Annotated in this window: 57 protein-coding genes and 1 tRNA gene (1 of these 58 running past the window's edge); 19 read left to right on the top strand and 39 right to left on the bottom strand. The window is 27.3% G+C overall.

Going from position 1 to position 57,671, the window contains the following annotated elements; translation table 11 throughout:
• The 10 genes from X275_RS01705 to lgt all read right to left on the bottom strand — a co-directional run.
• Window positions 1–123, bottom strand: the start of a protein-coding gene (locus X275_RS01705) for an ABC transporter permease (protein ID WP_047266405.1). It extends 750 nt beyond the left edge of the window; only the first 123 of its 873 coding nucleotides appear in the window; its start codon is at window positions 121–123; the stop codon falls past the left edge of the window.
• Between the two features lie 9 nt (window positions 124–132).
• Entirely contained in the window at window positions 133–1,140 is a 1,008-nt protein-coding gene (locus tag X275_RS01700; RefSeq protein ID WP_047267241.1) for an ABC transporter permease, read from the bottom strand.
• Between the two features lie 45 nt (window positions 1,141–1,185).
• The gene (locus X275_RS01695; protein ID WP_047267240.1) at window positions 1,186–2,685 is read right to left on the bottom strand and encodes an ABC transporter substrate-binding protein; all 1,500 of its coding nucleotides are present in this window, start codon (window positions 2,683–2,685) and stop codon (window positions 1,186–1,188) included.
• Window positions 2,686–2,830: 145 nt separating this feature from the next.
• Window positions 2,831–3,619: an ABC transporter ATP-binding protein gene (locus tag X275_RS01690; RefSeq protein ID WP_052913514.1), complete on the bottom strand. Its 789-nt coding sequence runs from the start codon at window positions 3,617–3,619 to the stop codon at window positions 2,831–2,833.
• A gap of 4 nt (window positions 3,620–3,623) precedes the next feature.
• Window positions 3,624–4,250: a hypothetical protein gene (locus tag X275_RS01685; RefSeq protein WP_047266401.1), complete on the bottom strand. Its 627-nt coding sequence runs from the start codon at window positions 4,248–4,250 to the stop codon at window positions 3,624–3,626.
• Between the two features lie 19 nt (window positions 4,251–4,269).
• Window positions 4,270–4,494, bottom strand: coding sequence for a hypothetical protein (locus X275_RS01680; RefSeq protein WP_047267238.1), 225 nt, complete (start codon window positions 4,492–4,494; stop codon window positions 4,270–4,272).
• Between the two features lie 15 nt (window positions 4,495–4,509).
• A complete protein-coding gene (locus tag X275_RS01675; protein WP_047267237.1) occupies window positions 4,510–4,818 on the bottom strand; it encodes an STAS domain-containing protein in 309 nt (102 codons plus the stop codon).
• Between the two features lie 334 nt (window positions 4,819–5,152).
• Complete coding sequence (locus X275_RS01670) at window positions 5,153–5,920, bottom strand: TatD family hydrolase (protein ID WP_047267236.1); 768 nt, start codon at window positions 5,918–5,920, stop codon at window positions 5,153–5,155.
• A gap of 3 nt (window positions 5,921–5,923) precedes the next feature.
• Window positions 5,924–6,283 (bottom strand): cupin domain-containing protein, encoded by a 360-nt coding sequence (locus X275_RS01665; protein ID WP_047267235.1) that lies wholly within the window; start codon window positions 6,281–6,283, stop codon window positions 5,924–5,926.
• A gap of 39 nt (window positions 6,284–6,322) precedes the next feature.
• Window positions 6,323–7,228: a prolipoprotein diacylglyceryl transferase gene (lgt, locus tag X275_RS01660; RefSeq protein ID WP_047267234.1), complete on the bottom strand. Its 906-nt coding sequence runs from the start codon at window positions 7,226–7,228 to the stop codon at window positions 6,323–6,325.
• A gap of 54 nt (window positions 7,229–7,282) precedes the next feature.
• Here lgt and X275_RS01655 point away from each other — a divergent pair.
• Window positions 7,283–7,358, top strand: a tRNA-Gly gene (locus X275_RS01655).
• Here the strand turns inward: X275_RS01655 and X275_RS01650 are convergent.
• The 7 genes from X275_RS01650 to X275_RS01620 form a co-directional block, all read right to left on the bottom strand.
• Entirely contained in the window at window positions 7,359–8,651 is a 1,293-nt protein-coding gene (locus tag X275_RS01650; RefSeq protein WP_047267233.1) for a tetratricopeptide repeat protein, read from the bottom strand.
• Window positions 8,633–11,170, bottom strand: coding sequence for a hypothetical protein (locus X275_RS01645; protein WP_047267232.1), 2,538 nt, complete (start codon window positions 11,168–11,170; stop codon window positions 8,633–8,635). Before X275_RS01645 ends, X275_RS01650 begins: the two co-directional genes overlap by 19 nt.
• Before the next feature lie 2 nt (window positions 11,171–11,172).
• The gene (locus tag X275_RS01640) at window positions 11,173–12,030 is read right to left on the bottom strand and encodes a polyprenyl synthetase family protein (protein WP_197072573.1); all 858 of its coding nucleotides are present in this window, start codon (window positions 12,028–12,030) and stop codon (window positions 11,173–11,175) included.
• Entirely contained in the window at window positions 12,008–12,550 is a 543-nt protein-coding gene (locus X275_RS01635; RefSeq protein WP_047267231.1) for a bifunctional nuclease family protein, read from the bottom strand. The genes X275_RS01640 and X275_RS01635 overlap by 23 nt, the downstream gene beginning before the upstream one ends.
• Window positions 12,551–12,581: 31 nt before the next feature.
• On the bottom strand, window positions 12,582–13,328 hold the full coding sequence (locus X275_RS01630; protein ID WP_047267230.1) for a lysophospholipid acyltransferase family protein: 747 nt from the start codon (window positions 13,326–13,328) through the stop codon (window positions 12,582–12,584).
• Window positions 13,321–14,547: a tRNA uracil 4-sulfurtransferase ThiI gene (gene thiI / locus X275_RS01625; RefSeq protein ID WP_047267229.1), complete on the bottom strand. Its 1,227-nt coding sequence runs from the start codon at window positions 14,545–14,547 to the stop codon at window positions 13,321–13,323. Before thiI ends, X275_RS01630 begins: the two co-directional genes overlap by 8 nt.
• Before the next feature lie 68 nt (window positions 14,548–14,615).
• Window positions 14,616–15,464, bottom strand: a complete 849-nt coding sequence (locus tag X275_RS01620) for a YitT family protein (RefSeq protein ID WP_084825072.1) — start codon at window positions 15,462–15,464, stop codon at window positions 14,616–14,618.
• Between the two features lie 104 nt (window positions 15,465–15,568).
• Between X275_RS01620 and X275_RS01615 the strand changes: the two genes are divergently transcribed.
• Genes X275_RS01615 through ileS form a run of 4 tightly spaced genes read left to right on the top strand, consistent with a single transcriptional unit; the run spans window position 15,569 to window position 21,952 of the window.
• Window positions 15,569–16,036: a Mut7-C RNAse domain-containing protein gene (locus tag X275_RS01615; protein WP_047267228.1), complete on the top strand. Its 468-nt coding sequence runs from the start codon at window positions 15,569–15,571 to the stop codon at window positions 16,034–16,036.
• Window positions 16,037–16,059: 23 nt separating this feature from the next.
• Window positions 16,060–18,813, top strand: coding sequence for an ATP-binding protein (locus X275_RS01610; protein WP_052913511.1), 2,754 nt, complete (start codon window positions 16,060–16,062; stop codon window positions 18,811–18,813).
• Between the two features lie 19 nt (window positions 18,814–18,832).
• A complete protein-coding gene (locus X275_RS01605; RefSeq protein ID WP_047266390.1) occupies window positions 18,833–19,189 on the top strand; it encodes a response regulator in 357 nt (118 codons plus the stop codon).
• 15 nt (window positions 19,190–19,204) lie between these two features.
• A complete protein-coding gene (gene ileS / locus X275_RS01600) occupies window positions 19,205–21,952 on the top strand; it encodes an isoleucine--tRNA ligase (RefSeq protein ID WP_047267227.1) in 2,748 nt (915 codons plus the stop codon).
• Window positions 21,953–22,048: 96 nt separating this feature from the next.
• Here the strand turns inward: ileS and X275_RS01595 are convergent, their stop codons facing one another.
• Genes X275_RS01595 through X275_RS01575 form a run of 5 tightly spaced genes read right to left on the bottom strand, consistent with a single transcriptional unit; the run spans window position 22,049 to window position 25,547 of the window.
• Entirely contained in the window at window positions 22,049–22,867 is an 819-nt protein-coding gene (locus tag X275_RS01595; protein WP_052913509.1) for a N5-glutamine methyltransferase family protein, read from the bottom strand.
• The gene (locus X275_RS01590; protein WP_047267226.1) at window positions 22,864–23,172 is read right to left on the bottom strand and encodes a metal-sulfur cluster assembly factor; all 309 of its coding nucleotides are present in this window, start codon (window positions 23,170–23,172) and stop codon (window positions 22,864–22,866) included. The genes X275_RS01595 and X275_RS01590 overlap by 4 nt, the downstream gene beginning before the upstream one ends.
• Window positions 23,153–24,184: a peptidylprolyl isomerase gene (locus tag X275_RS01585; RefSeq protein ID WP_047267225.1), complete on the bottom strand. Its 1,032-nt coding sequence runs from the start codon at window positions 24,182–24,184 to the stop codon at window positions 23,153–23,155. Before X275_RS01585 ends, X275_RS01590 begins: the two co-directional genes overlap by 20 nt.
• Window positions 24,181–24,873 (bottom strand): MazG family protein, encoded by a 693-nt coding sequence (locus tag X275_RS01580; RefSeq protein WP_052913507.1) that lies wholly within the window; start codon window positions 24,871–24,873, stop codon window positions 24,181–24,183. Before X275_RS01580 ends, X275_RS01585 begins: the two co-directional genes overlap by 4 nt.
• An 11-nt stretch (window positions 24,874–24,884) precedes the next feature.
• On the bottom strand, window positions 24,885–25,547 hold the full coding sequence (locus X275_RS01575; protein ID WP_047267224.1) for a ribonuclease HII: 663 nt from the start codon (window positions 25,545–25,547) through the stop codon (window positions 24,885–24,887).
• 169 nt (window positions 25,548–25,716) lie between these two features.
• On the opposite strand from X275_RS01575, the gene X275_RS01570 reads away from it, so the two are divergent.
• The 3 genes from X275_RS01570 (at window position 25,717) to X275_RS01560 (ending at window position 29,615) form a co-directional block, all read left to right on the top strand.
• Window positions 25,717–26,907 (top strand): pyridoxal phosphate-dependent aminotransferase, encoded by a 1,191-nt coding sequence (locus X275_RS01570; protein ID WP_047267223.1) that lies wholly within the window; start codon window positions 25,717–25,719, stop codon window positions 26,905–26,907.
• A gap of 8 nt (window positions 26,908–26,915) precedes the next feature.
• Window positions 26,916–27,548 (top strand): class II aldolase/adducin family protein, encoded by a 633-nt coding sequence (locus tag X275_RS01565; RefSeq protein WP_197072572.1) that lies wholly within the window; start codon window positions 26,916–26,918, stop codon window positions 27,546–27,548.
• Between the two features lie 84 nt (window positions 27,549–27,632).
• Window positions 27,633–29,615: a methyl-accepting chemotaxis protein gene (locus X275_RS01560; RefSeq protein ID WP_052913505.1), complete on the top strand. Its 1,983-nt coding sequence runs from the start codon at window positions 27,633–27,635 to the stop codon at window positions 29,613–29,615.
• Between the two features lie 127 nt (window positions 29,616–29,742).
• Here the strand turns inward: X275_RS01560 and X275_RS01555 are convergent, their stop codons facing one another.
• Window positions 29,743–30,423, bottom strand: a complete 681-nt coding sequence (locus X275_RS01555; RefSeq protein ID WP_047267220.1) for a YjjG family noncanonical pyrimidine nucleotidase — start codon at window positions 30,421–30,423, stop codon at window positions 29,743–29,745.
• Between the two features lie 3 nt (window positions 30,424–30,426).
• Window positions 30,427–31,020, bottom strand: a complete 594-nt coding sequence (locus X275_RS01550) for a class I SAM-dependent methyltransferase (RefSeq protein WP_047267219.1) — start codon at window positions 31,018–31,020, stop codon at window positions 30,427–30,429.
• Window positions 31,021–31,073: 53 nt separating this feature from the next.
• Between X275_RS01550 and X275_RS01545 the strand changes: the two genes are divergently transcribed.
• Window positions 31,074–31,820: a hypothetical protein gene (locus tag X275_RS01545; protein WP_047267218.1), complete on the top strand. Its 747-nt coding sequence runs from the start codon at window positions 31,074–31,076 to the stop codon at window positions 31,818–31,820.
• A 254-nt stretch (window positions 31,821–32,074) separates the two neighbouring features.
• On the opposite strand, the gene X275_RS01540 is transcribed toward X275_RS01545, so the two are convergent.
• Complete coding sequence (locus tag X275_RS01540; RefSeq protein WP_047267217.1) at window positions 32,075–32,788, bottom strand: hypothetical protein; 714 nt, start codon at window positions 32,786–32,788, stop codon at window positions 32,075–32,077.
• A gap of 199 nt (window positions 32,789–32,987) precedes the next feature.
• Between X275_RS01540 and X275_RS01535 the strand changes: the two genes are divergently transcribed.
• The 10 genes from X275_RS01535 to groL all read left to right on the top strand — a co-directional run bounded on the left by X275_RS01535 (window position 32,988) and on the right by groL (window position 45,002).
• Window positions 32,988–34,199 (top strand): ABC transporter substrate-binding protein, encoded by a 1,212-nt coding sequence (locus tag X275_RS01535; RefSeq protein ID WP_047266485.1) that lies wholly within the window; start codon window positions 32,988–32,990, stop codon window positions 34,197–34,199.
• A gap of 58 nt (window positions 34,200–34,257) precedes the next feature.
• Complete coding sequence (locus X275_RS01530; protein ID WP_047267216.1) at window positions 34,258–35,127, top strand: carbohydrate ABC transporter permease; 870 nt, start codon at window positions 34,258–34,260, stop codon at window positions 35,125–35,127.
• On the top strand, window positions 35,128–36,441 hold the full coding sequence (locus tag X275_RS01525) for an ABC transporter permease subunit (RefSeq protein ID WP_047267215.1): 1,314 nt from the start codon (window positions 35,128–35,130) through the stop codon (window positions 36,439–36,441).
• Window positions 36,442–36,461: 20 nt separating this feature from the next.
• Window positions 36,462–37,556, top strand: a complete 1,095-nt coding sequence (locus tag X275_RS01520; protein WP_047267214.1) for an ABC transporter ATP-binding protein — start codon at window positions 36,462–36,464, stop codon at window positions 37,554–37,556.
• A 4-nt stretch (window positions 37,557–37,560) separates the two neighbouring features.
• Entirely contained in the window at window positions 37,561–38,865 is a 1,305-nt protein-coding gene (mggS, locus tag X275_RS01515) for a mannosylglucosylglycerate synthase (protein WP_047267213.1), read from the top strand.
• A 10-nt stretch (window positions 38,866–38,875) separates the two neighbouring features.
• A complete protein-coding gene (locus tag X275_RS01510) occupies window positions 38,876–39,850 on the top strand; it encodes a LacI family DNA-binding transcriptional regulator (RefSeq protein WP_047267212.1) in 975 nt (324 codons plus the stop codon).
• Between the two features lie 174 nt (window positions 39,851–40,024).
• A complete protein-coding gene (locus X275_RS01505) occupies window positions 40,025–42,568 on the top strand; it encodes an efflux RND transporter permease subunit (RefSeq protein ID WP_047267211.1) in 2,544 nt (847 codons plus the stop codon).
• Window positions 42,569–42,652: 84 nt separating this feature from the next.
• A complete protein-coding gene (locus tag X275_RS01500) occupies window positions 42,653–42,922 on the top strand; it encodes a hypothetical protein (RefSeq protein ID WP_047267210.1) in 270 nt (89 codons plus the stop codon).
• 176 nt (window positions 42,923–43,098) lie between these two features.
• Window positions 43,099–43,368 carry a co-chaperone GroES gene (groES, locus tag X275_RS01495; RefSeq protein ID WP_047267209.1) on the top strand — a complete coding sequence of 90 codons (270 nt, stop codon included), beginning with the start codon at window positions 43,099–43,101 and terminating at the stop codon, window positions 43,366–43,368.
• A gap of 14 nt (window positions 43,369–43,382) precedes the next feature.
• Entirely contained in the window at window positions 43,383–45,002 is a 1,620-nt protein-coding gene (gene groL / locus X275_RS01490) for a chaperonin GroEL (RefSeq protein WP_047267208.1), read from the top strand.
• 36 nt (window positions 45,003–45,038) lie between these two features.
• Here the strand turns inward: groL and pyrE are convergent, their stop codons facing one another.
• The 14 genes from pyrE to X275_RS01420 all read right to left on the bottom strand — a co-directional run.
• Window positions 45,039–45,599: an orotate phosphoribosyltransferase gene (gene pyrE / locus X275_RS01485; protein ID WP_047267207.1), complete on the bottom strand. Its 561-nt coding sequence runs from the start codon at window positions 45,597–45,599 to the stop codon at window positions 45,039–45,041.
• 4 nt (window positions 45,600–45,603) lie between these two features.
• Window positions 45,604–46,356, bottom strand: a complete 753-nt coding sequence (pyrF, locus tag X275_RS01480) for an orotidine-5'-phosphate decarboxylase (RefSeq protein ID WP_047267206.1) — start codon at window positions 46,354–46,356, stop codon at window positions 45,604–45,606.
• Window positions 46,349–47,248, bottom strand: coding sequence for a dihydroorotate dehydrogenase (locus tag X275_RS01475; protein WP_047267205.1), 900 nt, complete (start codon window positions 47,246–47,248; stop codon window positions 46,349–46,351). The genes pyrF and X275_RS01475 overlap by 8 nt, the downstream gene beginning before the upstream one ends.
• On the bottom strand, window positions 47,242–47,946 hold the full coding sequence (locus tag X275_RS01470) for an iron-sulfur cluster-binding protein (protein ID WP_047267204.1): 705 nt from the start codon (window positions 47,944–47,946) through the stop codon (window positions 47,242–47,244). Before X275_RS01470 ends, X275_RS01475 begins: the two co-directional genes overlap by 7 nt.
• Window positions 47,946–49,142 carry a dihydroorotase gene (locus X275_RS01465; protein WP_047267203.1) on the bottom strand — a complete coding sequence of 399 codons (1,197 nt, stop codon included), beginning with the start codon at window positions 49,140–49,142 and terminating at the stop codon, window positions 47,946–47,948. Before X275_RS01465 ends, X275_RS01470 begins: the two co-directional genes overlap by 1 nt.
• Before the next feature lie 60 nt (window positions 49,143–49,202).
• On the bottom strand, window positions 49,203–50,813 hold the full coding sequence (locus X275_RS01460; RefSeq protein WP_197072571.1) for a bifunctional aspartate carbamoyltransferase catalytic subunit/aspartate carbamoyltransferase regulatory subunit: 1,611 nt from the start codon (window positions 50,811–50,813) through the stop codon (window positions 49,203–49,205).
• Window positions 50,814–51,221: 408 nt separating this feature from the next.
• Complete coding sequence (locus tag X275_RS01455) at window positions 51,222–52,169, bottom strand: sensor histidine kinase (protein ID WP_047267202.1); 948 nt, start codon at window positions 52,167–52,169, stop codon at window positions 51,222–51,224.
• Between the two features lie 10 nt (window positions 52,170–52,179).
• Window positions 52,180–52,848, bottom strand: coding sequence for a response regulator transcription factor (locus tag X275_RS01450; protein WP_047267201.1), 669 nt, complete (start codon window positions 52,846–52,848; stop codon window positions 52,180–52,182).
• 15 nt (window positions 52,849–52,863) lie between these two features.
• Entirely contained in the window at window positions 52,864–53,526 is a 663-nt protein-coding gene (phoU, locus tag X275_RS01445) for a phosphate signaling complex protein PhoU (RefSeq protein WP_047267200.1), read from the bottom strand.
• Between the two features lie 14 nt (window positions 53,527–53,540).
• Window positions 53,541–54,317: a phosphate ABC transporter ATP-binding protein PstB gene (gene pstB, locus X275_RS01440; RefSeq protein ID WP_047266503.1), complete on the bottom strand. Its 777-nt coding sequence runs from the start codon at window positions 54,315–54,317 to the stop codon at window positions 53,541–53,543.
• Window positions 54,310–55,131, bottom strand: a complete 822-nt coding sequence (pstA, locus tag X275_RS01435; RefSeq protein ID WP_047267199.1) for a phosphate ABC transporter permease PstA — start codon at window positions 55,129–55,131, stop codon at window positions 54,310–54,312. The genes pstB and pstA overlap by 8 nt, the downstream gene beginning before the upstream one ends.
• 27 nt (window positions 55,132–55,158) lie before the next feature.
• Window positions 55,159–56,016, bottom strand: a complete 858-nt coding sequence (locus X275_RS01430) for a PstC family ABC transporter permease (RefSeq protein WP_047267198.1) — start codon at window positions 56,014–56,016, stop codon at window positions 55,159–55,161.
• Between the two features lie 39 nt (window positions 56,017–56,055).
• Complete coding sequence (locus X275_RS01425; protein WP_047267197.1) at window positions 56,056–56,880, bottom strand: phosphate ABC transporter substrate-binding protein PstS family protein; 825 nt, start codon at window positions 56,878–56,880, stop codon at window positions 56,056–56,058.
• A 174-nt stretch (window positions 56,881–57,054) separates the two neighbouring features.
• The coding region (locus tag X275_RS01420) for a PD-(D/E)XK nuclease domain-containing protein (protein ID WP_047267196.1) at window positions 57,055–57,671 on the bottom strand (617 nt) is incomplete at its 5' end.

Raw genomic sequence — 57,671 nt, 5'->3', positions numbered from 1 at the left:
AATAGCCATTAAAATATAGAATATTAAAATCATAGCGCCAGCAAACGTTATCCATCCAGTCCCCGTTTTAAATAACTCCTTAAAAAAAGAAGATATTTTATGAGAATAAAATTTTTCTTCCATAATATCACCTCAATATCTGACTCTTGGATCAATTAATGCATTTATTATATCAACAACAATACTTATAATAATGACGAAAAACGCAAAAAACACTATAGTTCCCTGAATAGCCGGAAAATCTCTATATCTTATTTTCATAACAAGATAACTTCCAAGCCCAGGCCACGAAAACGTTGTTTCAGTTAAAACAGCACCAGCTAATAAAATAGCCAATTGAAGTCCCATAACAGTTAATATAGGAACCATAGCATTTTTTAATGCATGTTTATATAATATTCTCCTTTGGCTGATTCCTCGTGCCCTTGCGGCCGTAGAAAAATCCTGAGATAACATTAATATTGTATTATTTCGAACCATTCTCAAAAATATACTCGAAATAACTAATCCCAATGTTATGCCAGGCATTAATAAATGCTTTAATACATCAATAAAAGCTTCCCAATTCCCAGTTATCAAAGAATCTAATAGGAAAAATCCTGTTTTAGTATTTAAAGATACTATAGGAGATAATCTTCCAGCAACTGGAAGCCATCTTAAAACCATACCAAAATAATATTGCATCATCAATCCAAACCAGAAAACAGGTATAGCATAAATAAAAACTGCATATACTCTTGCAGTGACATCAATAATTCCATCGCGATGTGCCGCTGCAGTACTTCCCCAAAAAACACCTATTAAGACTGCAATAATGAAAGCAAATAAGGTTAATTCAACAGTTGCAGGAAATCTATCCTTTATTTCACTCCATACCGGTCTTGATGTAAGTGTAGATTTTCCAAGATCTCCTTTTAATAAATTTCCAACATAATCAAAAAATTGAATTATTATAGGTTTATCAAGACCCAATTCATGGCGTTTTTGCTCTATAACTTCCTGTGGAGCTTTACCTCCTAAAATAGCTAATACTGGGTCGCCAGGAATAATTCTTAAAACAAAAAATATTACTATTAACAATATGAACATCATAGGAATAGCCAATAAAATACGTGTAAATATATAATCTTTTAAGGACAAAATTATCACCTCTTTTAAAAACCCCGCCATTTGGCGGGGAATTTTTTATTTCTTTTCGATTAGATAATACCTGAATATTTGTGTTGGTTCTAACAATACACCCTTTATATTCTTTTGTGAAGCAACAACAGCAACTCCCTGCCATAAAGGAATATTCGGAACGTCAACAACTAAATGATTTTGAGTTTGAGCATAAAGTTCTGATCTTGCTTCTTGATCAACACATATTCTTGCAGCTTTCATAATTGATTCTGTAACAGGATTTTCATAAAAACTTCCCATGGATTTTGCACCATTTATACTCAAAAATGGCCACAAGTAATCATCAGGATCTATATAATCTGGATACCAACCTAATAAAAATAATCCCATTGTTCCATTCAAGAAATAATCCACATATGTAGACCATTCTGCATATTTAATGTTTACTTTAATAATACCTGTTTCTTCCAATGATTCTTTCAATACCTGAGCGACATCTGCTTCTGTTGTTCCATAATGAGTAGGAGAATACCATAAATCTATGGTTAAAGGTTTATCTGTCCAATAGCCAGCCTGCTGTAATAATCTTTTAGCAGTTCTTAAATTCCTTTCTGGAAATACATCCTTATGACTCCACATCCCCATTGGAACCATTGAATACAAAGGTTGAGCAAGACCAACAAAAACATCATCCACAATTCTCTGTCTATCAACTGCATACATTATGGCTTTTCTGACTAAAGGATTTGAAAAAGGTGCTTGTTTTGTATTTAACACTAAATATCTTATTTGAGGACTACTACCTTTTAAAACATTTATATTAGGATTGTTTTCTAAATCATTAATATCCCTTGGATCAAGATGTCTAAATGCTATATCAATCTGTCCTGTTTCGAGAGCTAATCTAAGTGTTGCAGCACTTTCATAAAAAGTAATAACTACTTTATCTGTTTTTGGTGCTGGACCAAAATATTTATCATTCTTTTCCAATACAATTCTTACATCTCTAATCCATTCTGTAATTTTATATGGACCAGATGATGAAGGTGCTCCTTCATAAAAAGCATTTTCCGGATATAATTTTGGATTTACAGGCCATGCAACAGTATATCCCAATACAGATACAAAAGCAGAAAATGGATATTTTAATTTTATTTGGAATGTGTAATTATCCACCACTTTTGTGCTTTCAACAATATCTGTTAATAAAAATGCCGGATCTCCATTTAATTTCATAGCCCTATCAATGGAATATTTCATCACTGATGCATCAATAGGTGTTCCATCATCAAATTTAGCGTCTTTTCTAAGATAAAATGTGTAAACTAATCCATCAGGAGAAACTTCCCACTTTTGAGCTAATGATGGAATTAAATTTGATGTGTTAATTTCATAATCAACAAGACCTGATAAAACATTTTGAAGAATGTTGCTTGAAAAATAATCATAACATTTTGCCGGATCAAGAGTTCTAATCTTGTCAGTAGTTCCAACAACTAAAACCTTAGAAGAAAAAGCTAACAGAGATACAATAAGTAGTAATACCAATAAAAACTTCTTCATACTATCCCTCCCTTAAAAAATAATGTGAAAAATAAGAAACTTAAATATTAATTTTTAATAATAAGTATTTTTTTGATAATCATATTATAACATAAAAAACATATTATTTACAAGTACCTATAAAAAAAATAACCCAACATATGGGTTATTTTTTTAAATATCCTAAAACAACTTCTCTAAAGTCAGGATTCCTACCAATATTTTCATCAGTTTTCACAAGAATTCCTTCATCCAGCGGTGTAATTATTTCCATTTCTTCTGTCATTTCACTTTGTTTTACAATTTTATGTTCTGATAAAGCTTTTTCTATATTACCTTCAAAAGTTGTTTTTCCAGCATTGATTATTGCAAAATTGGTGGCTATTAACTCGACTTCTTCTATATGATGAGTAGACATTATAACGATATTTTCTTTATTTGACACAAAATCTTTAAGCATTTTAAGGATCTTATCCTTTTTTACAGGATCAATATTCTGTGTAGGTTCATCTAAAATCATAATTTTCGGCCTCGATGAAAACATTAGAATTATATAAAAAAGCGTTTTCATACCAGAAGAAAAAGCATGTACAGGTTTATTTATTGGCAATTTAAATTCCATCATTAATTCCTTATATTTTTTATCATTCCAATTAGGGTATAAAATTTTCCATAATTCTGCATAATCATATGGATATAATCCTTTAAAAGTTACTTTATCCTCCAATAAAACCGAAATATTTCTCTTTCTGAATTTATTCAATTTTTTTCCGAAAATGAGAACTTCACCATCATCAGGCTTTAAATCTCCATATATACATTTTAAAGTTGTTGTTTTTCCGGCACCGTTCGGTCCAACCAACACATATATATCTCCTGGATTTATTGTAAGATTCACATCAATTAAAGCTGGTTTTGGCCCATATGATTTTTCTATATTTATAACTTCTATCATAATTTCACCTCAATGATTTTATTATAATCCACGATATTATAATTAAAATAAATACTAAACTTATTATGGTAAATAATTTATTTTTATTTTTTGTGTAATTAGAAGAATCCGAAAAATGGAAAATAATCATCGTAGAAAAAAACAAAAAAGTAGATAATATATTTATAAACACATTTTTTTGTATCACAAGACTATAATCTTTTATTAAATTATTAGATTTTAAAAACAAATCAATCAACCACACAAAAATTGGAATATAAATACCACCTAATCCTTTTATTGAAGACAAAATACTCAAACTATAAAAAAAAGCAAAAAAAAGTAGTGAACTAAAAAGACCATAAAAATCAGAATTATTTGTTATACCATAATAAATACTTTTTGAAAACAATAAAAAACTTGCTCCAAATATATAATATGACAAATATAAATCAGCTCTTGATACAGGAAGAGTTGACATAAGAGAAAAATTTTTATTTTCAAGTTCTTTTGTAAATAAAGTTGATGCAAATAGTACTGCAAATAAATTTCCTAGATCTCCCGGAAGAAAGAGTAAAATCGAAATAAAAATCAAATAAAACGATTTTTGCCTTAATTCTTTCTCAAAAACAAATTTTAAAGTTTTTAGCATTAATACACCTCCGATTCAATTATTTTATAGTTAGAACAAATTCAAAGGACGGCATATAATTAATTACAACAAGTATAAAAATTACAAAAAATAAAATCAAATATAACCATTTTCCCTTTTCAAATATCATAGAAAAAACTATTGCTGCTAAAGCTTCTAATACAATAGGAAGAACTGGAATTGAAGAAAAAAATACCCCTAATAAAGAAATCATTATAGCAATAAAAAAAATTAATATTTTCATAAACAAACCTCCTATTTATTTTTGTATATTAAAAACTTCCTGTAGTTTTAATAAGGCAAAAAGTTTTTGAATGTTTTCATCCATATTAATCAATATCAATTCTTTTCCTTTTTCATTTAACTTCTTTTGAAAAGAAATTAGTTGCCCAATTCCAGTACTATCTATTGCTGTGAGTCCGGAAAAATCCATTATAATAGTTGTTATATCTTTTTTTCTAATAAATTCAGAAATTTCATTATTAAAATCATGAACATCATAAAGAGTAAATTCTCCTATTAAGCTAATAGTATAAATTTTGTTTCTCTGTTTTTTTAATATTTTCACATTATCCCTCATTTCTCTTTTTTATAATATTATATCATAAAACAAAAATATTAGAACGTCTAAACAAATTCACTCAGACAGCGATTATCCTTAAAATTATTCATTTTCAGCCATCGCTCAAACAATACATCGTGTATTGTTTCGCCGGAAGTACATCCATATAATTTTGACGGCTTTCATTCACGCTTAGATTTTTTATAAAATCAAAAATATTTAAACCAATACCCGCGGTAGCGTGTACGGACAATCTTCGAGTCTTCGTTTCATTTGAGACTTTTTAGAGAACCTATATTATATCATATCATAAAATAAAAATATAATAGCCTTGCGGCTATTATATTTTTATTCTCCTGAAAAGTTTTTTAGCATTTTCTATAAATATTTCCGATAATTCTTCAGGATTAATATTTTTTATCTCAGCTATTTTTGTTATTATATATTTTGTATAAATAGGATTATTTTTCTTACCTCTAAAAGGGACAGGAGTTAAAAAAGGAGAATCTGTTTCTGGCAATATATATTCAACAGGTGTATTTTTTACAACCTCAACTAATTTATAATTATTTTTAAATGTAATTGGACCATCTATCCCAATATAAAAACCTAAATCTAAAAATTTCTTTGCTGTTTTCCAGTCAGATGAAAAACAATGAACAACACCTAAATCTTCATTAACTCCTTCATTTAATATTAAATTAAATGCATCATCATATGCATCCCTGATATGCAAAATCACAGGCAACTTATTTTCTTTAGCCAAATTAAATTGATTTACAAATGAATAATATTGTTCGTTTTTTGTAGTATATTCTCTATAATAATCCAGTCCTATTTCACCTATAGCAACAACTTTTTCATTTTTCGCTAATATATTAATTGTATCAAAATCTTTATTCGATAATTTTTTTGATTCATTGGGATGTATTCCTACAGCACAATATATGTTTTTATGATTATCAGCTAATTCCAAAGATTTAAATGAGTTTTCAATATCTATACCAACTTCAATAACAAAATTCACATTATTTTCTTCAAATGATTTTATTATATCTTCTTTATTTTCTATAAGATTCAAATGGCAATGGGTATCTATTAATCTCACTTATTACTCTCCTCCACTTTTTGGTATTACACAAATAAACTGACTTTCACCATCATTTATATTTTTAAACTGATGTTCTACATTCGGCGGAACAAATACAAAATCCCCTTCTTCTGCAACAACGTATTTTTCACCATCAAATACTTCCAATTTCCCTTTTAAAACAAAAACTTCATGTTCCCAATTATGTGAATGCCTTGGGGAATATCCATCTTTTTCCAGAGTAAATAATCTCATCACAAAATTTGGAGCTCCTAATTTATTTCCTATTAATACTCTTTTATGAGCCTTTTTTACTTTTATACCATCGTCATATGTAATTGGTTCAATATCCATAGCTTTCCCTATATATGCCTTTTTCATATTTTCCCTCCTTAATTAGTGAATATTTCTTGTTTAATTTTAATGTGATTTTTTGATACTTGTTTTTGAAGATACAGCTTGTTTTTTTAAATAAAAGTATAAAAATACTCCAAATATTATAAATAAAATGCTTATTAATACTGCAACTTTCATTCCTAAAAACATTAGTGAATCTGTTCTTAAAATCTCTATAAATGCTCTTCCTAAAGAATATAAAATTAAATACAACGATATTATTTCTCCATCAAATTTCTTTTTGTTTCTTGCATAATAAAATAAAAATAGAAATATTAATAAATCCCATATAGATTCATACAAAAACGTCGGATGAAAATATTTGAAATTTTCATATCCAGACATTCTGAATGAATATGGTATATACATTTTCCAGGGCAAGTCGGTAGGACCTCCATATGCTTCATAATTGAAAAAGTTACCCCATCGACCAATTGCCTGCCCTAACGGAAGAACATGAGACATTAAATCAAGTCCTTTTAAAAAATTAAAAGTAAGATTTTTTTTCATCTTAGTATATAAAAATACAGAAAGTAACGCCCCCAAAATTCCTCCATGAATCGCCAAGCCACCATGCCATGTTTTAAATATTTCTGAAAAAGGTAACTTTGAATATATATCCCAATTAAATATAACGTAATATAGTCGAGCACCAATAATAGCAAAGATGAGACCAATCATAATAGCATTAAATAAATCATTTTCAGAAATATTCCATTTTTTTGCAGTATCATTTGCTAAAAAAATGCTTAAAAATACTCCTGTAGCTATCAACAAACCATACCATCTAATTTGAAAAGGTCCAATTGATATTAATACCGGTTTTAAAATTAAATTTCCGGAAAACACTTTTGGCAATAAAAATATTAATAAAATAATCATAATGGAGATGGAAATTAGGAGTGTAATTTTAAATAATTTATCCTGCATACTAGACCCCCTTGAAATTTTTTTTGAAAAATGGTATAATATTTTACTGTGAATGCGGGTGTAGCTCAGTTGGTAGAGCATCAGCTTCCCAAGCTGAGGGTCGCGGGTTCGAGTCCCGTCGCCCGCTCCATTATTCTATCATTAAAGAATCTCTGTTTTTTTCCGCAAAGATTTCTTTAAAAATATTGTGCAAATCTCCTTTGGAAAATGATCCTCCTTTCTTTTTAACTTCCTCGTCTATTTTATCTAAACTTTCTAAACCTTTAACATTAGATACTATTATGCTCCCTTCAGGTTCAGACATTATTTTATTGTATTTAGTGATAACATCAATATTTGGTTTAATTGTTTCAATATCATCCAGGCTTGTCATTTTTTCTTTTTGAATGAACGATTCGATATTTTTATCTTCTACATTGTTTTCAATTTCAATATTATCATTAACCTCTTTTATTTCCCCATTTTCCATCTCCTCAGAAATTGTTTCATCCTTAATATCTTCGGATTCGTTTTCACCTTTAACAGTTTTATGAACTTCTTCCTCTTCCAATACATCTTCTATATCCATATTAATATCTTCTGTTTTAACATTTTCAGTTGAAGCTTCATTATTAACCTCTTCAGTTGAAGCTTCATTTAACAATTCGTTAACATCTATTTCTTCAAGATTTGTTTCAATTGCTTGTAAAGTTTCTCTTTGGTTAATTTGTGCAAAATTCTCATTATTTTCATCATCTTCAATATCCATTTTCTTTTTCATTTTTTCATACTCATCCCATAACTCTTCTAATTCGTCAATTTTTACTTCTAATATTTCTTCTACCGGAATAGCAGGAATTTCCTCACTGGTTTCTTCAAATTCAGCAATATTCTCAACATTATTTTTTACAGATTGCATAGTAGTAAATGTATATTTCTTGAAAATAAAAAAGTAAGTCAAAAATCCCATTATCATTACGATTAACAATATAACAAAAAATACAATAACATAGTACAATAAACCTATTTTTAAATCTTTATTAGACGTTGATTCTGTCGATTGCACAGTAGAATCTATCTTTAAAGATTTAAAATGCAAATCTTCACGAATATTTCCAGATTCAATACTTTTTAATGCAAGAGAAACCTTTGGATCGTCAGCATAATACTTCAAATATTCTTTTGCTTCGTCATATTTTCTTAAATAAAATTTTGTCCATCCTAACATATATCTTATATCAGGATATTTTATTTCTATTTCAGCAGAAAATTTTAATGCTGTTTCAAAAAAAGACTCTGCGCTTTTATAATTTCCAGTTTGAAAAGCGCTTTTTCCATTAAAATAATATACTTCAGCCTTATCTAAAAAGGTTTGGGAAAAACTCATTAAAGCTGCAGATAAAAAGAGAATGAAAAAAAAGTTTTTTAATAATCTGTTATCCATAATTCAAATCCCCTATCTTTTTTTATCAAAAGTAAAAAAGAGTTTTTCTTAAAAACAGTCACATCTATTATATTATAATTTGAAATTGATTGATATTTCCCTGGAAAAATCTTATTTTCCAAATCAATATACGTTACATAATTTCTGTCAAAAACCCATAATCTATTATTATTTTCAATCAATTTGAATTTACCAACATCAGTATTACCAAGTATTTGAGCTTTATGATTCTTTGTATTATAAACTATTAGTTTATAATCAGAAGTTAATAAATATATATAATATGATCGAGAATAATAATCTGTGTAATAACCAAAATCAGTATTTATTATATTTTTAATTCCATTTTTGGTTATAACTGTTTCCCATTTGTCTTTTGTCCTTTTTAATATTTTGTCTCCCAATACCAAGTAAAAATTATTATTTATAACTTTTAAAGAATTAAATATCACATTATCAGCTATAATTTTATCATCTTCATAAATTTTGGCTAATCCATTACTATAATCAACATATATATATTTTCTTATCTCTGGTAAATAAAAAACATTATCATGTATATTAAAATCAATATTTCTTATCTTTATAAATTCATAAGAACTATTATCAATAGCATATATTCCATCATTAGCCGTTATATACAATCTATTTTTATACTTAAGACTTCCGAGAATATTTTTATTTAAAATATTATTTCCGTCAGTATCAAATACACCTTTATTTGATACAATCAATATATTACCATTCAAATTATATATTTTACCATATATTATATTTTCCAAATATAATAATTGTTCTGAAAAATTCAGCAGTTTGATATTTTCATAATTTTTAGGCTTTTCAAAAATTTTAGAAATTCCTTCTTTTTTTAATTTTTCTTTCACTTTTGTTTCTTCAATTGCTTTTTTGGTTTCAGGAAAACTGTCATCCTTTATTTCTGGAACAGCCACTTTTTGTATTCCAAGCGATAAATTTTTTTGTAATATTTTCAGAACATCATTATCAGAAAATAGTTTGTTATATGGTATTTCAAATGTGTAAAATTTAGCTCCATCCAATTTAGCACTTTCAATAGTCACAAGGCCATCACCATAACCATTTATGAATTCCGGATAAAACGTTGCTAATTTTGTATTTTTTATATGAATATTTATATCAGGGATAGTACCAGTATAAATATAATATTTTATATCCTTTCTTCTGGGTAAAGTATTTATTTTTTTTATAAAATCAGAATCTGGTAAAAGTTCTTTGTAATACGCCGAAATAAGATCCATTTTAGAAGAAATATTCAAAAATAAAGAATTATATTCTTCTTTATTTAATCCATAAGTCAACTCTATAATTTCTGGACTTTTTTTATAAATTATATTAAAATAAATGGGATTTATTGTATTTATTCCCTTATTTGGCGGTGAGAACATACTAATAGTTCTAACATTTTTTATTTCAGGATGTTTTTCTAAAGCATAACGCACAATCAAACTTCCTATCCCCTGTGTAATTATGTCAAATTGTTTATTTTGTTTTGTTTTCAACTCAAGTGCAAATCTTTCTGCTTCAAATTCAAGATAACTATTTGAACCAGTTCTAATAAAATAACCAAAAAAAGCGTCCATATAACTTTTTGGTTTTGTTTCCAATAATGGATATTTATAATACCATATAGTTCTATTAGGAAAATATAAACTCCAGACATTTTCACCATATATATTATTTATAGACTGTGTATTTGGTACAAAACCCAAAAAGTTGTTATCTACACCTGGTACCAATAAAAGATCAGGTTCTAAAGATGGCGGTTTTTCAATTAAAGTTTTTAAACCAAAGGAAACTTCTTTTGGTGTAGGATCAACATACAATCCGAATTTAGAAAAATGAAATGTATTAGCTTGAACCACATATGTACCCAATGATTCATCTTTAAAAATTTCACAACCGGATAATTTTTTTATAATAGGAGGATCGTCATCCGATGCATACATTATAGAAAAATTATTGAATGAATCACCATAATAAAGATCCATGGGAATACGATATTTTATTTTTATCGGTTTTAATGAAGATTCTTCTTTATTATCATCAGGGATTATTGTATAAATGGGTCCATAAAAATTACCCATAGTTTTTAGATTTTGATATTCAGCAGAATTTTCTTTTAAAGGTTTAATTGTAAATGTTTTTTTATATTGAAAAGCATCCGGTGGAACATATAAAAATAAATTCGATATGGAAGCTGATTCTGCATCTCTTTCTATTTTTAATTTTCTTGTAGCAAAACGTGGTATTATTAAAAAAGAACCTATAAATATTAAAATAATAAGCAAAAGACCTCCAAGCATTTTTATCTTTTTCTTTCTTTCAAGATGCTTGAAGTTTTTAATATTATATAACAGATTATTTATCAACTTTTTAAATTTAATATTTTTTAATCCACCAAAAATCTTTCTAAAGTCTATTTTTCTTTTCTTCTCGCTTTTTTCTTTCTTTTCTTTTTTTTCTTTTTTCTTTTTTGCCATATCTATTTCCTTTCAATAATGGATTTTATTTCTTCTAAATATTCGACGAATTTAAAAAATTTTAATTCTGAAAGAATAGACAATGTTTCTTTAAACAAATTATCAGCATATTTTTTTGCCTCCATAACAGAAAAAATATTTAAAAAGGTAATTTTATTTATATCATTATTCAAATCCTTGCCAATTTCTTCAAAACTTCCAAATTTATCTTTTATATCATCATATATTTGAAAAGATACCCCAAAATTTTCTCCAGCAATTTTTAATAACTTAAAATCATCTTTTTTATTGAGTATCAGAGGAATACACGCAAAAGAAAATTCAAATAAAGAAGAAGTTTTTTTTACATACATTTTTTTTATATCATCTTTTGAAGGATTAAGCAACTTTTTCTCAAAGGCTACATCTAATGCTTCACCTTCAATAAGATTTAGCAGTACTTCTGCAAAAAAACTATTTAATAAATAAGACTCATTAATATCAAAATCAGAAAATAATTTAAATGGTAAAATAAATCCAAGATCTCCTGTCAAAATAGCTTGCCACTCGCTGAATTTTTTATGATTTGTTTTATTTCCGCGACGATATTCGCTATTATCTATTGCAGGTAAATCATCATGGATTAATGAAGCTGTATGAATAATTTCAATTATAAAACCTATTTTTAGAAGTTTTTCTTCATCCACATTATAATATCGACCAATATTGTAAATTATCCATGGACGTAATCTTTTCCCACCAGAAAAAAAAGAATATTCAAGAGGTTTTTTTATTATATCGTCTATATCTAAAAATATAAAAAACCGTTTTGACTTTCTATCAAAAAATTCCTTAAAATCATTTATTTTCATTATCTTCATTCCCTTCATCGAAAAAATGTTTCTTTATTGTATCAATATCAAAATTTTCAAGAAAATCTTTGAATTCTTTTCTTTTGATTTCAGAATCTTCATTATATTGATCATCAATTGGTATAAAAGAAAGATCTATACCATTATCCATAACAACTTTATCTCTTACATATATTGGAATTTGATTTTTTACAGCTAAAATTATAGCATCAGATGGTCTTGAATCAAAACTAATAATATCTTCATCTTTTTCTAAATAAATTGTTGAATAATAGATATCATTTTTCATATCAGTTATTTCAATTTTTTTAAAAAAATAATTTTCTTTTTCTAAAATATTTAACAGAAGATCATGTGTTAACGGCCTTGGAGTTTCCTGATTGTTTATAGCCAATGCCAAATAAGTCGCTTCACAGGCTCCGATCCAGATAGGAATACCTATGTGCGTATGTTCTATTCTTAAAAATACAACCGGAGAATTTGAAACCTTATCCAATCCTATGGTTATAACATCAACTTTTTTAAACATAAAACCACTTCCTTTAAACAGAAAAAATAATTTAATTTACTTCTTTTGATAGTAATTGATATATATAATCTCTTAAAGACTCTTCATTTTCAAAATTCTTTGGATTAATTGGCTCAAAAATTCTAATTTTTACATCATGTGGTTTTAAAAAATAATCTCCTTTTTTTATTATTTGATATGTCCCATCAATAGATACTGGAATAATTTTAATTCCATATCGATATGGTATCATTAAAGATCCTTTTTTAAATGGTTTGACTTTTCCATCTAAGGTTCGTGTACCTTCCGGAAAAAGCGCTAATTTATTTCCATTATTCAATTTTTTCTTTAATTCTCTAAGTGCTTTTGCAGCTTGAGATGGATTTTTCCTATCAATAAAAACTGATCCTAAAGCTTTTATATAAGATGAAATTATAGGTGCTTTCTCCAGTTCTTTTTTTGCAATAAATCCTACTGGATGCACATAGCCAATAATCAAAGGTATATCAAGTAAACTTTGATGATTGGCCACAATAATATAAGATTCATCTTCTAACTTGTTTAAATCATAATCACTTTTTACAATAACATTTATTCCCATTAATTTAAAGGACCTCTCACCAAATTTCGAAACTACCTTTCTTAAAAAAACATCAGCTTTTTTTTCACCTGATATTATTTTAACTATTTTCGAAATTAATAAGACTAATGATCCATATATAACAACATATCCAAAAAAACCTATATAAAACCATATGGTTAATATTATCTGTTTTAATAATAATACAAATTTACTCATTATTTAATCCCTCTTTTTCTGAAAAAACATAATTATCAATAATACTACCATTTTTTATAATATAAACAAGACTATTATTTAATGCATTCAACTCTAAAGTTTTTATATCTTCAATTTTATTTTCCATTAACTTTATTTTATCCACAAATGATTTGGTTGCAGGACTCTTAGGTAAAAACGCAACACAACTATCTTTATAAGGAAGAATTGAAATATCATAAGTGCCTATTTCTTTAGACTTTCTAACAATATCAAGTTTTTCATATCCTATTAGAGGTCTCAAAATCAGCATATCTGTAGCTTCAGATATAGTAATCATATTTTCAAGTGTTTGAGATGCTACCTGACCTAAATTTTCACCTGTAATCAATGCAGTACTTCCCGTATGCCATGCAAGTTTTGAAGCTATTCTCAACATAGATCTTCTTTGCATTATCAAAGAATAACTATCTTTTTTCAATTTTTTTATAGCCATTTGTACTTCAGTAAACGGTATTATATAATGATAAAAATTAAATGGATAGAATTCACTTAATTTTTTACTTAACTCTAATAATTTAAAAATTGTTTTTTCCCCATTACTTGGTGGACTATAAAATGATATAGCATTTAATTTTAATCCTCTCTTCATCATAGTCCACGCAGCAACGGGACTATCAATTCCACCAGATAACATAATACTTGCTTTTCCACCTGCACCAACTGGATATCCGGCAAAACATTCGATATTTTCAAAATATACAAACGAAAGTTCCTGTCTTATTTCAACTTTAATTAAATATTCAGGTTTATGAACATCAACTGTTAGCTTATTAAACTCATTAAGTATATCTTCTCCTAATTTTTTATTTAAATCAAAACTTCTAATAGGGAAAGACTTATCGGTTCGTCTTGCATCTATTTTAAACGTTCCACTTTCCACATGATTCTCTTTTAATAACCATATAATTTTATTTTTGATATCATTATAGTCCTTTTCGACCTCAATAGCAGGCGAAATGGATTTAATTCCGAATACCTTTTTTAAAGAATAAAGCATTTTTTTGTCTATTTTTATATTATCTTTTGGGAATACTATAATTCTGCCATAAATTTTTTTCACTTTTACACTATGATTTAACTGAAGAACAATATTGTTCATTAATTTACTTTCAAATATCTTTCTATTTTTCCCTTTGGTACCTATTTCACTGTATTTTATAACAACAAAATCATACATATTTCTTCCTCCTCTATTATACTATAATTTTTATTATATAAAAAATTATGACATTTTAACAAAAAGTCTTATATCCTTAATTGTTCAAATCCTTGACCAAAAACACCTGCAGCAGAAGACATTGAAATAAATGCATTTTTATCATATTTTTTTATAATTTTTAATACTATAGGTAATTCTTTTCTTTTTATTATTGTCAATATAATATTCTTATTTTCTTTTGTATACCAACCCGTTCCTTGGATTACGGTAACTCCTCTTCCAAGAGTTTCTGTGATTTCATCTGCTATATAGCCATAAAATTCTGAAAAAATAAACAATTGAACAGAAGACTTTTTTCCTTCTAACACAAGGTCAGTAGCATAACCTGCTATTGCCATCGTTACATAACCATAAATAATTTTTTCAAAAGAACCAAAAATAAAAATAGAGCTTCCAATAATTATTATATCAAATAAAAACATAGTTCTTCCAGGGCTGATATTTCTAAACTTGTTAATAATCATAACTATTATTTCTGTTCCACCTGTGGTTCCACCAGCAAGAAATACTATACCTACTCCACTACCCAATAATATTCCACCAATTACTGTAGATAAAAATTGATCGTATATAATTGGAGAATGGAAATAATTTTGTAAAATTGTAATAAATAGTGATGAACTTAAAATTCCATATATTGTTTTAAATCCAAATGATTTACCAATAATTTTCATTGCAATATAAAGCAAAACAATATTCATTAATAAATAACTAATACCAACCGGGATACCTGTAATATAATATATCATAGTACCGACTCCACTTAAACCCCCACCAACAATTTTCCAGGGTATTAAAAACAAAGTCCACCCTATTGCATTAATAAACGTGCCAATTGTAATAAGTAAAAATTCTTTAATCATTTCGATTTTCAACCTACTAACCTCCTTCAAATAAAATACACTTAATTATATCAAAATAATTTTAATTTATTAGTATTATTGTTAAAAATTTTAGATTTTTATAGTATAATAGTATTATGAAACAAATTTTTATTCTTGATATGCCATTGGGAAAACTGGCTAAAAAACTGAGAATTTTAGGATTTAATACAACATATTATAATAATATTACATATGATGAACTGGAAAAAATAGTTTTCAAAAATAGTAATTATATAGTTTTAACTAAAAGCACGAAATTTTATGAATCATTATACAATAAATATAATATCTTATTCATAAAATCTGATAATTGGAAATCACAATTAAGATTTTTAGTAATGAAATTAAAGCTAAAAATAAATATTTCAAAAATGTTTTCAAGATGTATAATTTGTAATTCTAAACTTATTCAAGTGGAAAAAGAAAACTACAGAGAATTTATTCCAGATTATGTATATTCAACCATAAATAATTTTAAATACTGCAAACATTGCAAAAAAGTATATTGGAGAGGAACACATGTTGAGAATATGATAAAAGATTTATTTAAAATACTTAAATAATGTAATATTTGGAGAGTGATTAAATGATAAATGAATTATTAAAAAATTTTTCAAATGAAAATCCTTCAAATTTATTAAAAGCCGTATTGAATGATACAGCAAAAACTTTATCTCAAAAATTTAAAACAGATATTTATATATTTATTCATGAACCTCCAAGGAATTTAATCAAATTATTTGGAGTTTCAAAAAATTGTGACGTTGTTGAAAAATTTAAAATTTATTTTTCAGATAATAAAGGATTATATGAAAACTTACTTAACAAAAAAATTGCTACAATTACAATAGAAAAATTTGAAGAATTGCAATGTCTAAATATAGAAAGCTTATATCTAATTCCCATTGTTTTGAATAACTCTTTAATAGGTGTATTTGCTGTATCAAAAGAATTAAATGAAAATGAAATAAAGAAATTCTATGATGAAGCAGAAAGTTATGGTATTATTCTGAAATTAACCATGGAATTCCTTGTTCTAGAAGAGACTAGAAATAGATTAGAATATATCGAAAAAATTACAGATCTATTTGAAAACATATTAGATGAAAACAAATTGGTAAAAAAAATTTTAGATACAATAAAAAATATGTTACATGCACAAGGAGTATTATTCTGGAAAACTGAAGGAAACAAATTAATTTTAAAAGAATTTTCGGGTTTTTCTGATGATGACATAACAAAAAATATATTGGATGATGTTCATTCACTTGAGGGGTTATGCAAAAAAAACAGAAATCCATTTCTGGTTGTGGGAAAAAGTAGATTTGAAAATTTTGACATTCCTTTAAAAACAGAAGTGTTATCCGCATTATATGCTCCAATAATAATAGATAATATAGATTATGGTGTAATTAGCGTTTATAATAGAGAAGAAGGATTTGGGTTTAGACCGTATAAACATTTTGATACCTTTGATTTATCATCATTAAGAAATATTACCAGAAGACTTGGATTGGCTCTCAGTAGAATATATTTGTATGATAAATTAAAGGATGAAATAGAAAAATTAATTACTTTGAAAAAAAATCACGAAAATTTAATTAAAGTACAGAGAGAACACCTTGATAAATTGAATTCATTGCATAAAATAAGTCAGGCAGTTAGATCCACATTTGATAAAAATAATGCAATTAAAATAATGTTAATGGGGCTTACAAGCGTTAGAGGATTGAAATTTAACAGAGCGTTATATTTGGAAAGAGATAGATTAAAAGGTGTTCTGGTTCCGAAAATATGGGTTGGTCCATCTGATGATGAGGATGTTAATGCAATATGGAAAGAAGCTAATAAAAGAGCTTTGAAATATGGAGATATTGTTCAGTATTTAAGAGAAGAAGCTATACAATTACCTTCTAATAACAAACTGACACAAACTGTTAAAAATAAACTTATAGTTTATAAAGGTCAGACTATTCTGGAGAGAGCCGTTACAAAAAAACACATAATACATGTTGTTCCTCAAATGATAAAACTAAAAAATGACGAATTACGATATTTACATGAAATTATAAAATATGAAGAATTTGTAATAATTCCCATCACAGGAAAATGGGAAACCAAAGGAATAGTTATTGCTGATAATAAATTTACAGGAAAAGAAATAACAGCAGTCGATATCGAAATATTGAGATTATTTCAGGATAGCATAGGTTTATCTATTGAAACTATTGAAAATTATGGTGAATTAAAAGAGAAAACAAAATCTCTTGAAGAACAAAAAAACTTAATAGATTTTTATAGAAGGTTTAATGAAAACATTTTGCAAAATCTAGCCCTTGCAGTTATAGTAATAGATAGAAAAGGAAAAATATTAGAGTGGAATAAAAAAGCAGAATTATTTTTTGACAAAACTAGAGAACAAATCGTTGGAGAAAGCACTGAAATATTAAAAGAAAAACTTGGCGTAGATGTTATAAATTCTATTGAAAGTGTATTTTTTACACGTGAAGAGATGAAAATGCCAAAATATATTATTAATCACGGTAATAACGAAAGAGTGTTTGACATTCAATTAGCTCCATTATGGAATAGAGATCTTGATGTAATAGAAGGGGTCATTGTTACATTTGATGATGTAACTGAAAATTATAAAATGGAAAAAGAAATTGCAAGAAGGGAAAAATTAGCTGCAATAGGTGAAATGACTGCACGTGTTGCTCACGAAATAAAAAATCCACTTACTATAATAGGCGGTTTTGTCAACAGAATGATGAAAAAATTGGACCAACCTGAAAAAATAAAACAATATTCACAAATTATTATGGACGAATTATCGCATTTAGAAAGTATTGTTTCAGAAATTTTAGAATTTAGCAGAGGAAGTAAAATACCTACATTTGAAATAGTAAATATAAATAAAATGATAGATGATATATTGATTATGTATCAAGATTTTTTTTACCAAAAAAATTTAGAGTTGCAATTTGAAAAAATGTTTGATAAAATAGAGGTAAAATGTGATAGAAGCCGAATTAAACAGGTATTAATAAATTTAATTAAAAATGCTATTGAAGCTACAAATGAAAAAAATTATATACATATTAAAACCGGTATAGAAAATGATTTTGTTTTTTTTCAAATTGAAAACAATGGTTCTCCAATTCCACAAGATGAGCAAAATAAAATTTTTTCACCTTTTTTTACAACCAAAGTACAGGGAACAGGCTTGGGATTACCTATTTGTAAAAAAATAATAGAAGAAGAACATAAAGGTAAACTTTATTTAGTAAAATCAGATGAACAATCAACCATTTTCCGTTTTGAATTACCGTTAAATTAAATTTTGGGAGGGGTTATATATGGCAAGAATATTGATTGTCGATGATGAAGATAATATTAGGCTACTTTTAAAGGAAGAACTAGAGGATATGGGTTATGAAGTAACCGATGCCAATTGTGCTAAAAAAGCATTGGAAATATTATCCAAAGATCAGAATTTTGACATTATTTCACTTGATATAGAAATGCCTGAAATGAATGGATTAGAATTAGCTGCAGAAATAAGAAAAAAGTATCCCGATAAAAAAATAGTATTAATGACAGCATATAGTCATTATAAAAGCGATATGGCATCGTGGGCCGCAGATGCTTATGTGGTAAAATCATTGGATTTAACAGAATTCAAAGACACAATAAATAGACTTTTACAATTATAGTGGAGGTGCTTTACATTGGATTATAAAGATACATTAAATTTGCCAAAAACGAGTTTTAAAATGAAAGCGAATTTAAAAACAAAAGAACCGGAAACACTTAAAAAATGGGAAAAAATGAATCTTGAACACTATATTAGAAAAGAAAGAGAAAATGCTCCTACATATATTTTGCATGATGGTCCTCCATATGCGAATGGCCATATTCATATTGGGCACGCTTTAAATAAGGTTTTAAAAGATATTATAATAAAGTATAAAACTATGAAAGGATATAATGCACCATATGTTCCAGGATGGGATACACATGGATTGCCAATAGAACATAAAGTTACAACCGATTTAGGTGAAAAAGCAAAAACAATGTCAAAACTTGAAATAAGGAAATTATGTGAAGATTATGCTTTAAATTTTGTAAATATACAAAAGGAAGAATTTAAAAGACTTGGTATAAGAGGAGATTGGGAAAACCCTTATGTTACATTAAAACCTGAATATGAAGCAAAAGTTTTGGAAATCCTCAAAAAAATGGTAGAAGACGGTAATGTTTTTAGAAATAAAAAACCTATATATTGGTGCCCGAGTTGTGAAACAGCATTAGCTGAAGCTGAAATAGAATATCATGATCACACATCACACTCTATATATGTTAAATTCGAGTTAGAAGATGAACCAAATACATATGTTGTTATATGGACAACAACTCCATGGACATTGCCTGCAAATGTAGCAATAGCATTGCATCCAGATTTTGATTATGTAAAAGTACAGGTAGGAAATGAAAAATGGATTTTAGCAAAAGGTCTTATGGAAAATCTACTGAATATTGCAGGTGTTAAAGATTATGAAATCTTAGAGGAATTTAAAGGAAAAGATTTAGAATACAAAAAAGCGAAACATCCATTCATGAATAGAGAATCACTAATAGTATTAGCTGATTACGTAACACTTGAAGATGGTACTGGTTGTGTTCATACTGCCCCAGGTCATGGTGCAGAAGACTATCAAACTGGGTTAAAATATAAATTACCTGTATTGTCTCCTGTAAATCACGAAGGAATATTTACAGATGAAGCAGGAAAATATAAAGGATTACATATATGGAAAGCAAATAAAATTATAATAAATGATTTAAGGGAATCCGGACATCTAATAGCTCAAACAGACATAAGGCATTCTTATCCTCATTGCTGGAGATGTAAAAATCCAGTTATATTTAGGGCAACAGAGCAATGGTTTATTTCTGTTGATAAAAATAATTTGAGAGAAAAAGCTTTAGATGAAATTAAAAAAGTCAAATGGATTCCTGACTGGGGTGAAAATAGAATAACAGCAATGGTACAGGACAGACCAGATTGGTGTATCTCAAGGCAAAGAGCCTGGGGAATTCCTATCCCTGCATTATACTGTGAGGATTGTGGTGAAACCTATATAGATCCTATTGTTATGGATAAAGTTATTGAAATAGTTGAAAAAGAGGGTACAAATGCTTGGTATGAAAGAGATGTCAAAGACTTTTTGCCAGAAGGTTATAAATGTAAAAAATGTGGTGGAACTCACTTTAAAAAAGAAGAAGATATTCTGGATGTATGGATAGATTCAGGTTCCTCGTGGGATGCTGTTGTTAATGTACGAAAGGATTTAAATAAATATCCTGTAGATTTATATTTAGAAGGCACAGATCAACACAGAGGTTGGTTCCAGAGTTCCTTATTTTTATCTGTTGCTAAAAACGGAATAGCACCATATGAAACAGTATTAACACATGGATTTATTAAAGATAAAGATGGAAGGAAAATGTCTAAATCATTAGGAAATGTAATAAGCCCATTTGACGTAATTGAAAAATATGGCGCTGATATATTAAGATTATGGGTTGCTTCAAGTGATTATAGAGGAGATATAAGGGTATCATTTGATATATTAAAACAACAAACCGAAGTATATAGAAAATATAGAAATACTATAAGATTCTTATTAGGAAATACATCGGATTTTGATCCACAAAGCGATTCTGTTCCATATGAAAAAATGGAAGAACTTGATAAATGGGCTATGATGAAGATTCACCAACTTATTGAAAAAGTTACAGAAGCTTATGAAAATTATGAATTCTTCAGGGTACATCATTTGATTAATAAATTCTGTACAGTTGAGATGAGTTCAATTTATCTTGACATTATAAAAGATAGAATATATACAGAATTGCCAAAATCAAAATTAAGAAGATCCGCACAAACAGTTATGTATGAAGCATTAGTTGTATTGACAAAATTGATGGTTCCATTGCTTGCATTTACAACCGAAGAAATATACTCTTATTTACCAACAAAAAAATATGAAACTGTACAACTTGAAAAATGGCCTGAAGTAAATATGAATTATATAGACAAAAAACTTGAAGAAAAATGGAACAAAATATTCCAGTTAAGAGAAGACGTTACAAAAGCTTTAGAAGAAAAAAGAAGAGAAAAATTTATCGGTCATCCCTTAGATGCTAAAATAATAGTTGAACCAAAATCCTCTGAATTAAAGGAAATCTTAAATGAATATGACCCATATTTTATAGCTGATTTATTTATTACATCTCAATTTGAATTAGGAACTGTTGATGAAGGATTTGAAGGGGAATATTCAAAAGTAAAAGTTGTAAAGGCAGAAGGAAAAAAATGTGAGAGATGTTGGAAAATACATCCAGAAGTTGGTAAAAACGAAAAATATCCAGATGCATGTCCTAGATGTGTAAATGTGTTAGAACAATTATAATATAAAACTCCCCTTTACGGGGAGTTTTATATTATATATATGTATTTGAAAATTCTGGATATAAATTAGAATTTTCAAAAGACATTTCTAATCCCTCTATGGTAATTTTTCAATAAATCTATTTATCTCAAAAGAATCCGTGTAAACTTTAACTTTTCCAAATTTAGATAATAATAATTTTGTTTTATCAATATTAAATTCGGTAGTTTCAAATAAAAAATGTTTTGATTTTAGAATATTCGGATAAATTAGTAACTTATAAAAAAAATCCTGGCCGTCATTACCAGCTTCTAAAGCTATTTTCGGCTCAAAATGTAAAGCTTTATTTTGGTAATAAAACTCACTTTCAACATAAGGTGGATTTGATATTATAAAATCCACCTTATTAATTATATCATATTCCACACTTTCAAAAATATTACTTTTAATAAAAATGATATTAGTATTATGTTTTTTAGCATTTATTTTCGCTACGTTTAAAGCATCTTCAGATATATCACATGCATAAATTTCTATATGAGGTAATTCCTTCTTCAAAACGATAGGGATTATCCCACTTCCAGTTCCAATATCAAGAATATATTTGTAATTATTTTTTTTTATTATATTTATCGCAATTTTAACCAAATCTTCAGTTTCAATCCTTGGTATTAAAACTCTCTCATCAACATAAAAATCATATCCATAAAAAATTACATTATTGGTAATATATTCTATTGGATAATCTTCAAATATTATTTTACTTATTTTTTCCAGTAATTCTCTAGAAATAACAAAATCTTTTTCAATCAAAATACTTGATATATTTATATTTTCAATTTTTGAAATTATTTTAGCAACAAAAAAGAGGGGATTATTAATCCCCTTTTCAATAAATATATTTTTGTACTTTTTTATAAACTCTCTTAATGTCATATTCCCAGAATAGTTCTAACTTCATCAGATGCCTTTGATGGATCCCATGGAGGATCAAAAGTTAACTCAACATTAACGCTCTTAACTCCTTCAATAGATCCAACCTTATTTTTTGCATCTTCTGTAATAAATCCTGCCAATGGACACATTGGTGTGGTTAATGTCATTAATACATGTACATTATTTTCTTCATCTATATTAACATCATAAATAAGCCCTAAAGAAACAACATCAAAACCAATCTCCATATCATATACATTTTTCAAAGCATTCATAACATCTTCTTTAGTTACCACTTTTTTCATCTCCTTTAAAAAATTTAGAGTTTATAATAATTTCAGAATTATTTTTAAATTTCTCAAATTCTGTGGTTATTAATTTATTAAACAATTGCTTTGCCTTTTCATCTTTAATATTTTCAATAATTTTTTGTTTTGCTTCTTCAAGAGTCATTTGTTTTTTAGGATATTTTTTTTCTATTTTTATTAATGAAAAATAATTTTCATTGTATTTCATCGGCTTCAAAATAGCTCCTGGAAATGAAGTCCTTATGGTATTTACTAAATCATTGTTATTATTTTCAATATCTATTTTAATTTCTGTTGCTTCATTTGAAGATATTTTTTTATTATAAATATCATCAAACATATAATATCCATCAATTATTTTTTGATACGCTAAGGATGCATCATCTGACGTTTTAAAAAACACAAGTTTTAAATCTGCAGATTGTGGAGTATAATATCTATTTTTATTTTTAGAATATTCTGTTTCTATTTCTTTTTCTGAAACATCTACATTACTTAACAAATATTTATATATTTCCGAAATAGCTTTCTGATAAAGTTTCTTATGATAAATATTATATATATATTGCTCTTTGTTTTCAAAACCCTTTGATATTAAATATAACAATATATCATTTTCAGATAAGTTTGATGATAAAAAAATTTCATTTATTTGATTTTTTACATCATTAAAAAGCTGATCTTTATTTAAATTTAACCCTTTAACTTTCTCTGTAAATTGAATAAATAAGATTTCTCCAGCTAATTTATCCAGTATCGATTTTTCATATTTTTGAATAACCATATTCCCTTCTGTTGTTCCAACTAAAATTTTATAAAAATTATTGTTTATATTATTTAAATTTCTTAAAATTTCAACAGTTTTTGCTTGAGATTGAAAATAATTATAATCAATATTTTCTGTGTTAATTATCGATATAGTTTGAGCATTAAGTTCCTTATATTTTACAATACCAAAAGATATAAAAGCTGATACTAAAATTAGAAAAAACAAAATATTTTTTTTCATTTTTTCTCCTCCCTATTTCCCTTATTTTTATAATTTTGTATAAATTCTTTTGATGCCATAAAAAGTAATGAATCTATATTCAAATTATTTTTAACATAAAAATATATCAAATGGGTTAAAAATTGAATATGATATTTTTCATTACTTATTTCATTTTCCAGATTATTTAAATCTTCTTTTATTAACTTAAAAATATCCTGTTTTTCAAAAGGATCAAATTTTACAGCTAACGAATTTTCTATTAATCTTCTTAAATTCATCAAAGGTGGCATCCCTGGATTATATTCACCTATCTTTGAAAAGTTTTTCTTTCCCTTTTCTTTTGCTTTTAATTTTTCCCATTGTTCATACGAATATTCCCCAGTATTTTCAAAAACATGTGGATGTCTTCTAACTAATTTTTCATTTAAATTATTTAAAACGTCACTTATATCAAAATTTCCATTTTCCTTTGCTATTTGAGAATGAAAAACAACCTGCAATAAAACATCTCCTAATTCTTCTATAAAATGTTTTTTATCATTACTATCAATTGCATGAATCAATTCATATGCTTCCTCTATTACATAAGGTTTTAAACTTTCATGAGTTTGTTTTCTATCCCATGGACACCCATCCTCAGATCTCAATGTTTCCATAATTTCAAGTAATTTTTCAAAATAATCTTTTGCTAATTTATTATCTTTCATACTATCCCCTTTCACAATATTCCTATTTTCATTAATCTCATATAATTAAATTCATTTTTATCAAAAGATATTTCATTATCTATTAACAAATTTCTTATTGGCTTAAATGTAATTCTATAAAAATCTTTTATACCATACTTTTTTATCTTTTCAATATGTTCTTTTGTTGGATATCCCTTATGCTTTTGAAAATTATATTCAGGAAACTCTTTATCTAATTCAAACATTAATCTATCTCTATAAACCTTCGCTAAAATAGATGCTGCACCTATTATTTTTGATTTTAAATCCCCTTTCACTATACATTCATAATTTTTTATATCAAGCTTAAAATTTTTCCCATCTATAATAATATGCTTATCATATAATTCGAAATCTTTTAGAACTCTTTTAATACCAAGAGTGGTCGCAGAAAATATATTATATAAGTCTATCTCCTCTGGAGTGGCTAATTTTATAGAATATTTGAAATTATCTATAATTATTTTAAACGCTTCTTCTCTTTTCTTTTCAGACATTTTTTTAGAATCATTTGAAATTTTATTCAGCAAATTCAATTGATCTTCATTTTCAACTAATATTGCACCAACCACCACCGGACCTGCCAGCGGTCCTCTTCCTGCTTCATCCACTCCAATAATTTTACCATATTTTTTTAAATATTCTAAATCCATTCTTTCACTCCTTATTTATATAGCTCGTCCAAAAAATCTATTTTTTATTCATAAAAAATCTAAATCTTAAATATTATCACATATTATTATTACAAAAAAATATGAAAAAAATCCTACCATTTATGATAAAATTAAATATCAGGAAAATTATTTCACAGGAGGGAACAAAATGGATTTTTCAAAAAGAATTCTAAATATGCAAGCATCACCTATCAGAAAATTAATTCCTTATGCTGAAGCAGCAAAAAAATCAGGGAAAAAAGTATTACATCTCAATATAGGACAACCAGATTTAGAAACACCAAAAGCTTTTTTTAACTATATTGAAAAACACAAACCAGAAATTGTTGCCTATACACATTCAGCTGGATTATATGAATTAAGAGAAGCTTTTTCAAAATATTATAATGAAAACAATATTCCTTTTTCTCCTGAAGATATTATAGTAACAAATGGAGGAAGTGAAGCTATTATATTTGCATTAGCTGCCATTGCTGATCCTGGTGATGAAGTTATTGTAATTGAACCTTTTTATGCAAACTATAGAGGTTTTGCTGAAATGATAAACGTAAAGTTGGTACCCGTTAGAGCTTTGCCTGAAACAGGCTATGCTGTGCCTTCAACTGAAGAGTTTGAAAAAGTTGTATCATCAAAAACTAAAGCTATAATTTTTTCAAATCCTTCAAATCCAACTGGCGCTGTATATTCTGAAGAAGAGTTAAAAAGAATTGTGGATTTCGCCAAAAAATATGATTTATATATCATTTCAGATGAAGTATATAGAGAATTTACATTTGATGGAACAAAACACATTTCTACAATGGCATTCGGAGAATATGATAGAACAATAGTTGTAGATAGCATTTCAAAAAGATACAGCGCATGTGGAGCAAGAGTTGGCGTTTTTGCAACAAAAAATAAAGATTTATACAATCAGGTAATAAAAATGGCTCAATCGAGACTATGCCCTCCTATGATTGCACAACTTGGAACAATTGGATTACTTGAAATGGATAAATCATATATAGAAAAAGTATATAAAGAATATGATAAAAGAAGATTGTCTGTTTATAATGAATTATTAAAAATAGACGGAGCTATATTTGAAAAACCCAAAGGAGCATTTTATGTATCTGTAAAACTACCAATAAATAATAGCGAAAAATTCGTTAAATGGATGCTTACAGATTTCAGCATTGATAATACAACAGTAATGGTAGCACCATTATCAGGCTTTTATGCTACGGAAGGCTCCGGAACCCAAGAAATCAGAATAGCTTATGTATTGGATAGTGAAAAATTAAAATTTGCAACACACATATTAGCCGAAGCTGTAAAAGCTTATAATAACAAAAAGTAGGTGATATTTTGAAAAATGAAATAATAAGAGCAATTGACTATTTAGAAAAAAAAGGACTTATAAAAGGAACATGGGGAAATTTGAGTGTAAAAGTAGATAATAAAATATTTATCACACCATCTGGTGTCCCATACGATATCCTTAAAGAAGAGGATATATCTGTTTTAGATTTTGAAACGGAAAAGCATATAGAAGGATTAAAACCATCAAGTGAAAAAGCCTTACATATAGAAATATACAAAAATTTCCCTGAAATAAAAGCCGTAGTACATACTCATAGTTTATATGCTTCAATATATTCAGCACTTCGTAAAACTGTTCCATGTTATATTGAAGACCAGGCGCAAATAATAGGTGGAGAAATTCCAGTAGCAGATTACAAACTTCCTGGAACTCTGGATTTGGCAATTGAAGCTGTTCGAAAATTCAAATTAGGTGTATATGGAATTTTACTTGCAAATCACGGAATTGTTTCAATTGGCAGAAATTTAAAAGAAGCTTTAATTGCTGCTGAAATAATTGAAAAAAGCGCTAATATAGCATATCATGTTGAATTGATGGGAAAAGGTCATACTCTATCTGAAGAAGATATTAAGTGGATGAGAAATCTGTATATAGCATCTTATAGCAAAAATATATAAAAGTTTGAATTTAAAGTAAATATATTTTTGCAAAAGAATAAAATATATGGTATAATTTTATTATAAAAAAAAGGGGGTATTTTTATGAGAAGTTTAAAAACACAAATGATATGGATAATAATTTTGATATCGTTGCTTCCTATGCTTATATTTACCGTTATAAGTACATATCAAAATTATAACAAAACTTACAATAATATCACAGGGCATTTGAAATCTACTACAAAAAATCGAGCAGAAGTTTTAAAAACCTACTTTAAACCTATTTTTGATATGGCTAATATGTTGTCTGATGATGCTAATGTAAAAGGTTCATATGATAATAAACATGAAGAAAAAACGTGGATGTTGAAGAATTTTGATAATATTGTAAAAAAATACAATAATTTTAGTGCGGTATATATAGGATTAAAAGATAAAACAATGTTGGTGAAACCCGATGCTGAATTACCGGCAGGTTATGATCCAACACAAAGACCATGGTATAAAGCAGCAATGAATAAACCTGGAGAAGTTGTTGTTTCTGAACCATATGCAGATGCATCGAGCGGGGATATATTAATAACAGTATCTAAAACAATAAAAAATAATTCCGGAGAAATAATAGGGGTCTTAGGTATAGATTTATCTATTAAGAATTTAGTAGATTCATTTTTGGGAGATCAATTGTTTGAAGAAGAAACTCCATATATAGTCAATGAAAAAGGGATTACTTTAATTCATGAAGATTCTGACAAATGGGGAGTAGACGTTAGCTCAATGGAATTTTTCACCAATGCAACTGACCAAAATGGTATAGTAGAATATACTTATAATGATATTACTAAACTCGCTTTTTATTATAAAATACCTGAATTAGGTTGGACAGTTTACGATGCAATACCAAAATCGGTAATTCAAAATCAGGTATGGAAGCAAACATACATTTATATAATAGTATTTGGGATTATAATAATAGCAGCATTTGTAATAGGTATAATGTTTGTAAACAATGTTGTTGTAAAACCTATTTTAATAATGTCTGATGATATGAAAAAAGTTGGAGAAGGAGATTTAAACGTTTCTGTAGATCTTAAATCTTCTAATGAATTAGGAGATTTAGCAAATATAATGAATAAAACTATTTCTTCTTTAAGATTATTAGTAGAAAAGGTGAAAAAATCATCAGAATTATTGATTGAAACATCAGATGATGTATCCAGTTCTATAGAGAAAAATGTAAAATTAAATGAAAGCATTTATTTAGAAATAGACGAAATTAATTCCAAAATACAAGATGCTTCTTCTTCATTAGAAGAAACAACTGCTGGAGTAGAGGAAATAGCAGCTGCAGCTCAAAGTGTTTCAAAATCCACACAAGAAGTCATGGAAAGTTCCTCTGAAGTATTAGGATTAGCTAAAAATGGAACTAAAAATATAGAAGAGGTAAAAGAAAAGATAAATAATGTAAATGAAAAAGCAAAGGAAAATGCCAAAACAGTAAAATCTTTAGCAAATGAAACAGCAAATATTCAAGAAATTGTTGAAACGATTAATTCAATAACCGAACAAACAAATTTATTGGCATTAAATGCTGCTATTGAAGCCGCAAGAGCTGGAGAAGCTGGAAAAGGTTTTGCTGTTGTTGCTGATGAAATAAGAAAATTAGCTGAAGAATCTAAAAAAGCAACAGAAGAAATTGCCATAATATTAGGTAAAATTCAAGAAAGTGCAAAGGAAGTTGATCTTGAAACAGAAAATGTTGTCAAAAGCATAACAGAAACAAATGAAATGGTATTTGAAATTGCTAATCAATTTGAAAGTATCACAGGAAAAATTGAGCAAATTTCTATGATGATCGATAATACTGCAGCATCAGCAGAAGAACAGACGGCTTCAACAGAAGAAATAGCAGCTGCAGTTGATACAGCAAACAAGGCTGTTTTAAGTGTTTCTGAAGATGTAACTAATTTTAAAGATGAAATATCCGAACAAAAAAAGGATTTTGTTAAAGTATCAATAGCGGCTAAAGAATTATCAAAATTAAGTGAAGAATTAGAGAGTTTAATAAAACAATTTAAAGTTTAACATAAAAAAGAGTGGCAAAGCCGCTCTTTTTTAATTAAATATAATAGAATCAAATTTAATAACAATTATTTATTTATTCAAAAAAATAAAACTAACATAAATCAAGAGGAGCTTAGCTCCTCTTGATTTATGTTAGTAATTTTAACAATTCTATGTAATTAGAAACCTTTTTACAGTTTAGTTCAGAATGATTGTTGTGAGGATCATAAAGAATAAAATCCATACCAGCATTTTTAGCTCCAATATAATCAGAATCAGGATTATCTCCAATATATACTGAACTTTTTATCGAAACGCCTGATAATTTTTCAGCCTCATAAAAAATCAATGGATCAGGTTTTGGCTTTCCAACTTTTTCCGAAGTTAATATAAATTCAAAATATTTTTCTAAATTTAATGCTTTGCTTCTACCCTTCTGTACCTTTTCAACACCATTGGTTATTGCAGCCATTCGTTGATTGAAACTTTTTAATTCTTCTAACAAATCTTTTGCTCCTGGTAAAAAGAATCCTAAATTTGATAAGTTATCTAAATAAATTTCTGAGGCTTTTTTGAATTCTATAGTTGAATTATAACCTATATTATGGAAAAATTCTTTAAATCTTTCAATAACAATAATTTCTTTAGGATATTTCTTTTCAGAAAATAATTTCCACCATTTTTCATTAATAGGTTTGTAAATTTCCAGGTATTCTTCACGCGGTTCAATGGAGAAATGCTTTAACGTATTAAATAAAGCTATTTTCTCTGATTTTTCAAAATCCAATATAGTATGATCTAGATCAAAATAAACAATTTCGTATTTCATATTTTACTCCTTTCTTATAATAAAATAATAAAATGAATTTTTTAAATGTCCGTATTCTAAAAGATTAAATTTAGCATATTGAATATATTCAAGTGGTTTTCTAATCATTGAAGAACCGACAATTGGGTAAGTTAATATATTTGTTAAATAAAGCAAAAAATCTTTTAAGATATTACCTGTTAACCCATGTTCTACAAATATTCCCATTCCACCGGTTTTTAAAATTTTTTTCACTCTTCCCATAGATTTATATGGATTTTTTACAGAACAAAAAACATCTATTGATAATACCGTATCAAATGTGTTATCATCAAACGGAAGGTTTTCAACACCAGACTTTACAAAGTCTAAAGTTAAATCTTTTCTTTTTTTTGCTTTTTCCTTTGCTATTTCCAGCATCTTTTCGCTTTTATCTATAAGTACAACATGAGAGCCTTCTGGATAATATTTTATATTATTACCAGTTCCAACTGCAAGATCCAGAGTATACCCATTTATTAACGGAACAAACCTTCGCCTGAATTTATCAATGGTATTCTTTTCTAATGGTTCAAGCAACTTATCATAATATTTTGCAAAGAAATCATATCTTGTCATATAATCACCTCAAGACAATTATAACATATTTTATTTTTCTATGGAGGGATAGAATGAAAATAGATATATATGGAGCTTTATTTTATGATATGTATATATTCGGAGAAAAAGTACATGAAGTTAAAATATTCGAAATGCCAGGAGGGTCGGGTTTTAATATTGCATATACATTATATAAATTAGGACATAATGTGAAATTCAATTCCTTTATAGGTTATGATAGAAGAGGCAAGCATTTAAGAAGTATTATACCATTTAAAAATTTAGAGGAAAAGAAGAAAAACACAGCATTGTTTATAAGCAAAAACGAAATACCAGTTGCCATAGAAAGATCAATAAATGATTGTAATTTTAAAGAATTAAAAAAAGAAGCTGATATAGCTATTATAACTACAGAATTATCTTTAAAAACTTTAGAAAAAATAAACAAATTAAATTATCAGCATATATTTCTCGATATAGGGCCAAGACCTTTTATATTAAAACAAGCTATCTCTATATTTAATAATGCATTTATAATCGGAAATGAACAAGAGTGCAGATTCAAAAAATGTAATTTAACAAAATTGGGCATGAAAGGCATACTTTATAATAATAAAAAATATAAAAGTAATGGCAAAAAAGCTATGTATAGTACAGGTTTAGGAGATATTTTTGATGCACTTTTTATTCATTATCTTTTTGAAACTAAATCATATGAAAAAGCAATAATAAATTCTATTAAAAAGACCGAAAAAGTGCTTGATATTCCCGGTCCTTATAACAAGATTAATCATATTTTTTTCAAAAGCACACCTTAGATGTTATACGCTTACAGCGGGTAATTGGAATAAATAATTTTTAATATTATAAATCCTTTCCCCTTAGATTTTTTATTCTAAAAAATCTAAGCGTGAGTGAAATCCGCCAACAGGATGTTTTTTTGAGTGAAGCTTTTTCATGGATGAAAAATGGATGAAAAATCGATGCGACGGTTGAGCATGAATAATTTTAAGGATAATCGCTGCCTGAGTGAATTCGACTTTTTAGACATCGTAATTTATATACTATGCCCTTAACATAAACTTTTAAGTGAAAAAATTGTGGAATAATCGTTCATTGTGTAGAATTTTTCAAATGATAAGTTTTTAATTTTCAAATTTATTTTTATGTTAAATTTTATTGTTTCTATAGCACTTTTTATTTTCTTAAGTTCTTCAATAGAATAATCAACAGGTTTATAATACCCTAAAGTAATATGTGGGATTAAAATTTTATTTAAAGGAAAAATTTTTTCAATTTTATTATATATATTCATTAATAATAAATAATCTTTTTTATTCGCTGGAATAAATTGAATACCTATAGCAGAACCTCCATGAAATAAACCGATAGATTTAAAAGATATAATTTCGTTTTTCAAAACGCAAAAGTTTTCAATAAATATTTTTTTTATATTTTTTTCTGTTTCTTTCATACACTTTACAACATTTTTATACGTAAAAGAATTACATAAATCATGAATAGTTATATGAAATGTATCAGCATTCAAAGGTAAAGCTAATATTTCTCCAACCTTTGAATATAAAATTTTCTGAATTTCCTTTATAATTTTAATATCATTTTGTTCTATAAATATCAAAATAGTATTTCCTATAAATCTAATATATTTACCCTCCAAATTTACCTTCAATTTAATCCCATCTATAACTTGCCAGTTTTTTATTAATTTATCCAATAATATTTTATTAATGCTTTCCTGATAGTTAATATATTCTGTATAGTCCATAAGCAATCCTCCTTTGTAAGGATTTTAACATATTTTAAGAATTATGTACACCTCTAAAAACATGAATAAATTATTAATATCAAACTATAAAAAGTTGTTATTGATTGTAAATGGTTATAATACTATTTGAAAGCGGTTTCATAAAATGGTAGTATACAACAGAGGCTAAATGCCTGAATTTTATAAAGGGGGGAAAGGTATGAAAAAGATTTTAGTAACATTACTGATAGTTTCTCTTATGATTATAGGTTTTAGTGTTGAAACGTTGGTAGTATCTTCAAGATTGTGGACTCCGCCAACAGAGAAAGAGTTTATAATTAACGAAATTATTAAACCTTTTGAAGATATGTATGGTGTAAAAGTAAAATTCCAAACTATGGATGATCAAAGTATTTTGGATCAAATTGATGTTCAAAGAAAAACAAATAATGTTACAACAGATGTAATAATTTTATATGCATCAAATATGCCAAAAGCTGTAGATAGAGATTACGTTTATGATTTAACACCTTTTATTAAAAAATGGAATGATAGAACATTCTCAAAAGGTTTCGACTCAATGACAGTATTTAATGGTCACAGGTATTTTCTACCAGTTGGTGCTGATGTATATCTAACTTTAATTAACAAAAAAGCTTTAAAATATAAACCAGAATATATAGATGTAGAAAATATAACATGGGAACAATTAGCAGAATGGGCAAATTTAGTGGCAAGAGCAGAAGGCGAAGGGAAATTTGCAGTTACTGGTGTTCCAATGAAATCTCTTATATATCAAATAGGAGCAATAGCATTATCTTATGGTGCTGATTGGCCAAATTTGGATACACCAGGTTCAATGGCTGCATGGTATTTATTGTACAAAATGAAAGATGCATTTTCACCAGCAATAAAAACTTATGATGATACAAGACCACCTATGAAAAGAGAAGAAACCTGGATGACAGTTGCTCATTCAGCTCGTGTAGGAGAAGTATTTAAAAGTAATCCAACCCAATTTATCGTAGCCCCAGTTCCTAAAGGACCAGCAGGAAGAGGTTCAGTTGCAGGAACAAGTGGATTTGCAATTGTAAAAGGAACAAAACATTTTGATTTAGCATTAAAATTTTTAGAATATATGACAAGACCTGATGTAATGTTAAAAGCAAGCAAGGGTACGGGTGGATTTATACCTCCAGTTGACGAAGCTATTGAATATCTGGGAAATAACCCGGAAGATCTTATAATAAAAAATGCAGTTAAAGTTTTAAATGAAGGCGTATTAGCTTATATTGAACCTATATGGAAAGATTGGGGACAGGTAAAATTAGTTTATGATGATTTATTCAAAAAGATGATTTTAGAAGACAAAAAATTTGAACCGGATTTAATGGAAATATATCAATTTAAAATTGATGCTATGAGAAAATAATTGATAATTTTTTAGTGGGGCGTTCTAAGAGCGCCCCTTTAATAAAGGGGTGATTCTTTTGAAAAAAGCTTTAGAAAAAAAATGGATTCCCTATATTTTGATTGCTCCAACTATCATATTTTATATTGTTTTCTGGTTAAGACCTGTTTTAACTGCAATAATATATAGTTTTTTTGATGAAAATAATATATTTACTCTAAATAATTATATTACTATTTTTAAAGATCCATTTTTTAATCAGGCTATAACAAATACAAGCATTTTTGTTTTGATTTCGGTAACTTTAGAATTCATAGTTGCCTTTTTATTAGCTTTAATAATAAACAAAAAATTTTTTGGTTCTCAGGTTTTATTATCAATAGCACTTATTCCTATGGCTTTACCAGCAGTAGCCGTAGGCGCAATGTGGTCAAGTGGTTTTGCATCATATGGATGGGTAAACAGTATTTTATATCATCTTGGTATTATAGATGCAAACCAAAAAATAGTTTTTTTAGCTGGAAGTGATTTTCAATCTTTAATGTTAATTATTTTAATTGATGCATGGCAGGTTATACCATTTATGATGGTTATACTTTTAGCTGGATTACAAAATATTCCTAAAGAATCGATTGAAGCAGGATATATTTTTGGAGGTACAAAATTTACTGTTTTAAGAAAAATTACTATGCCAATGTTAAAATCAAGCATTCAAACTGCATTAATATTAAGAATAATATCTGCAATCCAAGTATGGTTAATAATAGTAATGATATACGGTTATAGAAGAATTCCTGTACTTCTGGAAGAAGTTGTTTTTTATAAAGAGCAAGTGCTGGGGTTCTACAGGGTAGCTCTTGCCTATTCTGTCATAGTATCAGTTGTAGTTTCTGCTGTTTCAATAATTTATTTGAAAGTTTCAGGTGCCTTCGAGAAGGAGGGAATTTAAATGAATTCAAAACAATCATATAAAAAGATCCTTTCAACTACTATATTTTATATAATTATTGCAGGAATTATTATGATTATAATAACCCCAATATATTTTTTATTTACAATCTCACTTATGTCAGATCAGGAAGCGTATGATTGGCCTACAAGACTGGTTCCTTCTTTTTTTAATCATTTTCGACTTGAATTATCAAAACCTAAATTATCAGAAAATGATAAGTATATTATAAGTATATACAGCCCGGTAAAAAAGAAATATATTACACTACTTGAAACAAATGATTTTGCCAAATTACAAACATTTATAAGAAGAAAAACGAACAGCCTGATAAAAAAAGAAAATTTTGATAAACAATTAAAAAAATTAAAAGATCTCTCAGAAAAAAATCCTGAAAAGATAGAAAAAGTTTTATCTGAAAGAATTAATTTAAATAAAAAGCTGAACATTTTAAATGTAGAAATTGGAAGATTAATGGAAAAAATTGATATGGCAGAAAAAATCGGTGGAATGGATGAATTAATTAAGCAGTTAAAAAATGAGATTGAAATTAAAAATAATGAAATAAATAAAATAGAAAAATTACTGGAAGAAAATGAAAAAAATTTTGACAAATTAGGAACTGTACATTTTACAATTTCAAAAAAATTATTGGATAATTATATTACATTTTTTAGAGTTACAAGCGATGCTATTCCTGCTTTAATAAGAAGTATAGAAGTGGCCTTCCTTACAGTTTTAATTTCTTTAACTATTGGTGGAATGGCTGGATATGCTTTTGCAAGATACTATTTTAAAGGAAAAAATTTATTGAAATTAAGCGTACTATTTGTCAGAATGTTTCCAGGAATTTCTATAGCAATGCCTATGGTAATTATTTTAATAAACATGGGATTTTATGATAAACCTATTGGATTATCATTAGTATATTCAGTTGGACAAATAGGAATGACAATATGGATTACAGCAAGTATATTTATGGGAATTTCTGTCGAATTGGAAGAAGCAGCTATGGTATTTGGGACATCACGATTCGGAGCATTTATGAAAATAACCTTACCTCTGGCTTTACCAGGATTGGCAGCAAGCGCTATGTATGCTTTTATTGGCAGTTGGGCGGAAACTGCTCAGGCCATTGTTTTAACCCAATTTAATCCTACATTTCCGGTAGTTGTTTATCAAACACTGGTTGGAGCAAAAGGATTAATAAATTTAAGCGCCGCAGGTGGAGTATCGTTAGCTTTACCAGCAATCATCTTTACATTGATTATTAGAAAATATATACTTCAAATGTGGGGCGGAGTTAGAGTATAAAAATATAAGGGGAGATGAATATGGCTACATTAAAACTTATAAATTTATCCAAAAAATATGGAAAAAGTGTTTGGGGTGCAAAAAATGTAAATTTAGAAGTCAATCATGGAGAATTTGTTGTATTTTTAGGACCTTCTGGTTGTGGTAAAACCACTACACTGCGTATGATTGCAGGCTTAGAAGAAGTTACAGAAGGAATGATTTTAATAGATGATAAAGATGTGACTTTTTTGGAACCTCGCAAAAGAGAAGTCAGTATGGTATTTCAAAGTTATGCTGTATGGCCTCATATGACAGTGTATGAAAATATAGCTTTTCCTTTAAAATTAAAAAAAGAATCTAAAGAAAAAATAGATTCAATTGTAAATGAAGTTGCTGAAATGGTTAAAATAAAAGAATATTTAAAAAGATATCCAAGACAATTATCGGGTGGGCAAAGACAAAGAGTGGCATTGGCTCGTGCGTTAGCGGTAAAGCCTAAAATCTTTCTAATGGATGAACCTTTATCTAATCTAGATGCTAAATTAAGAGTAAAAATGAGAACAGAGCTTAAAGCTATTCATAACAAAACAGGAGCTACAACTATCTTTGTAACTCACGACCAATCAGAAGCTTTATCTATGGCTGATAGAATTGTTGTTATGAGAAATGGTCATATAGAACAGGTTGGAAATCCAGACGACGTATATTTTGATAGCGAAAATACTTTTGTAGCTGGCTTTATTGGAACACCACCAACAAATTTTTTTAAAATGGAAATAAAAACAGAAAATGGAAAAACTATATTTTTTAATGAAAATCTTAAATTTACCTTATCAGAAAAAATAAAAGATTTGTTAAAAAATTATAATAAAAGCAAAATTATATTGGGTATTAGACCGGAAAGTTTTAAAATAGAAGAAAATAAAAATAAAGCACATTTTACGGAAAAAATTTTAGTTGTAGAACCACAAGGATCACATCAGATTATAGCACTTGAAATAGGAGAGCAAATAATAAAAATCATAGCTCCAGCCTTTCCAAAATACAAAGCAAACGAAATAATAAATATTAGTTTTGATGAAGACAGAATAATGCTTTTTGATATTGAAACAGAAAAAAGGATAAGGAGATGAAAAAATGAATATAGCATTATTACATTATCGTGGCGGATTAATGGATGGTGTTTCACTTGAAATGGAAAAGTGGAAAGCTGTTCTTGAAAACCTTGGTCATAAAGTTGATATTGTAGCAGGGAATGAAAACGAAGGTGTGGATATTACTATAAAGGAAATAGGTTTTGAAACATCAGATTATAAACTAATAAACAAAAACGCCTTTGAAAAATTGGAAGATTTTTCTAAAGAAGAATTAATATCTAAAATAGAAAATAATAGCGAAAAAATTTTAAAAATCTTTAATGAAAAACTGGACAAATATGATGTTATAATGCCGAATAATATATGGTCACTGGGGGCATATTTACCTGTTGCAATAGCATTAAAAAATTATGCAGATATACATCCTGAAAAAATTTTTATATCACATCATCATGACTTCTGGTGGGAAAGAGAATATTTTTTAAAAACTACCTTAAAAGAAATAAAGAATATGTTAATTGAATATTGCCCACCTGTGGGAAAAAATATAAAGCATATGGTTATTAACAGTCTGGCCCAAAAAGAATTAAATCTAAGAAAAAATGTAGATTCAACAATAGTTCCAAATGTTATGGACTTTGAATCTCCGTTTGAAGTAAGTATAGAATTAAATAAAAAAATAAGAAAGCAATTTAATATATCATCTGGAAGTATAGTTTTCTTACAGGCAACAAGAATTACAAGAAGAAAAGCAATTGAACTTGCAATTGATCTTATCGAAAAATTTAAATATAAAGCTAAAAATTATATTGGTAAAACTTTATATAACGGCGAAAGTTTTGATGGAAATGTATATTTAGCTTTTTCTGGAATGAGTGAAGATGATAATTATAAAAATGAATTACTCGAAAAAGCCATTAAATCAAATATTAATATAATAGATATGTATTCTTCTGTTGAAAAAGGTATTTTAAGTTTTTGGGATTTATATAGTGTTTCTGATATAATAACATATCCTTCAATACTAGAAGGGTGGGGGAATCAACTCTTAGAAGCTATAATTTCAAAAAAACCTGTTGTATTATTTGAATACGAAATATTCTTAAAAGATATAAAATCTTCTGGTTTAGAATACATAAATTTGGGTAGTAAATTTATGAAAAAAGGTAATTTAGTAGAAATTGAAGAAAACACTTTAAATCAGGCTGTTGACAGAACAATAAAAATTCTATTTAATAAAAATGAATATTATAATTTAATAAATAAGAATTTTGAAATTGGAAAGAAAAACTATAGCTTTAAAACATTAGAAAAAATAATAAAAGAACTATTATCTACAATATAGAGGTGAAAATATGGCAACAATAGATGAGGTTGCCAAATTAGCTGGTGTATCTAAAGCAACCGTATCAAGAGTTATTAACAATAGTGCAAATGTTAATGAAGAAACAAGAGCAAAGGTTTTATCTGCCATAGAAAAATTAAAGTTTAAACCAAAATTTTCTGCTAAAGCTTTGGCTAAAAGCAAAAAACAATTTAATATTGCAATTTGCTTGGGAAAAAGAATGGAATTAATAAAAGATTCAACAGATGAAATAGGGCAATTTTATGGAATTATATTGAAAGAAATAAAAGGAATGGCAACATTTTATGGCATTAATGTTAAAGAAATAATTCTGGAAAATCCTGAAGAAAATTTTGATGGATATATACTTGTTGGTGGTGATGTAACAAAAAATATTTTAGAATTATATAAAAATTTCAAAAAACCATTAATATTATTAGATCATTATATACCGGGTGAAAAAATTGACAGCATATTACCTGATAGTTTTAGTGGAGCCTTTTATGCAGTAAATTATTTGATAAAAAAAGAGATGAAAAAAATTGTTCATATACACGGTCCCTTAAACTCGTACGGCTTTAGAAGTCGTTATAATGGTTATACAGAAGCTATGATGCTTTCTAAATTAAAACCTATATATTACGAATATGATGATGTAAGGAATAATATGGATGAAGTTATAAAACTATTAATAAAAAATAATGATATGCCTCAGGCTATATTTGCATCAAACGACATTACAGCTATTAGAGTAATTGAAGAATTAAAAAAATATAATATAAAAATTCCAGAAGATATCTCTGTTGTAGGGTTTGATGACATACCAAAAGCAAAAAAATATAAACTTACAACTGTTAAAGTATATAAACAGGAAATGGGAAATGTTGCTTTTAAACGTTTATATGAATTAATGCTCGGAGAAAATACACATCCTATAAGAATGTCGTTATTTACAGAATTCATAAAAAGAAAAAGTAGCAAATAACCAGAAACGTAGTTTCTGGTTATTTTTTTACTCTTTTCAAAAACTATTGGGAAATATGTTAGCAAATACAAATCTTTGATATCAAAATATTCAATATAAAATTATTAATTATCAATATTTAAGCAATTTTAAGGTATAATATATTTAGAATACTTTTAATTATGAGGTGATGGCATGAAAACTCTGGGTAATTTTATTATTAAGCACTCAAAAAGCATATTTATATTTTTCTCCATATTAACAATAATATTTGTTGCATTGGCAGTTACACTTCAGATAAGACCAGGATTTCTGGATTTGCTTCCGGATAATGATCCATATGTAAAAGTATACAAAGATGCTACAAAAAGTTTTAAAAGTGTAGATAGCGTAATAATCGGAATTGAAGGAAAAAGAGAAAATATAATTTCTTATGTTGAAGATATATCGGAAAAATTAAAAGGCATGGATCATATTGATGCTATTTATTATAAAAATCCAGTTGATTTCATTTCAAAAAATATTTTTTTATTATCTCCAGATGAAGAGCAGGATTTTTTAAAAAAGTTATACACATCATATGACCTTACAAGTTTTTTTGAAGCCCTAAATGTTATGTTCAAAGAACCCGAAAATGGTTATAAAATAACAGAGCAGGATAGAAAGCAATTTGAATATCTGTTAAAATCAATGTATGATTTATTTAATGAAATAGAGAATGGTAATGAAGAAAAAATACAAGAAAAATTTTTTAATATGCTGTTTGGTGAAAAATATTTAATAACAAAAGATGGAACTTTTGGTTTGATTATTATACGCCCTTCAATTAGTTCTAATGATATAAAAAAGGTTGTTACTCTTGTGAATTCCATAGAAAAAAATGTTAAAAAAGAAGCTAAAAAATTTAACGTAAAGGCTGGATTAACAGGAACACTGGTTATTGCAAGAGACGAAATGATTGTAACAGAAAGAGATATGGCAGTAGCAACATCTGTATCATTAATATTAATAATAACAATTTTTTTATTGGGATTTAGAAGCATAAGATATATGTTATTATCTGTTATTCCTCTAATTTTAGGAATTATATGGGGTATGGGATTTACAAAAATTACTATTGGGTCATTAAATATTATGACAATAATGATGGGAGCAATTTTAGCTGGTCTGGGAATTGATTATTCCATACATATAATATCTTTATTTATAGAATTAAGAAATGAAGGTTTATCAATAGTAGAATCAATAAAAGGGATATTTGAAAAGAATGTCAGAGGTATAATAGCTGGAGCAGTAACAACGGCAATTGGAATGGGAATTTTTTCAATAAGTTCATTTCCTGGATTTAAGGAATTTGGTATAGTATTATCTTCAGGAATAATTTTTACATTATTAGCAGCAATTTTTATACTAACAATATTATTAAAAACATTTGGAAATAAATATAAAAATCCAGGAACCATTTTTGTCATAGACTATGACATAAAAAAGTATAGAAATATAAATATATTTTTAATGATAACTTTAATAATTTTGTCATTCATCAAAATAAGCAATGTTGAATTTGATAAAAACATGCTGAATATAGAAGCAAAAGGACTGGAAAGTATTGAATTAAATGAAAAAATTTTAAAAAATTTCGAATTTTCTCCAGACAATACAATATTTATCAGCAACAACTTAATTGAAGCACAGGAATTATATAACGAACTAAAAGATTTAAAAATTTTCTCACAAATAGATAGTATTTCTCTTTTTTTGCCTGATACAGAATTGCAGGTTAAACGTTTAAGAAATGCATATGAAACAAAGAACGCACCAATTCAAAAATTTGAATTAAACACAACAGAATTAAAAAAAGTACTCAGCTCACTTAATTTCAATATGGCAAAAGCAGCAATATCTTTAAATCTTATGGGATATAAAGATTTAGCAAAACAATTGAGAGATATTATAAAAAGTGGTATTTTAATAAAAATATCAAATAAAAATATAAACGATTTAGTAAACATAGAAAATACAATAATTTCTGTAATAACTGAATTAAGAAAAAATCTAAATTCGGATAAATTAATTACTCTTAATGATATTCCAGATGAAATAAAAAGTAATTATCTTGGTAATGATGGTAAGATTTTAACAACAGCATATTCAAATGGAGATATATGGAATGTTGAATATCAAAAGGCATATTTCAAACAATTGGAAAAGTTGGAATTAAAAAATGTAAGTGGTACTGCATTAATATTTTTACGCGTTATTCAAATATCTGCAAGAGAAGGAAAAAAGATTTTATTATTAACAATTATATTTATATATATTGTATTATTATTCGATATGAAAAGTTTTAAATACGCTACGATGGCATTATTACCAATGATTTTGTCGATAATATTAATACTTGGTGTAATGGGTTGGTTTAATATTAAATTAAATGTGGTTAATATAGTAGCTTTACCTCTTATTATTGGAATAGGTGTAGATGATGGAATACATTTGATTCATAGATATAGAAGGGAAAAAAATTTAAGATTGGCATTAAAAAGTACTGGTAAAGCTATAACAATGACAACATTAACGACCGGAGCCGCTTTTGGAACATTTATGCTGGCTAAATATAGAGGTTTTATTGGATTTGGTCTTCTTTTATTGTTAGGAGTTATCTTTAGTTATCTTATAACTGTTTTTGTAGTAACATCGATAATAAGTTATATAGATAAAAATGATGAATCAAAATAATCAAAACGATGTGAAAATTTCAATTTAAACGTAATTTATCAATGATATAATATATTTGACAACAATATTTTAAGGAGGGATAAAATGCCAATAAATTATGGTTCAGATACCGGCAAAGGTTTTTATAAAGAAGAAGGATTATCTACATTTTTAAAAGCTGTTGAAAGTTCTATAATAAAATCTCCGGTGAAAAATAACAAAGTATTATTGAGTGATTTATGGGTAATATCATCATTGCCAAAGGATTTGATAATTGAAGTAATAAAAAAATATTCATCAGATTTAACAGTTCCAGAAGATATAAACGAAATAATAGATGATAGACATAATGAAATTATATGGAAAAAATCATAACTCAAAGAAAAAATGAGTAAAAAACATGTAATTAGTAATAATTGTGTTTAATTACTCATAATATAAAATATTCAGACTTGAATATTTTTTCAAGAAAGGGTATCATATTAATCGGAAATTAGCACTCGGATACTTTGACTGCTAAAAATAAAAATTGAGTAAGGAGGGTGATATGAATGAAAGTAAAACCATTAGGTAACAGATTATTGATAAAACCTGTTATAGAAGAAAAGAAAACAGAAGGTGGAATAGTATTACCAGATACCGCAAAAGAAAAACCTATGAGAGCAGAAGTTGTTGCAGTTGGAAACATAGATGATGATGTAGAAATAAACGTAGGTGATCATGTAATTTTTGCAAAATATTCTGGAACAGAAATAAAGATAGATGACGAAGATTTTATCTTAATTGATGTGGATGATATTTTAGCAAAATATGAAGACTAAGGAGGTGTTGTGAAATGGCAAAGATGATGATGTTTTCAGAAGAAGCAAGAAGAGCTCTTGAAAGAGGTGTTGATAAAGTAGCAAATGCTGTTAAAATAACCTTAGGACCTAAAGGAAGAAATGTAGTTTTAGAAAAAAGCTGGGGTTCTCCTACAATTACAAACGATGGTGTTTCAATAGCTAAAGAAATAGAATTAAAAGATAAATTTGAAAATTTAGGCGCACAATTAGTAAAAGAAGTAGCTTCAAAAACAAATGATGTTGCTGGTGACGGTACAACAACAGCTACAGTTTTAGCACAAGCAATGATAAAAGAAGGATTAAAAAATGTTGCAGCTGGCGCTAACCCAATGTTAATGAAAAACGGTATTCAAAAAGCTGCTAAAAAGGCTGTTGAAGAAGTTGGTAAAATGAGCAAAAAATTATCAAGCAAGGAAGACATCGCTCATGTAGCATCAATTTCTGCTAATAATGAAGAAATTGGTAAAATAATTGCTGATGCAATGGATAAAGTTGGAGAAGATGGTGTTATTACAGTTGAAGATTCAAAAACCATGGAAACATTTGTAGACTTCACAGAAGGTATGCAATTTGACAGAGGTTATATTTCACCATACTTTGTAACAGATACAGAAAAAATGGAAGCAATAATGAAAGAACCATACATTTTAATTACAGATAAAAAGATTTCAACAGTTAAACCATTAATTCCTGTATTGGAAAAAGTAGCCCAAGCTGGAAAACCATTAGTAATTATTGCAGAAGACGTTGAAGGTGAAGCATTATCAACATTAGTATTAAATAAATTAAGAGGAACTTTAGAATCAGTTGCAGTAAAAGCTCCAGGTTTTGGAGATAGAAGAAAAGCTATGTTACAAGATATAGCTATTTTAACAGGTGGAGTTGTAATTAGCGAAGAAGTTGGATTAACATTAGAAAACGTAACTTTAAATGACTTAGGTAGAGCAGATGTTGTTAAAGTAAGAAAAGATGACACAATTATAGTTAGCGGAAAAGGTGACGAAGAAAAGATTAAAGAAAGAATAAAACAAATAAAAGCACAAATTGAAAATACAACATCAGAATACGAAAAAGAAACATTACAAGAAAGATTAGCAAAAATGGCTGGCGGTGTTGCTGTAATTAAAGTTGGTGCAGCAACAGAAACAGAATTAAAAGAAAAGAAACATAGAATCGAAGATGCATTATCAGCAACAAGAGCAGCTGTTGATGAAGGTATAGTTCCTGGTGGTGGAGTAACTTTATTAAGAGCAAAAAAAGCTGTTGAACCATTATTAAATGAGTTAGAAGGAGACGAATTAATCGGAGCAAAAGTTGTATATAACGCATTAGAAGCTCCTATCAGACAGATAGCATTAAATGCTGGTGTTGATGGTGCAATAATAATTGATAGAGTATTGGCAAAAGACGAAGTTTCATATGGATATGATGCATTAAATAATGAATATGTTGATATGTTTGAAAAAGGTATTATCGATCCAGCTAAAGTTACAAGAAGTGCTGTACAAAATGCTTCTTCAATCGCATCAATGTTATTAACAACAGAAGTATTAGTAGTAGATGAACCAAAAGAAGAAAAAGCACCTGAAATGCCAGATATGCCAGCATATTAATAATGATCAATAAAAGCCGCCTTATGGCGGCTTCTTTTATTTTCTGCTACCTGGCTTATACACTTCTATACCCTCTTTACACATTGGACATTCATTCTCATTATAAGTTTTAGCTTTTACATTTACTAATGTTTCTAATGTGTGATCATTTAATTTATTTTTTTCACTTCTATTGACTATACATCCAACTCCAATAATATTTGATTCGTATTTTTTTAATGATTCAATAACTTCAAGTGTAGATTTTCCGGTAGTTATTACATCTTCAATTATAATAATTTTTTTATTTTTTTCTATATAAAAATTTCTTCTTAATTCCATTTTTCCATCTTTATTTCTTTCTGTGAATAAAAAAGGTATATTAAATGCTCTAGCAACTTCATATCCTATTATAACTCCACCAAGAGCAGGCGAAACAATATAATCTGGTTTTTCTATAAATTTTTTTGATAATTCTATACCGAGAATTTCAGCATATTCTGGAAATTTTAATACCTGAGCACATTGTATATATGTATCCGAATGAAGACCTGATGATAACAAAAAATGCCCATTTAAAATAGCATTTGTTTCTTTTAAAAGTTTTAATATATCCATTCCTTTACCTCCATTTATTAATTTTTTCATTAAATTCTATTGTTTTAACTTTGGGGTTTTCATCAAAAATTATAGCTCTTGATATGTTAATTACTATATTCTCATATCCGTTTAAATTTTCAAATAATTTTTTGATATTGCCACCTTGAGTACCTATTCCCGGAATTAAAAATAACATATTTTCTGATATTGAAATAATATTTTTTATATATTCTGAATTAGTTGCGCCAACAACTATACCTATTTTATTTAAATATTCTTTATTTAATTCATTCATTTTTTTTGTTATTTTCAAATATAATTCATCTGGAATTTCAAAATCATATGCCCCTTTATTTGAAGTTAACGCAAGTGAAAAAACATGTGAATTTTCATACTCCAAATATGGTTCTAATGTATCTATTCCCATTAACGGATTTATTGTTAATGAATCAACTTTTAATTTTTTAAAATAATATTCTGCATATGCTTTTGCTGTATTTCCAATATCCCCTCTTTTAGCATCCAATATAATTGGTATTTCAGGATCATTTTGTATATAATTTATTGTTTTTTCCAGAATTTCCATTCCAATTGGACCTAATTTTTCATAAAACGCTATATTTATTTTATATCCACATATTAAATCATTCGTTTGATCAATAATTTTTTTATTAAATTCTAAAATGTCTCCTTTTATCCTTTTTTCATCGCTATCCAATCCAACAAATAATACAGAATTTATTTTTTTTCTTCTTTCTATATATTTTTTATACATAATATCCCTCCAGGGCGCAAGATAATATTTCCTCATATTTTTTTTCTTTAAAATACTCTTCTAATTTATCAATTATCCTTGTAGGTATTTCTGGATCACTCATTACTCCAGAACCTATTCCAACCAAATTAGCACCTGCCATAATAAATTCTATCGCATCTTTATAATCAAATACCCCTCCCATTCCAATAATTGGCAAATTTTTAAACTTTCTTTTTATTCTAAATATAGTTGCAAGAGCTATTGGTTTTATAGCTGGACCACTAAATCCTCCAACCCCTCTTTTTAATATTGGTTTTTTGTTTTCTATTGATATTTTCATTCCCTTTGGTGAGTTTATCAATGTCACACCATCAGCTCCGCCTTTTATTGCAGAATATACTAATTCTTCCAAAAATGTTTCCACACCAAATTTTACAAACAATGGTTTTTTTGATATTTTTTTTGCTTCTTTTAAGAGATCAAAAATCTCTATTTCATCTGTTCCTAATGCGATTCCACTTTTTCCAACATTTGGACAGGATAAATTTAACTCAAAAAATGCCGCCTTTGAATTATTTAATTTTTCTATTAATTCAAGATAATCCTTTTTGTTATTTCCACCAATACTGAGTATTATATTTGTATTTAATTTGTTTAAAAATGGCAAATCATATTTCATGAAATCTTCTATTCCAGGGTTCTGAAGTCCTATTGAATTTATTATTCCAGATTTAACATTTACAATTCTTGGTGGTGGGTTACCTTCTCTCTTTTCAGGCGTTACCGTTTTCGCGGTAAATCCTCCTAATTTATTTAAATTTATATATTCCGATAATTCTTTTCCGTTACCTCCTGGCCCAGAGGCAATAATAATTGGATTTTTGAAATTAACACCACATATTTTTACCATTCAAGTTGCACCTCACTTAAATCAAAAATCGGCCCATCTTTACATATCATCTTTATTCCATTTTTCGTTCTTATTGGACAGCCCTTACACATACCAATTCCACATGCCATTCTCGCTTCTAAAGATGCGTATATTCTATTATTTTTAAATTCATTTTGTGTAGCTTTAATCATATCTAAACTGCCACAAATCAATAAATAATCTTTATCTGTAATATTTAACTGCTTAGCATATTCAATCATATTTATATTTTTTTCTTCATCTATGTGCAACCCTTCTAAATCAATTATTTTTTTTATTTCATTTGTTGAAAAACCATATATTTTACCCTTTACAAATTCTGGATATTTCTCTGAAAAATGTATAAGTGGTGCTGAACCGCAGTCTCCTCCAAGTAATACATATTTTTTATTTTTTTCTATTTTTTCTATAAATGGAGTTCCATAAGGGCCTCTTATTTCTATTTCATCATTTGTTTTTAAATTCTTTATTCTTGAAGTCATTTCACCAACTACAGCTATTAAAAATTTTATTATATTATTTTCCTGATATATTACTGAAAACGGCTTTGAAAAATCAAAACATTCTGACTTTATCATTACAAATTGACCGGGTTCTATGTCTATTCTTTTTTCTGTTTCTACAGTTAACAATATATAATTTTCTGTATTCCTATTTTCTCTTATTATAGCTTTCATTAAAATCCCCTTTCATTATATTTAATTTTCCCATCAATCATTGTCAATAATACTTTTCCATATAATTGTTTATAGGGCATATTTTTACCTTTTGAATATATTATTTTATCCCATTCTTCTTTTGGATTAAAAATAACTAAATCTGCAGAATATCCTTCTTTTATATCCCCAATTTTTGATAATTTAAAATTTTTCGAAGGGTTATAAGTTGTTTTTTCTATTAAATATTTGAAATCTATTTTATGTTTTTTTGAAAGAGTATAAATAGCAGGTAAAAAGATGTCTAATCCTGAGATTCCATTAGGAGCGTTTTCATAATCTTTATTCTTTTCCTTTAATGTATGTGGAGCATGATCACTTACAATAATATCAATATAATCAAGATTATTTATCAAATATTTTTGAGTATCTTTGTCTGGTAATGGAGGATTTATTTTTTTTAATGTATTGTTTTTCTCCTTTTCTAACAAAAGATGATGAAAGGTTATTTCACAACTTACTTTTAAATCTTCTGTTTTTGCATATTTTATTAAATCAAGTGTATTTGATGTTGATATGTGAGCAATATGAACATGAGAATTAGAAAACTTTGATAATTCTATATCTCTTGCAACCATCAATGATTCAAATATCTCTTTTCCCAAAAATCTCTTATCTTCACAATGATTTATTATAATTCCATTAAATTCTTTTGTAATTTGCAAAGCTTTTAACATTATTTCATCATCCCAAACTGGATCACCATCGTCTGAGAAAAATCTATATCCATATTTACTAAATTTTTTTAAATCATTTATTATTTTTCCTTCTCTTTTTTTTGTAATTGCAGGAATAGGAATAATTTTTGAAAGATTTGTTTTTCGACTTTTTTCTTCTATATATTGAAGGCTTTCCAAATTATCAAGAGATGGTTTTGTGTTAGGCATTACTCCTAATGTTGTAACTCCTCCATGAATTGCTGCTTTAAGACCTGTCTCTATAGTTTCTTTATATTCAAAACCGGGATCTCTTAAATGTGTATGCATATCTATTATTCCTGGTATAATTACGTATCCATTTGCATCAATTACTTTAGTTACTTTAGCTTTCTTTTGATTTTTTGTAATTTCAATTATTCTTCCATTTTCTATATATATATTAAATCTTCCATTTGTAGAATGTGATATTATTTCAGCATTTTTTATCATAATACTCATATTATCACCTGCTATATAAATTTTTAATACATAAACGTTTAATATATGAATGTTTTAATGTTAAATATCCCATATTTCATTATAATCGTGTGGTGTCTCACAATATTCGCATATCAATTGTCCTTTTTCATCTTTTATGAATGAACCTTTAACATTTTCACCATAAATAGGATTTGTTATACAATTTTCGTTTTTACATCTTAATTCTTCAAATCCATATACTTTTGGTGGTAGTTTTATTCTATATTTTTCTATTACCCTTGAATTTTTTATTATATTAACAGTTATATTAGGCGAAATAGCCGATAATTTTTTAATCTCTTTTTTGGTTAAATACCTATCAGGAAGACTTATATATCCTTTAAAATTTCCATCTTCTGATTTGAAAATCCCATCTGCACTATCTATATCAAAAAATTTCATTATTTTTCTTATTTTCATAATTGTTAAATAAATCTCTTCAGGTTCTTTCCCTTTTGCAATATGATCTATAACAGTTCCATTTTTAATTGGTTTAATACCTCTTTTTCCTTCTTTTTGAACTCCTTTATTTCCATTTTTCACTTCCGCATTTACTATGAATTTTTCATCATCTATTTTTGGTTCATTAAGCATTTCCGTTTTTATAGAAGTGTTAAAATCCGCTTTTAACGCACCACCAAACATTGATAATAATATAATTCTTGTCCAATATCCATTAATAGCTTGTTTTTCCCAACCATTTAAAGGTAATTTATCAAGAAAGGTAGGAATTGTGGGGTATATTTTGTGTCTTGGAAGAGGATGATAAAACTTTACCTGGTGTGGAAGTAGAGATAGAAAGTCTTTTCTGAAAGTAACTGAATTTCTTAATATAAATTCTTTTTCTAAAATATCTTCACCCATTCTTTCTAATTGAAGTCTGGTAAAATACCATATATCTGCAATATCCTTCTGTTTTAAATATTTTTCTATAGATTCAAATATTCTAACTTCAAAGCCGTTGTTCTTCATTTTTTCTATATAATGAAAAGGCATTGAAATTTCTTCTGGTGCAATTAAATCTACTTTAACACTTTTAAAAATTTTCAAACCATTGATTTTTGAGTGGACAGTTCTTCCATGAAGCAAATCACCAACAAGGGCTATATGGATAAAAGAGTTATCAAAATTCTTTTTTTCAAGGAAAGTAAATTCATCAAGAAGTTCCTGTGTAGGGTGTTCGTGTTTACCATCTCCAGCATTAATAAAAGAAGGAATAGGAAGGTTATTTCTGAGAGCAAATTGAGAAACGGATCTTTCAAGTAATCTACACGTACCTTCTAATTTTGTTCTAACAATGAAAATCGAATAATCACTATAGCCAGTTAGCATATTAAATGTATCAACATAACTTTCTTTTTTATTAAAAGAGGAATGATTTGAATCGAAGATTGTAACTCTAGCTTTTTTGTGGAATTTTGCAGCATTGATGAAGGATTCTTTGGTTCTTGTGCTTGGTTCAATAAAGACAATATAAATACCGACATTTTTGTTAATCATAAACTCAGATAAATCTTCCTTGTTAAGCCATTTTTGTTTTAAACGATAGGTCTGATTATACAAAAAAAGTTGCTCATCAACTGTAAAGTCATTTATAACCGCAAGGGACCTTCCAAGAAAATCATTTTTTAACACCACTGAATTTTCCAATTTACCCACCTCCCAAATTTTTATTCTCACAAATCATACACAAAAAAATTAAAAAAATCAATTAATATAACGTAACAGCAAAATTAACATTTTGCTGTTTAAATTTATTTTAGTGTGTCCAATTAGTAAAGCAAGCGAAAACTCGCAGATTGTCCGAAAAAATAGCGAATGTAGCCGGTCAATTTTGCACGGATGCAAAATTGAGTGAAGCCGAACATGGACGTGAGTCTGATACGACCGGCGAGAATGAGCTATTTTTGAGGATTAACAATCAAGGTTTGAGCGACTTTACTTTTTGGACATCGTAATTTATTTAAAATGTATTAAAAAGTCAAATTCACTAAAACATCTCGATTGCTTATCCTACAACCCGCGGTAGCGTGTATATTGCAAAGCAAATATTTAATTTCATGTAAGGTAAACTGTAAACTTAGTTCCAACCTGCCATTTTGATTCAAAATCTATTTTATATCCAGCTAACTCACATAAATATTTCACAATGGATAAACCAAGTCCGGAACCTCTGGCATACTTCTTTGCATCATATCCTCTATAAAATCTTTCAAATATTCTATCCTTCTCATTATCTCTTATTCCGATACCATTATCTTCAACAACTATTTTTTCTTTATTTATTATAATTTTTACTGTTGAATTTTCATGTGAATATTTTATGGCATTTGAAGTTAAATTTCTTAAAATTGTGTATATTACAAAAGAATCACCTTTTAAATAATCTACATTAGATATAAAATTTATTTTTATTTTTTTATTCGTTATTTTATTTTCAAGATCACTTATAACATCACTGAAAATTTTTCCGGGATCAAATATATCATATTTTAGCACATAACTACCAAATTCTGCCATGGATAATAATGTAAGTTGGTCCAGTATTCTTTCTATTTTATTTAAGGATTCTTTTACTTTAGATATGTTTTTTTTCAAATTAACTTCTTTTATAAAATCATCGAGTATATAAATATTCCCTTTTGCAACAGATAAAGGTGTTCTTATTTCATGAGATAAAGAAGTTATAAAATCTGCTTTGACTTTTTTTAAAAGTTCCTGTTCAGTTCTATCTTTTAATATGAGAACCTGTTCTTTTGAAAAATATTTAATAGAAAGATATTTGCTTTTTCCATGGAAAAAATATACTGTTGAATTAATATTAAAATCCTTTGAATTAATAATAGATTTTATAAATTCATCTATTTCATTAAATGTCATTATATTTATAATATCACTGTTTTCATTAAATCCATAATCTTTAGCTTTCATATTAGCACGTTTTACTTTAATTTTATCCAAAATTATATAAGCCTCATCAATATAATCCAATGTTTGAAATTTCATGTTTTCTCCCCTAATCTGTAACTTTTTTATTAAATTTATACCCCATATTTCTAATAGTTTTTATCCAGTTTTTGCCTATTTTAGAGCGTATCATACTAATGTGAACATCAACAACACGATCCGTAATATATTCATTGTCATACCATATACTTTCTATAATCTCATTTCTCGAAAATATTTTATTATTGTTTTTAGCTAATAAATATAATATTTCAAATTCTTTTGCTGTTAAATCAATAATCTTACCTTTGTATTTCACAGTATAATTATTAGAATAGATTTCCAGATCTTCAAATTGTAATTTTTCATCTTCATTTTTTAACCGCTTCAATAATGCTCTAACCCTTGCAACAACTTCTCTGGGATTGAATGGCTTTGTAATATAATCATCAGCTCCGCTTTCAATTCCAAAAATTTTATCTCTATCTGTATTTTTTGCAGAAATTATTATAATTCCTGTATTTTTATTTTTTGATCTGATATAAGGTAATATATCAACTGAATCACCATCCGGTAACATTATATCAAGTAATATAATATCAACCTTATTAGAATTTAAAAATTTAGTCATTTCATTTATCGAATCAACTTCAAATAATTCATATCTTTCTATTTCAAGATAGGTTTTTAATATATCCTTAATATCAGAATCATCCTCAACAATAAGAATAGATGACATATTTTCACCCCCAAATTATAAAAAATTGGTTATTTTTTCTCCTTTTTCAATATACACTATCTCTTCACAAAGGTTCGTCACCTGATCTGAAACTCTTTCAATATCCCTTGCAATCAATGCATAAGGTATAATAGATTTTTCATCTATTATATCCTTTTTAAAATCTATCAATATATCTTTTCTTATCTGAATTTCCAATTCATCTATTATATTATCTTTTTTCCAAATTTCTATGGCAAGTTCTGTATTTCTTTCATTAAAAGCTTTAAAAACTTCTTTCAACATTTCAAGTGATAACCCGATCATCTTCATCATATCTTCATTTAAAGAGGCTCTTATTCCATTATCTTTAAAATAAAAAACCTTTTGAGCAATATTACAGGATAAATCACCAATTCTTTCAAGATTATTTGAAAATTTAATCATAGTAATAATATATCTCAATTCTTTTGCTAATGGATTATAACGGGCAATGATCTGATAAACTTCATCTTCAATTTTTCTATTTATATCATCAATCTTATCATCAAGATTTATAACCTGCTTAGCTTTTGATTCATTATTGTTTTCTAAAGCTTCAATTGCTATATTAAATGAATCCAGAACTAAAGATAACATTTTTGATATATCTGCTTTTAATACTAAAATTTCATTTTCAAAGTGATGTACATTTTGCATTTATATAACCTCCATTATCCTATTCTTCCATTTAAGTAATCTTCTGTTAATTCATTTTTAGGTGATTTTATTATTTCAGAAGTTAATCCTCCTTCAATCAATTCACCCTGATACATAAAATACAAATAATCAGATATTCTTACTGCCTGGGCCAGATTATGAGTAACAATAATAATTGTATAATTTTCAGATAATTCTTCAAGTAATCTTTCTATTCTTTGAGTAGCAATTGGATCCAGAGCTGAGGTTGGTTCGTCTAATAATATAACTTCAGGATCAACTGCAATGGCTCTTGCAATACATAATCTCTGTTGCTGACCACCAGAAAGTTCATAAGCCGATTTATACAATTCATCCTTTACTTCATCCCATAAAGCTGCTTTTTTTAGAGAATTTTCAACTATTTCTTCAATTTTATTTTTATTTTTCATACCGTGAATTTTTAATCCAAAAGCAATATTCTCAAAAATTGACATTGGAAATGGAACTGGTTTTTGAAATACCATACCAACCCTTTTTCTATATATAGTAATATCTAAACTTTTATCATATATATTGGTGTCTTCAAACAATATTTCTCCTGAAATACGGTAATCTGAAATATTATCATTCATTCTATTTATACTTCTTAATAATGTAGACTTTCCACATCCAGACGGTCCTATAATTGCACTTATTCTATTCCTTTTAAATTTTATATTAATATCTTTCAAAGCTTGTTTATTTCCATACCATGCATTAAAGTTCTTTACCTCTATTATATCATCTTTTTTTATAATAACATTATTCATCCATTTTCCTCCTTATTCTAAATGCAATAGAATAAATTATTAAAATTATCATCATTAACAATGAAGCTGTTCCTTTCGCCATCCATTGCGCACTTTCACCATATACCATAGCTATATTGTAAATATGTGTGGGTAATGTCATTACCGGATCCTTTAAAGTTTTTGGCAAATGCGTTGAATAAAATACCGCTGCAGTTAAAAGCACTGGAGCTGTTTCTCCCATAACTCTTCCTGCACCAATCAAAACAGCAGTTATAATTCTTGATTTTGCTGCAGGTACTACAACTTTATAAATAACTTCAGTTTTTTTCGCTCCTAATGCATAAGCCGACTCCCTTAATGCATTTGAAACTCCGTTTAACGCTTCTCTTGTGGCAGAAGATATAATTGGCAATGCCATAACAGATAATGTTAATGCTCCAGATAAAAGTGATGTTTTGAAACCCAAAGTAATTGAAAACAAGGCTAAACCAAACAAACCAAACACAATTGAAGGTACACCAGATAAAGATGTTATAGCTATATCTAATAATCTTCCAAATTTATTATTTCCATATTCAGATAAAAAAATACCAGTTAAAACACCTATTGGAACAGAAATTAGAAGTGTTAAAAATAAAAGTAAAAAAGTTCCTAAAATCGCAGGAAATATTCCACCATCTGTCATCATATTTTTTGGAGATTCAAGAAAAAAAGATACTGAAAAATATTTAATCCCATCAAATATTACAAATAAAAATATAAAGACTATTGTAAGAAATACTAAATAACTTAAAAACCTAAATATATAGGAAAATACTAAATCTTTCTTCATTTTTTCAATCTCCTTAAATAACTTTTATTAAAATTTTTTAATTGAAATTCTTTTAGATATTAATGTTAATAAAAATGATATACTGAGCAAAAATAAGCCAGAAACAAATAAAGCTGAATAATGCAAACTACCTATTTCAACTTCTCCCATTTCACTTGCTATTGCAGCTGTTAATGGCCTTATAGGATCAAGTAATGAAGTTGGTAACATATTTGCACCTCCAGCTGCCATTAAAACAACCATAGTTTCACCTATAATTCTATTAATAGTTAAAATAGATGCATTTAAAATCCCAGAAATGGCTGCTCTTGATACAATTTTAAAACCAGCAGTAAATTTTGTTGAACCAAGTGCGAGAGCACTTTCTTTTAATTCAATATCAATAGAATCTAATGCTTCCTGCATCAAAGAAGCAGAATACGGCAAAGATAATATTGTAAGACCTATAGCAGCAAGCAACATATTCTCAGGTGACCATGCTCCTATTTCAAACATCCACGGGGAGATATAAATAATTAAAAACATACCAATAATTACAGATGGAACACCAGATAATAAATCTATGGATGATTTTATCATTCTCTTTTCAAATGGTGTTGCATATTCATACATAAAAAAAGCAACTATATATCCAAGGGGCAAAACAATCAAAGAAGTAAAAACTGTTAAAATAATAGAATCAAAAAGCATTGTAAGAATCCCATATGCTGCATCTTCAGAAGTTGGATACCAATCAAAAGTGGTAAAAATTCCCACACCAGCCTCTTTCAATGCTGGTATGGATTCTTTGATTATGAATATAAAAATTGATATTAAAGCAATTATACCTATAGTTGCAGTTAACTTTATCAAAATAGAATTCATTCTATTTTTAAATTCTCGCATTTGAACACTCCTTTTTTATCACCATTTTTACCAATAATTTTAAAACCCATATGCTGCAATATATCCTGCTTTCTCAGCTAATTCCTGACCTTTTTTTGATAATCCAAAGGTTATATATTCTTTTATAACTCCACTTTCAGGCCATCCATTAGTTACATCAATAAACATATATAATGGTCTTGAAATAGGATACTTTGCGTTTAAAATATTCAATTTAGTCGGATGTATATTTTCAACTGTTAAAACTTTTACAGAATTTGTCACATATCCAACGCCAACATATGCAATAGCATAAGGATTTCTGGAAACTTGTTCAATTTCAAATTGTGTAGACTCAACCATTTTTACTGTTGAGGCCATTCGTTCTTTGTTTAAAACCTTTTTTTCAAAAGTCTCATATGTACCGGAAGCTGTATTTCTTGAATAAATAACAATTCTTTTCTTTGGCAAATTCGGGTTTACCTGATTCCATGTTCTGATTTTACCTGTATAAATATTTTTTAATGTTTCTAAAGAAATATTATCTATTTTTAATTTTGGATTAACAATTATTGCAATTCCATCATAGGCAATAACAATAGGAGCAAAATATTTATTTTCTTCATTCATTTTTTTTATTTCTTTTTCTTTTAAAAATCTGCTTGCATTTGCAATATCTGTTGTCCCATTAAATAAAGCTGCAATTCCAGTTGAAGATCCGGCTCCCTCAAGAGTTATCTCTAAATCTGGTTTAACTTTTTTAAGTTCTTCTATCCATAATTGAGCAATAGGAAAAATAGTATTAGAACCTTTAATAATCAACTTTGTTGAAAAAGAAATAACTACAAAACTCATTAATAATACAACTAAAAATACCTTTTTCATAATTTAACCTCCCATTTTGATTTTTATTCCTTAATGCACCTAAATTGTATACTCTAATTTTTTTCTTAATATTTATCTATATTAAGAAATATTAAAGAAAAAAATCACAAAATTTGAGGATTTTTGCTTTTGGAGTAATATACAACCAACAAAAAACTCCAGCTTTTGCTGGAGTTATATTTTTGAAGGATTTTCAAAATTGGTTTTTATAAACCAAATATGTAATTTTATTCCATTTTCTCCTTCTTCTATATATTCAAAATCTTTTATTGTATTTGAATATATTATTAGCCATCCCTCTTTTATCCCTTTTCTTTTTATATATTCTTTTATTTGTTTTTTTGATTTTTCATATTGATCTTCATCTATATTTGCTTTTATTTCTATTAAGTATTCTTTGTTGTTTAAATTTATCAATAAATCTATTCTTCCTCCGCCTATTTGTGTTTCTGGATATACTTTTCCATCTGCTGCTTCTACATACAAACTAAGAAATTGATCAAGATTGTATTGATATACCCCTTCGTAATAGTTCCTGCCTTTGAACATTACTGCTCCTCTTGATTTTATATATTTTATATATCTTTTTATCAATTTGTTTAATTCCAGACTTCCATCTTTGTTTAGATATTTTTTTATACTTTCATCAAATGGTTTCATTTGCGATTTTTCTCCATTGATTTGTGGTTTGAATCTTGCATATAATGCTTTGTAATACAACGGCACTTTTACACAGCATATGCCTTCACAATTGTCTATTACTCCGTTTATATATAAGAATTTTATGTTTT

The sequence above is a fragment of the Marinitoga sp. 1197 genome, from assembly GCF_001021165.1.
GTDB lineage: Bacteria > Thermotogota > Thermotogae > Petrotogales > Petrotogaceae > Marinitoga.
Note: the sequence above shows the minus strand (reverse complement) of the source record. Positions and strands in the feature narration are given on the sequence as shown.

Coding starts and splice junctions, on each gene's coding strand:
- X275_RS01695 (WP_047267240.1), bottom strand. CDS start 2,685: ATGAAGAAGTTTTTATTGGTATTACTACTTATTGTATCTCTGTTAGCT.
- X275_RS01690 (WP_052913514.1), bottom strand. CDS start 3,619: ATGATAGAAGTTATAAATATAGAAAAATCATATGGGCCAAAACCAGCT.
- X275_RS01685 (WP_047266401.1), bottom strand. CDS start 4,250: ATGCTAAAAACTTTAAAATTTGTTTTTGAGAAAGAATTAAGGCAAAAA.
- X275_RS01680 (WP_047267238.1), bottom strand. CDS start 4,494: ATGAAAATATTAATTTTTTTTATTGCTATAATGATTTCTTTATTAGGG.
- X275_RS01665 (WP_047267235.1), bottom strand. CDS start 6,283: ATGAAAAAGGCATATATAGGGAAAGCTATGGATATTGAACCAATTACA.
- lgt (WP_047267234.1), bottom strand. CDS start 7,228: ATGCAGGATAAATTATTTAAAATTACACTCCTAATTTCCATCTCCATT.
- X275_RS01650 (WP_047267233.1), bottom strand. CDS start 8,651: ATGGATAACAGATTATTAAAAAACTTTTTTTTCATTCTCTTTTTATCT.
- X275_RS01645 (WP_047267232.1), bottom strand. CDS start 11,170: ATGGCAAAAAAGAAAAAAGAAAAAAAAGAAAAGAAAGAAAAAAGCGAG.
- X275_RS01640 (WP_197072573.1), bottom strand. CDS start 12,030: ATGAAGATAATGAAAATAAATGATTTTAAGGAATTTTTTGATAGAAAG.
- X275_RS01635 (WP_047267231.1), bottom strand. CDS start 12,550: ATGTTTAAAAAAGTTGATGTTATAACCATAGGATTGGATAAGGTTTCA.
- X275_RS01630 (WP_047267230.1), bottom strand. CDS start 13,328: ATGAGTAAATTTGTATTATTATTAAAACAGATAATATTAACCATATGG.
- thiI (WP_047267229.1), bottom strand. CDS start 14,547: ATGTATGATTTTGTTGTTATAAAATACAGTGAAATAGGTACCAAAGGG.
- X275_RS01615 (WP_047267228.1), top strand. CDS start 15,569: ATGAAACAAATTTTTATTCTTGATATGCCATTGGGAAAACTGGCTAAA.
- X275_RS01610 (WP_052913511.1), top strand. CDS start 16,060: ATGATAAATGAATTATTAAAAAATTTTTCAAATGAAAATCCTTCAAAT.
- X275_RS01605 (WP_047266390.1), top strand. CDS start 18,833: ATGGCAAGAATATTGATTGTCGATGATGAAGATAATATTAGGCTACTT.
- X275_RS01595 (WP_052913509.1), bottom strand. CDS start 22,867: ATGACATTAAGAGAGTTTATAAAAAAGTACAAAAATATATTTATTGAA.
- X275_RS01590 (WP_047267226.1), bottom strand. CDS start 23,172: ATGAAAAAAGTGGTAACTAAAGAAGATGTTATGAATGCTTTGAAAAAT.
- X275_RS01585 (WP_047267225.1), bottom strand. CDS start 24,184: ATGAAAAAAAATATTTTGTTTTTTCTAATTTTAGTATCAGCTTTTATA.
- X275_RS01580 (WP_052913507.1), bottom strand. CDS start 24,873: ATGAAAGATAATAAATTAGCAAAAGATTATTTTGAAAAATTACTTGAA.
- X275_RS01575 (WP_047267224.1), bottom strand. CDS start 25,547: ATGGATTTAGAATATTTAAAAAAATATGGTAAAATTATTGGAGTGGAT.
- X275_RS01570 (WP_047267223.1), top strand. CDS start 25,717: ATGGATTTTTCAAAAAGAATTCTAAATATGCAAGCATCACCTATCAGA.
- X275_RS01560 (WP_052913505.1), top strand. CDS start 27,633: ATGAGAAGTTTAAAAACACAAATGATATGGATAATAATTTTGATATCG.
- X275_RS01555 (WP_047267220.1), bottom strand. CDS start 30,423: ATGAAATACGAAATTGTTTATTTTGATCTAGATCATACTATATTGGAT.
- X275_RS01550 (WP_047267219.1), bottom strand. CDS start 31,020: ATGACAAGATATGATTTCTTTGCAAAATATTATGATAAGTTGCTTGAA.
- X275_RS01545 (WP_047267218.1), top strand. CDS start 31,074: ATGAAAATAGATATATATGGAGCTTTATTTTATGATATGTATATATTC.
- X275_RS01540 (WP_047267217.1), bottom strand. CDS start 32,788: ATGGACTATACAGAATATATTAACTATCAGGAAAGCATTAATAAAATA.
- X275_RS01535 (WP_047266485.1), top strand. CDS start 32,988: ATGAAAAAGATTTTAGTAACATTACTGATAGTTTCTCTTATGATTATA.
- X275_RS01525 (WP_047267215.1), top strand. CDS start 35,128: ATGAATTCAAAACAATCATATAAAAAGATCCTTTCAACTACTATATTT.
- X275_RS01520 (WP_047267214.1), top strand. CDS start 36,462: ATGGCTACATTAAAACTTATAAATTTATCCAAAAAATATGGAAAAAGT.
- mggS (WP_047267213.1), top strand. CDS start 37,561: ATGAATATAGCATTATTACATTATCGTGGCGGATTAATGGATGGTGTT.
- X275_RS01510 (WP_047267212.1), top strand. CDS start 38,876: ATGGCAACAATAGATGAGGTTGCCAAATTAGCTGGTGTATCTAAAGCA.
- X275_RS01505 (WP_047267211.1), top strand. CDS start 40,025: ATGAAAACTCTGGGTAATTTTATTATTAAGCACTCAAAAAGCATATTT.
- X275_RS01500 (WP_047267210.1), top strand. CDS start 42,653: ATGCCAATAAATTATGGTTCAGATACCGGCAAAGGTTTTTATAAAGAA.
- groES (WP_047267209.1), top strand. CDS start 43,099: ATGAAAGTAAAACCATTAGGTAACAGATTATTGATAAAACCTGTTATA.
- groL (WP_047267208.1), top strand. CDS start 43,383: ATGGCAAAGATGATGATGTTTTCAGAAGAAGCAAGAAGAGCTCTTGAA.
- pyrE (WP_047267207.1), bottom strand. CDS start 45,599: ATGGATATATTAAAACTTTTAAAAGAAACAAATGCTATTTTAAATGGG.
- pyrF (WP_047267206.1), bottom strand. CDS start 46,356: ATGTATAAAAAATATATAGAAAGAAGAAAAAAAATAAATTCTGTATTA.
- X275_RS01475 (WP_047267205.1), bottom strand. CDS start 47,248: ATGGTAAAAATATGTGGTGTTAATTTCAAAAATCCAATTATTATTGCC.
- X275_RS01470 (WP_047267204.1), bottom strand. CDS start 47,946: ATGAAAGCTATAATAAGAGAAAATAGGAATACAGAAAATTATATATTG.
- X275_RS01465 (WP_047267203.1), bottom strand. CDS start 49,142: ATGAGTATTATGATAAAAAATGCTGAAATAATATCACATTCTACAAAT.
- X275_RS01455 (WP_047267202.1), bottom strand. CDS start 52,169: ATGAAATTTCAAACATTGGATTATATTGATGAGGCTTATATAATTTTG.
- X275_RS01450 (WP_047267201.1), bottom strand. CDS start 52,848: ATGTCATCTATTCTTATTGTTGAGGATGATTCTGATATTAAGGATATA.
- phoU (WP_047267200.1), bottom strand. CDS start 53,526: ATGCAAAATGTACATCACTTTGAAAATGAAATTTTAGTATTAAAAGCA.
- pstB (WP_047266503.1), bottom strand. CDS start 54,317: ATGAATAATGTTATTATAAAAAAAGATGATATAATAGAGGTAAAGAAC.
- pstA (WP_047267199.1), bottom strand. CDS start 55,131: ATGAAGAAAGATTTAGTATTTTCCTATATATTTAGGTTTTTAAGTTAT.
- X275_RS01430 (WP_047267198.1), bottom strand. CDS start 56,016: ATGCGAGAATTTAAAAATAGAATGAATTCTATTTTGATAAAGTTAACT.
- X275_RS01425 (WP_047267197.1), bottom strand. CDS start 56,880: ATGAAAAAGGTATTTTTAGTTGTATTATTAATGAGTTTTGTAGTTATT.